The sequence below is a fragment of the Streptomyces sp. bgisy159 genome (assembly GCF_965341775.1).
Classification (GTDB): Bacteria; Actinomycetota; Actinomycetes; order Streptomycetales; family Streptomycetaceae; genus Streptomyces.
In genome coordinates, this window is record NZ_CBDQZH010000004.1 from 222975 (window position 1) to 279346 (window position 56372).

A 56372-nucleotide genomic window follows, 5' to 3' on the forward strand; every position below is an offset into this window, starting at 1 on the left:
CGCAAGCCGGGCGCCAAGACCATCACCTCCGCGGTGCGCGGCCAACTGCGGGACGCGGCCACCCGCAACGAGGCGATGAGCTTGATCATGGCCCACTGAACCGGCTGCCGGTCGGTTCCGGCATCGTCCGCCGGTGGTCCGCTGCCGTTGGCTCCCGGCCCGCTCACCGGTCCGCCGAGTACCCGCCTACGGGGCGGGGCAGCGGCTGACGCCAGTCGCCCAGGGTCGTGAGGAGACACGCGCGGGCCAGACGGCGTACGTCGTCCCACGCGGGGTCCGTGGACAGGGCGTCGGCCCACAGGCCGGTGCGGCTGACGGCATCGATCTTGCCGAGGCGGCGGCCGATGGCCCGGAGGGCGCGCAGGCTCCCGGCTTCGATGGCTCCGCGCTCGGCGAGTCCTTCGCCGACTCGGCAGAGGAGTTCCGTCTCCGCGATGAGGGACTCCGTCTCCAGCTCGCGTTCGCCCAGCCAGGCGATCTGGGCCTCGCCGTCGGCTGCGAGAAGGGCCAGGAGGCGGAGCGTCCAGGTGCGCAGGTGGGCGTCGCCGAGTCGGTTCATCCCCGCAGGATCGCAGCCCGCCCACCACCCGAGGCGCCGTCCGGCCCGCCGGCCCCGGTGACGCTCACGCCGGGGAGGCCGCCCCCGAGTTCCGGTCGTCGTCCTCGGGCAGTCGGCAGACCCGCTCCAGGAAGACCGCCGCCGCTATCACCGCGATGCCTGCGACGACCGAGAAACCGGCGTAGATGGCCTGGTCGCGGCGGGCCGGCACGTCGAGGAACTCCAGGAGGAAGACGCCCGTGCCGCCGTACATGCCGGCGACGAGGGCCGCGACCAGGGCGCTGGCCTGCCCGAAGACGACCGCGCGGGCCGCCATCAACGGGTCCACGCCCTTCGCCTCCGGGCGGCGCTCGCGCTGCGCCTTCAGCCGGGCGCGCAGCGACACGGCCGTCGCCAGCAGCACCACGGCGATCAGGGCCAGCACGATGGGCGCGGCCAGGGGGACGGCGGGCAGGCTCCCGAGCGAGTTCCACAGGCGGGCACCCGCCCAGGACAGGACGCCGGCGACGAGGAAGACGCCGACCAGCGTCCTGATGCGCAGCTCTCTCACGGTGTTCCTTCAGCTCCCCCGACTGGGCCCGACGTACGCGCGGTTCTGTCGACCTTAACGACTACTCGGGCAGGTGGAGTTCCAGGTCCTCGCGGGGAGCGACCCCCTCCCGGGTGACGGTGTCCAGCAGCGTGGCGACCGGTCCGCGGCCCGGCAGGGTGGCGCCCGGGTCCACGTCGTGCCAGGGGGCGAGGACGAAGGCCCGTTCGTGCGCGCGCGGGTGGGGGAGCGTGAGCTGCGGGTCCTCGGAGACGACATCGGCGTACGCCACGATGTCGACGTCCAGGGTGCGGGCACCCCAGCGTTCCTCGCGCACCCGGTGGAAGGCCTCCTCGACCGCGTGGGCCCGCTCCAGCAGGGAGGACGGGGGCAGGGTCGTCTTCAGGACGACGACCGCGTTGAAGTACGAGGGCTGGCTGCCCGGTTCCACACCCCAGGGCTCGGTCTCGTACACCGGCGAGACGGCCTTGATGCGCACGCCCGGCGTGTCCTCCAGGGCGTCGATGGCGCCCTGGAGCGTCTCCAGCCGGTTCCCGAGGTTGGCGCCGAGCGAGATCACCGCCCGTTGCGGGTTGTGCAGCGTGGTGTCGGCGGCGTCGACCTTCTCGACGACGGAGGCGGGTACCGGCTGTACGGTCGGGTCGCTGGGACCCTTGATGAAGGGTGCAGTCATACTCGGCTCCGGATGATGGTGACGGTCACGTCGTCGAAGGGGACCGTGATCGGGGCGTCCGGTTTGTGGACGCTGACCTCGACCTGCTGGACCCCCTCGTGCTTCAGGCAGGCCTGGGCGATGCGCTCGGCGAGCGTCTCGATGAGGTTCACGGGCTCGCCCTCCACGACGGCCACGACCTCCTCCGCCACGATGCCGTAGTGCACGGTCTTCGCCAGGTCGTCGTCGGCCGCGGCCGGGCGGGTGTCCAGGCCGAGGACGAGGTCCACGACGAAGGTCTGGCCCTTCTCGCGTTCCTCGGGGAACACCCCGTGGTACCCGCGGGCCCTCAGGCCGCGCAGCGCGACACGATCCACGCGAATCACTCCTGCAATCGTCGGTGACGGCCGGTCACTGCCGTGTGCGGGCGGCATACCGGCCTCGAACGAATCTACCTGCGGGCACTGACGGGGCCGGGCCGCGGGGGCGCGGGTCCGGCCGGGTCCAGGAGGTTTCACCGTGCGTTTCCCCTGGAGAATCCGGCGGCTCACGGGTTGGTAGCCGCCCTTACCCGCAGGCCGGTGATCCCAACCACTTCTTGGTCCTTGCGGGGCCGTCAGGCGGGTGACTCGTCCTCTTCCTCCCCTTCGGTCTCCGCCAGTACGGGGGAGGCGTGGTGGGACCAGATCTTCCAGCCGTCCGAGGTGCGGCGGAACACGTTGGTGGCGACCACCAGCTGGCCCACGAGCGGCCCCAGCTCCTCGCCGGCCGCGGGCGCCGGACCGCCGCTGAGGATGTTCTCGGTGCAGGTCACCAGGGCTGTGTCGCCGGTGACCGAGACGTGGACGTCGGTGAGGAAGAACTGGATGTAGTCCGTGTTCGCCATGATCAGCGCATACGACCTGAGGACGTCGCCGCGGCCGGTCAGCACCGGCCAGCCGGGGTGCACGCAGGAGATCACACCGCTGTCGGCCGGGTCGTGGTACTCCTCGTCGACGCCGAGGTCGCCCGGGGTCAGCCAGAGTGACGACAGCGTCTCGAAGTCGCCCCGCTCCATGGCTTCGTAGAAGGCGGTGTTGGCGGCCTCGACCTGTTCCACGTCGGTATGGGGGGCGCTCACCGCTGTCCTTCCCCACGCGGCGCACCACCGGTCCCCGGCGCGCGGGGGAGGCCGTGCGCCCCGGGAGCTTCCCGGGGGCCGGGCGCGTCGGCGGGCTCGGGCGCCCCGCGCTCGGGGCTGGGGACCGGCGCGGGCGATCCGTCGCGCGCCGGGTTCCCCGCGTGTGGGCCGGGCGTGCGGGTGTCGTCACGTGCCCCGCGCTCGTTGTGCGGGCCCGGCGCGCTTCCTGCGGCACGCGCCCCTTCCACCGCGCGTGCGACCCGTACGGCGTCCGCTGTGGCGTGGACGTCGTGGACGCGGACCGCCCAGGCGCCGGAGTGGGCCGCGAGGGCGGACACGGCGGCGGTGGCGGCGTCGCGCTCGCGGGCGGGGGGCGGGGCGGCGTCCGGGCCGGCGAGGACGCGACCGAGGAAGCGTTTCCGGGAGGCGGCGACGAGCAGGGGGTGGCCGAGCGTGTGCAGGCGGTCGAGGTGAGCGAGGAGCGCGAGGTCGTGCTCGGCGTCCTTGGAGAACCCGAGCCCGGGATCCACGACGACCCGGTCGGGGGAGACACCGCCGGCGAGCACGGCCTCCACACGGGCGCGCAGTTCGTCGACGACCTCGGCGACGACGTCGTCGTAGACGCCCTGGACGTTGCCGCCCTGGAGGAAGCCGCGCCAGTGCATGACGACGAAGGGGGCGCCGACGTTCGCGACGACGGGGATCATCGCCGGGTCGGCGAGCCCTCCGCTGACGTCGTTGACGAGGGCGGCGCCGGCGGCGAGGGCCTGCTCGGCGACGGAGGCGCGCATGGTGTCGACGGAGACGACCACGCCCTCGGAGGCGAGGCCCCGCACGACGGGGATGACACGGCGGAGTTCCTCGGCCTCGTCGACGCGGGTGGCGCCGGGACGGGTGGACTCGCCGCCGACGTCGACGAGGTCGGCACCCTCGTCGACCAGCGCCAGACCGTGCTTGACGGCGGCCGTCGTGTCGAACCAGCGGCCGCCGTCGGAGAAGGAGTCGGGCGTCACGTTGACGACGCCCATGACCGCGCAGCGGTCCCAGTCCGGAAGGCCGACCACGCGCGCGCGTCCGCTGTGCTTGCTCATATGTTCAGCGTAGGCCCAGGGAGGCGCCCGGACGCGGGACGGCCCGGGCGGACGCCCCGGGGGCTGGGGGGCCGGGCGTCCGTCCGGGCCGTGCTTCGAGGGGATGCGGGTCGCCCGCCGGCGGCCCGCGGGCGGTCAGGCGGCCCGCACGTCGCGCTCCGCCAGTGCGTGGGCGCAGGGACGCGCGGCGCGCGTACGGCGGCGCAGGAAGCGCGGCAGCGGCAGGGCCAGGTCGACGAAGCCCTCCGCCTGCATCGCGGCGAAGCCGATGCGCGGCAGGTCGCTGGAGGCCCGGTAGACCACGAACCGGGGCTCCCAGCGGGGCCGGAACTTGGCGTTGAACTTGTACAGCGACTCGATCTGGAACCACCGCGACAAGAACACCAGCAGCCCGCGCCAGGCGCGCAGCACCGGTCCGGCGCCGATCTTCTCGCCGCGCGCCAGGGCGGAGCGGAACATCGCGAAGTTCAGCGACACGCGCGCGATGCCGAACTTCGGCGCGGCCTCCAGCGCGGCCACGATCAGCAGCTCGTTCATCCCGGGGTCGGCGGAGCGGTCGCGCCGCATCAGGTCCAGGGAGGCGCCGTCCCTGCCCCAGGGGACGAAGTGCAGGATCGCCTTCAGGTCGCCGTAGGGGCCCGGTTCCTCGTCGGCCTTGTGGGCGGTGGCGATGAGGCAGTCGCCGTCGGCCGGGTCGCCGACGCGGCCCAGCGCCATGGAGAAGCCGCGCTCGTTGTCGGTGCCGCGCCAGTCCTCGGCGGCCCGGCGGATCCGCTCCAGTTCGGCCTCGCCCAGGTCACGGACACGACGTACCCGGGTTTCGTAACCGGCGCGTTCGATGCGCTTGACCATCTGGCGGACGTTGCGCATCGCGCGGCCGGCCAACGAGAAATCCGCGACGTCCACCACCGCCTCGTCGCCGAGTTCCAGCGCGTCCAGGCCGGTCTCGCGGGTCCACACCTCGCCGCCCGTCTCCGAGCAGCCCATCACGGCGGGTGTCCAGGAGTGCGCCTTGGCCTCGTCCATGAACCGTTCGATGGCGCCGGGCCAGGCCTCGACGTCGCCGATGGGGTCACCGCTGGCCAGCATCACGCCGGACACGACGCGGTAGGTCACGGCGGCCTTGCCGCTGGGGGAGAAGACCACGGCCTTGTCGCGGCGCAGCGCGAAGTGGCCCAGCGAGTCGCGGCTGCCGTGCTTGTCCAGCAGGGTCCGCAGCCGGGCCTCGTCCTCCTCGGTGAGGCGCGCGGCCGGGTGCTCGGGCCGGAAGGCGAGGTAGATCGTGGTGACGGCGGTGATCCAGCCGAGGGCGCCGAGGGAGAAGGCCACCGTCCACGAGGTGTCGTTCTGGTAGTCGACCGGGCCCTCGAAGCCGAACAGCCCGTAGAGCACGTGGGTGAGGCGGTCGGCCAGGCTCGGGTCGCCGTGGATGGTCCCGGGGTGGGCGCTGACGATGACCAGGCCGAGCGCGACGGAACCCGCGCCCATGAGGACGAAGTTGGCCAGCGCGCGCCAGCGGCTGCGCGGGTCCGGCAGGGCCGCGAACTGGTCGCGGTGGCGGAGCAGTGGCACCAGGAGCGCCAGCGAGATCAGCACGCCGATGACGGAGTGCCGGTAGGTGAACTGCGCGACCGCGCCCGCCGGCAGGAGCGCGACGGCGGCGCGCCAGGCCCGCCGCTTGCCCCGCTTCAGGCCGTGCGCGAGGAGGAGCAGCAGGACTCCGGCGCTGAGCGACAGTGCCGCGGCGAAGGGCCCGAAGGAGCCGGGCAGTACCTCGGCGAGCGCGTGCATGCGGCTGTGCCGGAACCGCGGGAAGACACCCCCGGCGACGTCCAGGAGACCCACGAGGGCGCACGCTCTGCCGACAAGCACGGGAACGGACTCGGGGCGCGGGCCCCGGAGCACGCGCCGCACCCGGCTTGATCGGCTCGGAACCCCGCCCGACATTTCCCCATCTTCCCTGACAGACATCGCATCCCACGTTCGCGAGAGAGACCTTGAATCCGGTGCCGATCGGGCATCCGGCGACATTGCGTCCTCTAGGACGGTGTCTCGGGGTCAGAGGTTCACTCCTCCCCCCAAAGCCCCTTCAAAGGTCGAGGAAAGTCCGGAACAAGCCCCGGTGGCGACGCGGGTGCACGGACGGGAAGCACAGGCGGGAACACCCTCATGGGTCTTACGAGCAACAAGGTGCTGTTGTTGGCGGTCCTGTCCGCCCTGTCGCTGTTCGTCGGCACGGTGTGGCTGTGGCCGCGGCTGGCCCGGCGCAGCTGGCGGGCGGTCGGCGGCCGGGTCGGACTGCTGCTCGGCACCCAGGTGACGGTTTTCGCGTCGGTGGGTCTCGTCGCGAACCAGGCATTCGGGTTCTACGCCAGTTGGGCCGACCTGTTCGGCCAGGAGACCGAGATGGGGGTGGTCGTCGACCACACCGCAGGCCGGGGCGGGCAGCTGAAGGTGCTGGAGACCCATCGGGTGGACGGCGCGCCCGGAGCCCGGCCGCAGGTGGGCGGGCAGGTGCAGAAGGTGTCCGTCCAGGGCCGTACGTCGCGCATCGCGTCGCCCGCGTACGTCTATCTGCCGCCGGAGTACTTCCAGCCGGAATACCGCACACGCACGTTCCCGGCGGCCGTCGTCCTCACGGGCTATCCGGGCACCGCCAAGGCGCTCGTCGACAAGCTGCACTTCCCGCGCACCGCGCGGGAACTCGCCGAGAAGGGGCGGATGCAGCCGATGATCCTGGTGATGCTGCGGCCGACGGTGGCGCCGCCGCGGGACACCGAGTGCGTGGACATCCCCGGTGGCCCGCAGACGGAGACCTTCTTCGCCAAGGACCTGCCGGACGCCGTGCGCGGCCACTACCGGGTGACGGCCCGGCCCGGCAGCTGGGGCATCATCGGTGACTCCACGGGCGGCTACTGCGCGCTGAAGATCGCCATGCACCACCCCAGGGTCTACGCGGCGGGCGCGGGCCTGTCGCCGTACTACAAGGCGCCGACCGACCCCACCACGGGCGATCTCTTCCACGGCAACGAGACGCTGCGCCACGAGGCGGACCTGTTCTGGTACATCAAGAACAGACCGGCGCCGGACACCTCGCTGCTCGTCACCAGCAGCAAGGTCGGAGAGGCCAACTACAAGGAGACGCTCAAGTTCATCGACGAGGTGAAGGCGACCGACCGGACCCGAATATCGTCGATCATCCTCGACAGCGGTGGGCACAACTTCAACACCTGGCGGCGCGAGATTCCGCCCGCGCTGGAATGGATCAGCGGGCGGCTCGGTGCTCCCGACCAGAAATGATCTTGATTGTTGTCGGGGGCGCGGCGGGGGTGAATTCCTGATGCGGCGTGAGGGCTGGGAGATGGTTGTGTTTTTACGGGGCGGGGCGCCAACGATCGCGTACGCGCGGTAAGTTTCTGGCCATGCCACGTGGACGTCACCGCCATTCCCCGCCCCTGCACAGGCTGCTTCCCCCTTCGGCGATCGCCGGCGTCTCTCTCATCTGCGCATTCGGCCCCTGGGTGTTCTCGGAGACGGGCGTGCTGCGGGTCGTCGCCGCGATCGCGGCCGCTACCGCGGTCGTCGGGGCCGCGGTGATGCGCCGCTGGGACACCCAGGCCGGCAAGCAGGTCGCCGACCTCACGCGCGCGCGGGCGAGCGACGAGTGGCGCTTCGAGGAACGGGTCGCCGAACTGGAGACCGACCTCGAGGAGTCGCGCGAGCTGCGCACCAAGCTGGAGCAGCGGCTGCGGGCCAAGCGCGCGGAGCTGGCGGGCCTGCGCAACGAACACGCCGCCCTGCTGCGCCGCTACGCCACGGCGGAGACCGAGCGCGCCAGCGCCCTGGAGGGCCGCCGCCGGCTGGAGATAGAGGCCACCGTGCCGGCACGCGAGCTGACGCCCGCCCCGCCGGGCGGACTCGGCGCCCGGACCGGCGAGACCGCGAAGGACCGGGAGGAGCGCCGGGAAGAGACCCGGGAGACCCTGGAAGCCGGGAAGGCCGCGACGCAGGAGACGGACCCGGCCGCGGCGACGGCCGGGAAGGCTGCGGCTGTGGCTGCCGAGGCCGACTCCGAGGCCGACTCCGAGCCCGAGACCCCGGCGGTGTTCTCCCCTCAGGGATCGCGGCTCTTCCTGCGCGCCCAGGAGGCGCTGAGCCGCCTCGACCCCGACAAGAACCCCGAGCGGTCGCCCGCCGGACCCCGGACCGCGGTGGACGCCCCGGCCGGACGGGAGGACGCCGACCCGCACACCACCGGGCAGGAGACCAGCGGGCGGGACACCATCGGGCAGGGCACCGCCGCCCGTGACGGCGCCGGCCAGGAGGACGAGGCCCAGGGGAAGCCCGGGGCGGTCGACGAGCACGCGCGCGCGACCGCCATGAACCAGGACGCGCAGGACGACGAAGGCGCGCAGGACGACGAGGGCGCGCAGGACGACAAAGGCGCGCAGGACGACAAAGGAGGCAAGGGCGCCGCGAGCCGTCAGGGTGACGCGGTGACGTCCCCGGCCCCGCCCGCCGCTTCCACCGCGGTCGCCCCGCGGCCCGCGGCCCCCCAGCAGCGGCCGGCCGGCCACTTCACCGTGCCGACCGCCGTCGCCGTCGTACCGGCCGCCCAGCCCCCGCGCCGCCCCGCCGACGAGGGCGGGTTCGACTTCTTCGGAACGAAGAAGGCGCCGGCGTCCGACGCGCTGGACGCCGTGCAGAACGAGGACCTCGCCGACGTCGTCGGACCCGAGGCGCTCGCCCTGCACAAGGCCGAAGCGGAGTCCGCGTACAAGCCGGCCGACGCGGAATCCCGCGGGATCGGCCAGGTCATCGACCTGACCGCGCACGACGAGACCGAGCACATCGACGTCCAGCGGCTGCGCAGCGCCGCCTCCTGAGACACCACCCCGCTACACCATCCAGCGGTCGGACCGGGCGCCTGCGCGTCCGGTCCGTGACCGTTCCGCCTGCTCCCGCAGCACCGCCGCGGCCTCTCGTGCGTCCCGCAGCCGGGCGGTGACGGTGCTGTCGGCCCCGGTGTCCACGTGCACGTCCGCGAGGCCGCACAGTCGCTTCCAGGGCCCCTGCGAGAGCCGTACGCTCTGCACCTTCGCGTGGGGTACCAGGGCCAGCTCGCGCCGCAGCAGCCCGTGCCGCGCGGCGAACACCGCGTCGGTGACGACGAGCCCGTACCCGCGCCACCATCCAGGGACGCACCGCCCGGCCCGGCGCGGCGGGCGCGCGGGTGCTTCGGCGGCGGGGACGGTCACCCCGGGCAGCACGCGCGCGATGACCGCTTCCGCCGCCTCGCGCGGGGCGACCGGCACCAGCACGGAGTTCGCCGAGCCGGCCACGTCCAGCTCGACCCGCACCCAGCCGCGCCGCCGCCACAGCACCGGCTCGACGATCCGCACGGTCTGCACACGGCCCGGCGGCACCGTCTCGTGCGCCCGGTCCAGCAGACCGTGGTCGATGCGCAGTCCGTCCGGCGAGTCGCCGACTGTCCAGTCGTACTCGGTGACGAACCGCCCGGCGCTGCGCGCGCCCGCCGCGCCGAGCAGCGGCACGCCGGTGGCCAGGACCGTCCACACGCTGTCGGTGACCAGCCAGAGCACCAGGGGGACAACGAGAGCGGCGGCCAGGGCCGCCCAGGTGGCGCCCGTCAGGACGAGGGAGAGCGCGAGCGCGCGAGGGGGCACGCGCAGCAACTCGCGCGCCGGCGCCTCGCCGACTTCACGCGCCGTCTCGGGTGCGAATCCCGCCGCGCGCGCGAGCAGCTCCGCCCGCAGGGCGCGCGCCTCCTCCTCGCCCAGGTAGGCCAGCTCGTCCTTCTCGTCGGCGCCGACCACGTCGAGCCGCAGCTTGGCCACACCGGCCACGCGCGCGAGGAGAGGCCGGGTGACGTCGATCGCCTGGACGCGCTCCAGCCGGATGTGCGCGGTCCGCCGGAACACCAGTCCGGTACGGATGCGCAGCTCGCTGTCGGTCACGGAGAAGTGGGTGAACCACCAGCTCAAGAAGCCGTAGAGGGCCGAGACCGGTACGACCACGACAACGACGACCAGCAGCGTCGTGGTGGTCAGCCGGGCCAGCTGTTCCTGGGCCTGGTTCGGGTCGTGCACCGCCCATCCGGCCATCACCGCGACCGGGGCCCACGCCCGCCGGAATGGCGTCACGGGGTGCAGTCGGCGCTCCCGGACGGCCTCCCGCCCCACCACACCGTCCTCGACGCCCGGCGTGGTCACAGCCCCGCCGATCGGGCCTCGCCGAGCTCGGTGAGCCGGTCGCGCAGCCGTTCCGCCTCGGCCGGGTCGAGGCCCGGGATCCGCGCGTCCGTCGCCGCGGCGGCGGTGTGCAGCTGGACGCCGGCCAGCCCGAACCAGCGCTCCACGGGGCCGGAGGTCACTTCCACGAGCTGCATGCGCCCGTACGGCACCACGGTCTCCTCGCGCCACAGCACGCCCCGGCTGATCAGCAGGTCGTCCGCGCGTTCGGCATAGCGCCAGGAGCGCCAGTTGCGGCCGATCAGCACCCAGCCCCAGGCGGCCGCCGCCAGCGGCAGCAGCGCGAACGCCGCCCACGCCGGCCCGACTAGCAGTCCCAGCAGCACGCCCACGGCGAGCGCCGCCGACCCCAGCCACACCACCAGCAGCAGCCGTCGCATACGCAGCAGCCCCCGGGGCAGCCCCGTCCACGCCGGCTCCGCCCCCGTCATCTGTGCGCCTCGCGGGCTCCCCGTCTCCATGCGGCCAGCGTACGTAGGGGAGACTGTGTCCATGACTCCTACGACGGAGACCACGGTCGGGATCGGCGGTGCCGCGGAGAGCACCGACATGGTGCTCAACATCGGGCCGCAGCACCCCTCCACACACGGCGTGCTGCGGTTGCGCCTCGTGCTGGACGGCGAGCGCATCAGGAGCGCCGAGCCGGTGATCGGCTACATGCACCGGGGCGCTGAGAAGCTGTTCGAGGCGCGCGACTACCGGCAGATCGTGATGCTGGCCAACCGCCACGACTGGCTGTCGGCGTTCTCCAACGAGCTCGGCGTCGTCCTCGCCGTGGAGCGCATGCTCGGCATGGAGGTGCCGGAGCGCGCGGTGTGGACGCGCACCCTGCTCGCGGAACTCAACCGGGTGCTGAACCACCTGATGTTCCTCGGGTCGTATCCGTTGGAACTCGGCGGGATCACTCCGGTCTTCTACGCGTTCCGTGAGCGCGAGGTGCTCCAGAACGTCATGGAGGAGGTCTCCGGCGGGCGCATGCACTACATGTTCAACCGCGTCGGCGGCCTCAAGGAGGACCTGCCGGCCGGCTGGGCGGCACGCGCGCGCGGTGCGGTCGCCGCGGTGCGCTCCCGCATGGACGTCTTCGACGACCTGGTCCTCGGCAACGAGATCTTCCGGGGACGCACACGGGGCGTGGGCACCCTCACGCCGCGGGCGGTGCACGCGTACGGCGTGAGCGGGCCCATCGGGCGCGCCTCCGGTGTCGACTTCGACCTGCGCCGGGACGAGCCCTACCTCGCCTACGGGGACCTCCAGGACACCCTGAAGGTCGTGACCCGCCAGGAGGGCGACTGCCTCGCCCGCTTCGAGTGCCTGCTGGAGCAGACCCACAACGCCCTCGACCTCGCCGACGCCTGCCTCGACCGGCTCGCCGAGCTGCCGCCCGGGCCGATCAACCAGCGGCTGCCCAAGGTCCTCAAGGCACCTGAGGGGCACACGTACGCCTGGACCGAGAACCCGCTCGGCATCAACGGCTACTACCTCGTGAGCAAGGGCGAGAAGACCCCGTACCGGCTCAAGCTCCGCTCCGCCTCGTACAACAACATCCAGGCGCTCACCGAGCTGCTGCCGGGGACGCTCGTGGCCGACATGGTGGCGATCCTGGGCTCGATGTTCTTCGTCGTGGGAGACATCGACAAGTAGGTCGCGAAGTGGGTCACAGCGGGCTCGGGACACCGACCGGCTGCAGCAGCCACCCGAAGTCGCCCAGGCCGCCGGGGGCCGTCAGCTCGGCGGCCTCGCCGGCGCTCGCGAGGGCGCGCACGTAGGCGGTGGGGTCGGTGGTGGCCAGGGTGAGCGGGGGGCGTGTTCCGGTGAGGTGCAAGGCGCGCAGGGCGTCGCGTTGCGTGAGCAGCAGCGCTTTCGGCAGCGCGCGCGCCGTGGTGCACTCCGCTTCACGCTCCGGCGTCCGCTCCTGCGCGCCCGCTCGCGCGCCCGTCTCCGCGCACGCCTGCGCTGCCGCCTCCGCGCCCGCCTTCGCGCACGCGTCCAACGCCACGTGTGCCGTGATGTCGCACGTCCCGTCCGGGACCGGTGCCGTCTCCCGGCCGTCCCGGAAACCCGTGAGCGTCCCGAACGCAGGACGCGAGTCCGCGCTGTGCGCGTAGTCCACGGCGACCGCGAGCCCCCGGGTCACGCACGAGAGAGCCGCGGCCCACGCGGTGTCCCGGGGGCGCCCGATCTCCGCGCGCTCCCCCTCGCGCGCGGACAGCGGCCACCAGCGGCCGAGCCACCGCGCGTCCGCGCCGCCCACGGGGTCACCGAGCCGCTCGGTGCCGTCGTCCCGGACCAGGACCAGCCGGGCCGCGCCGTCGGGGCCCACCTCGGCGACGTCGACGGGCACGTTGTCCAGCCACTCGTTCGCGAACAGCAGCCCCGTGATCTGCGGCGGCGGCTCGGGGAGCCACACCACGGTGTCCGGCAGGCCCCGCGGGCGACCGGCGATCTCGACGGCGTACGCGCGCGTGCGGGCGGCGACCTCGTCGGGCAGCGCGGCGAGCACGCCGGTGACCAGTTCCCCGCGACCGGCGGCCATGTCCACGAAGTCCAGTGGTTCCGGCCGGCCCAGTGCCTCGTCGACCCGGCACAGCAGCCGGGCGACCGCCTCGGCGAAGAGCGGCGACGCGTGCACGGACGTACGGAAGTGACCCGCCGGGCCCTCGGGCCGCCGGTAGAAGCCGCCCGGACCGTACAGGGCGGCCTCCGTGGCGGCCCGCCAGCCGCGCCACCCGCCGTCGGCCCCGCCGTCCCGCAGGGGCCCGGAGTCACCCACGCGCGTGTTCACAGGCCCTCCAGCCCCTCGTCGTCCGCGGTCCACTCGCCGTGGCCGGTCACCGCGCGACCGTAGCAACGATGCCGGCCACGCTGGTGTCCGCGAGGGCGCCCGGTCCAGCGGGACGTACAGGTGATCACGGCCTCCACCTTGCGGAGTACACGCGTCGACCGCGGATCGGCCCTCCGGTTGACTCCCGCACGCATTCCGTTTCCCTACTCTGGGTTACGTGCAGCGCCTCTACGATTTTCTCCGCAGGCACCCGAACGGGGTCGATGGCTTCTGGGCCCTCGTCCTCCTCGGGATCTCGCTCACGGCGGAACTGACGCGGGAGGAGCGGCAGGGCACCGGCTCTCCGGCGCTGATCGTGCCGATCGTCACACTGCTGTGCCTGGTCATCGCGCTGCGCCGGCGGATGCCCGAGAAGATGCTGCTGCTCGCGGGCACGCTCGGGCTGGCCCAGCTGGTGCTGGACGTCGAGACGTCGGTCGCCGACTTCGCCATGCTGATCATCGTGTACACGGTCGCCGTGTCCGGCGCCCGCTGGGCGTCCCGGCTCGCCCTGGCGATGGGCCTCGTCGCGGCGTCCCTGGCGCAGCTGCGCTGGCCCAGCGGTGAGGCCAGCGTCGCCGGCAACGTCGTCGTCGCCGTCTTCCAGACGGTGCCGTTCGCGCTGGCCTGGGTGCTCGGCGACTCCATGCGCACCCGGCGGGCCTACTTCGCCCAGCTGGAGGAGCGCGCGGCGCGCCTGGAGAAGGAGCGCGAGGCGCAGTCGAAGGTGGCGGTCGCCGCCGAACGCGCCCGGATCGCCCGCGAGCTGCACGACGTGGTCGCGCACAACGTGTCGGTCATGGTGGTGCAGGCCGACGGCGCCGCCTACGTCCTCGACGCCGCGCCCGACCAGGCCAAGAAGGCCCTGGAGACGATCTCCTCCACCGGCCGCCAGGCCCTCGCCGAGATGCGCCGCCTGCTGGGCGTGCTGCGCACCGGGGAACACCAGGAGGGCGGGGAGTACGTGCCGCAGCCCGACGTCGAGCAGATCGAGGACCTGGTCGAGCAGTGCCGGGGCTCCGGCCTGCCGGTCGACTTCAAGGTCGAGGGCACACCGCGGCCACTGCCCAGCGGTGTGGAGCTGACCGCGTACCGCATCGTGCAGGAGGCGCTGACCAACACCCGCAAGCATGGCGGACCCAACGCGGGCGCCAGCGTGCGGCTGGTGTACTTCGACGACGGGCTCGGCCTGCTCGTCGAGGACGACGGCAAGGGTGCGCCGCACGAGCTGTACGAGGAGGGCGGCGCCGACGGCCAGGGGCACGGGCTGATCGGCATGCGCGAGCGGGTCGGTATGGTCGGCGGCACCCTGGACGCGGGGCCGCGCCCCGGCGGAGGCTTCCGTATCAGTGCGCTCCTCCCGCTCAAACCGGCGCACTGACATTGACGCGCGCCCCGTTGACACCTGTCACACCCCCAGACACCCGTCACACCCCCAGACACCTGTCACAACCCAGATCCCCAGTGGCTCGGCCCACTGCCGGACGGACACGGAAGAGGCCCCGATGACGATCCGCGTGATGCTCGTCGACGACCAGGTGCTGCTGCGCACCGGGTTCCGGATGGTGCTCGCAGCCCAGCCGGACATGGAGGTCGTCGCGGAGGCGGGCGACGGTGTCGAGGCCCTGCAGGTGCTGCGGGCGACCGCGGTCGACGTGGTGCTGATGGACGTCCGTATGCCCAAGCTCGACGGCGTGGAGACCACCCGCCGCGTCTGCTCGGAGCCGAACCCGCCGAAGGTGCTCATCCTGACCACCTTCGACCTCGACGAGTACGCCTTCTCGGGGCTGAAGGCGGGCGCCTCGGGTTTCATGCTCAAGGACGTGCCACCCGGCGAACTCCTGAACGCCATCCGCGCGGTGCACAGCGGCGACGCGGTCGTCGCCCCCTCGACGACCCGGCGCCTCCTGGACCGCTTCGCGCCCATGCTGCCCGCCACCGGCAAGGAACCCCGGCACAAGGAGCTCGAGCGGCTGACCGAACGGGAGCGAGAGGTCATGGTGCTGGTCGCGCAGGGCCTGTCGAACGGGGAGATCGCGGCCCGCCTGGTGCTGTCCGAGGCGACGGTGAAGACCCACGTGGGCCGCATCCTCACCAAACTGGGGCTCCGGGACCGGGTGCAGGTGGTCGTGCTGGCGTACGAGACCGGACTGGTGCGCGCGGGCGGCCACGGCTGACGAGCGCGTACGACGCCCGCCGTGAACACGACCTGCGCACGGCGGCCGCGGGACATCGCATACGGCGGGTGGCGGCGGCCCGGTGGGACTAGGGTCGGCGCATGCTCCTGTGGATCAACGGCCCCTTCGGGGGCGGCAAGACACAGACCGCACACGAGATACGGCGCCGGCTGACCGGCAGCGTGATCTGCGACCCCGAGCACCCCGGCTTCGGCCTGCGCCGCATGCTGCCACCCGCGTTGCGCGGCGACTTCCAGGACCTGGCCTCCTGGCGGCAGGGCGTCGTCGAGGTGCTCGACCTGACGCTGACCCGGCACGACGGTGTGGTGATCGCCCCCATGACCGTCACCGATCCCCGCTACTTCGCCGAGACGGTCGGACGGCTGCGGGAACTGGGCCACGACGTACGCCACTTCACCCTGCTCGCCGAGCGCGAGACCGTGCTGCGCCGGCTGCGGGAGCGCGGCCTGGGGCACCTCCTCGGGTTCGTCGCCGGGAAGAACGCCGGGCTGCGCCGTGAGAGCTGGGCCGTCGAGCAGCTCGACCACTGCCTGGAGCGACTGCGCGAACCGGAGTTCGCCGAGCACCTGTGGACCGACCACTCGACCGTGCCGAAGACCGCCGACCGCATCGCCGTCCTGGCCGGTCTGACACTGCGGCCCAACACCGAGGGAGCACTGCGCACCCGGATCCGCCAGGCGGGCGTGGGCCTGAGGCACATCCGGGTCGACTGACCGCGCGACCCGCGCGACCCGCGCGGGCGGCCCCGCGTCAGCGCAAGAGGCCCTCGATGAAGTCGCTGCCCAGACGGGCCACCGCCGACAGGTCCAGCTGGTGCTGCGCGTACCGGCCGCGTCGGCGCGTGGAGATCAGCCCGGCCTTCTTCAGCACCCCCAGGTGCCGGGAAATCTCCGGTGCCGTCATGCCGTGGGCGTCCGCCAGCTCGCTCGTGGTGTACGGGGCGCGCGCCAGATGACGGCACAGCCGTATCCGTACCGGGTGCGCCAGGGCTTCCAGGCGGCGGGTGAGCTGCTCGACGGAGGGAGCCTGTTGGCCCGGCCCCCGTACCGGGTAGGTGATGGCGGGCCGCCAGCCGCGCCGGTGCAGCACCATCAGATGCGGCCGGCCGAGGCTCGTCGGCACGAGCACCAGCCCGCCGTCGTCCACGGTGGCGTGGCCCTCGACGAGCTTGTCGACGGTGATCTGCCGGGCCTCCTCGTCGACCGACACGGCGTGGGAGACCGAGGCGAGTACCTCCGCGAGGCCCTTGCGGCGCAGCAGCTCGGTGCGGTGCCGGGCGTCCGCGGCCAGCTCGGGCTGGATGCTCGCCCACATGTCGGCGAAGAACGCCTCCTCGCAGTCCCGCACCAGCCGACGGAACCAGTCGCGCACGGCGGGCGGGTCGGCCAGCAGCCGCCGGGCGAACTGCTCGCGTCCGCCGCCCCGCGCGGCGGCCAGCTCCAGCGCGCGCCGGCGTACGCCCTCGTCGTCCAGGGCGCCCGGTCCGCCCGCCTCGTAGCTGCTCTGGCAGCTGAACTCCAGCGCCGCGTGGACGAACTGTTCGTCGGAGAGCTGGTCGAGCAGGTCCAGTTCCTCGGCGAGCGTGGCTCCCGGCAGGATGGCGTGGCCGGGGACGGCCGCGAAGGGCGCGAAGACGTCCGAGAACGTCGTACGCCACAGGAAGTCCGCCTCGCACAGCCGGTCCGCCAGGCCGGGGTCCAGCCGTGACGACAGGGCCGTCGCCCAGCCCTGCAGGGCCGGGTGGTGGCCCGGCTCGCTGCGCGCGTGCAGGGCGAGGCCCAGTTCGGTCAGCGGAGAGGGCACGACGAAGACCTTCTCCGGCCGCAGCCGAGTGATGTCGATGACCACGCTCATGGGCCCATCGTGCCCGCCGCCACTGACAACGCGGACCCGATTGACGGCCGGCGTCAATCGGCCGATGACCCGAGGCGCGGCGCGGCGCCGGGCGCGCGACCGGTGCGTCCTGCCCGGCTACCCGGCGGCCCGGTTCCCGGTCTCCTCGCGCAGCCGCACCGTGAACTCCGCGACCGCCGCGCGCACGTCCTCTCCGGTCCACTCCAGGCCCGGCGCGCGGACGCAGACCTCCGTGGAGCAGAGCCCCGGGGCGGGCGCGAGCCAGCCCTGACCGAAGAGCACGATCCCGGTCTCCTCGGCCGTCCGCACGGCCGCTTCCGCGACCACGTCGGCGTCGTACGGCAGCCACACCTGGAACTCGTTGGTGTGCGGCACCTCCGGGTGCACCCGTGTCCAGGGCAGCCCGGCCGCGGCGAGGCCCTCGCGCAGCGCGTCGGCCACCACGCGCGCGTGACGCACGTAGTCGGGCAGGCGCGGCAGCTCCCGTTCCAGGCCCATCAGGGCCGACAGCGCCGTGGGGAACTGCTGGAAGACCATGCCGCCGTACCGGTGCCGCCAGGTCCGCGCCTCGTCCACCAGGCTCTGCGGACCGGCGAGCGCCGCGCCGCCGAGACCGTCGAGCGACTTGTAGAACGACACGTAGACGCTGTCGGCGAGGTCCGCGATCTCGTCCAGCGGGCGACCGAGACGGACGGTGGACTCCCACAGGCGCGCGCCGTCGAAGTGCACCACCGCGTCGCGCTCGCGCGCCGCCGCCACGAGGTCGGTGAGCTCCTCCCAGGACGGCAGGAGAAAGCCGGCGTCCCGGAGGGGCAGTTCCAGCATCAGCGTGCCGAACGGCTCCTCGGCGTCTCGGACCTCCGCGGCGGTCGGCTGCCTGGACTCACCGGTCAGGCGGACCGGGCGCAACCCGCTGACCTGGCTGAAGGCGTCCCGCTCGTGCACCATGGGGTGCGCCATCGCGTGCAGTGCGACGGCTGGGTTCCCGGTGCGGGCCGCCCAGCAGCGCAGTGCGATCTGCTGCGCCATGGTGCCCGTCGGGAAGAAGACCGCGGCCTCCTTGCCGAGCAGCCCGGCCACCTTCTCCTCCAGGGCCTCGACCACGCCGTTGCCGTACATGTCGGACGGCGTGTCGAGGTCGTACACCTCACCTGCCGTGGCGAGAACCGCGAGGCGGTCCCGGAGCGTTCTGGTGAAGCCTGGGCGGGCGAGCACGCGCCGCGCGCTGTTCAACGCGCTCAGGCGCCGTTCTCTGCGCCGCTCGGACCCGTCGTCGTCCGCCGGCCCGGTCGTGTCCGTGGTCTGTTCCTCGGTGTCGCTCATGACGGGGATGATGACGCGCGCGTGCACACGGGGGCATCCGAATTGCCTGCGGCCGGGGCTGCGGTGGTGCCCGGTGGTGTCCGGGAACACTCACAGCCTGTGGACAACCGAACGCCTCTCGAACCGATCGCGTTAACATGACGAGAAATCGTCCGGTACCCAGAGCGGACTGGAACGGAAGGCCCTCGTCGCGTGAGTACAAGCCAGCAGCCAGATCCCAAGGACCGCCCCGCGCGGCTCACCGTCGGCGTGGTGGGCGCCGGCCGGGTGGGCCCCGCCCTCGCCGCGTCACTCCAGCTCGCCGGGCATCGCCCGGTGGCCGTCTCCGGGGTCTCCGAGACCTCCCGGCGCCGCGCAGCGCTGATGCTGCCCGACGTGCCGCTGGTCCGGCCCGCCGAGGTGCTGGAACGCGCCGATCTGGTCCTGCTCACCGTCCCCGACGACGCCCTGCCCGACCTGGTGCAGGGTCTCGTCGACACCGGCGCGGTACGCCCCGGCCAGCTCCTCGCGCACACCTCCGGGCGGTACGGCGCCAAGGTGCTCGACCCCGCCCTGCGCGCGGGCGCGCTCCCGCTGGCACTGCACCCCGCGATGACCTTCACCGGCACCCCCGTGGACGTCCAGCGCCTGGCCGGCTGCTCCTTCGGCGTCACCGCGCCGGACGAGCTGCGACTGGCGGCCGAGGCCCTCGTCATCGAGATGGGCGGCGAACCCGAGTGGATCGCCGAGGAGAACCGCCCGCTCTACCACGCGGCCCTCGCGCTCGGCGCCAACCACCTGGTCACCCTCGTTGCCCAGTCCCTGGAGCTGCTGCGCGCCGCCGGCGTCGAGGCCCCCGACCGGATGCTCGGACCGCTGCTCGGCGCCGCCCTGGACAACGCGCTGCGCTCCGGCGACGCCGCCCTCACCGGCCCCGTCGCGCGCGGGGACGCCGGCACGGTCGCCGCCCACGTGACCGAACTGCGCCGGCACGCCCCGCACACCGTCGCCGGCTACCTGGCGATGGCCCGCGCCACCGCCGACCGCGCGCTCGCACACGGGCTGCTCAAGCCGGAACTCGCCGAGGACCTCCTCGGGGTACTCGCCCACGGCACGAACGGCACCGAAGGAGCCGCCGGATGACCATCACCCTGCTGCGCACCGCGGACGCGCTGCACGCGCGCGCGCGTGAGGGCCGCCGGGCCGTCGTGATGACGATGGGCGCCCTGCACGAGGGCCACGCCACCCTGATCCGCACCGCCCGCGGCATCGCCGGTCCGGACGGCGAGGTCGTCGTCACCGTCTTCGTCAACCCGCTGCAGTTCGGCCAGGGCGAGGACCTCGACCGCTACCCGCGTACCCTCGACGCCGACCTGAAGATCGCCGAGGAGGCCGGCGCGGACGTGGCCTTCGCGCCCTCCGTGGCCGAGGTCTACCCGGGCGGCGCACCCCAGGTCCGCATCAGCGCGGGCCCCATGGGGGAGCGCCTGGAGGGTGCCTCGCGCCCGGGCCACTTCGACGGCATGCTCACCGTCGTCGCGAAACTGCTCCACCTCACCCGGCCCGACATCGCCCTGTACGGCCAGAAGGACGCCCAGCAGCTCGCCCTGATCCGGCGCATGGTGCGCGATCTCGACTTCGGCGTCGAGATCGTCGCCGTGCCCACCGTGCGCGAGGACGACGGGCTCGCCCTGTCCAGCCGCAACCGTTACCTCTCGGCCGAGGAGCGGCGCACCGCGCTCGCCCTGTCGCGCGCGCTGTTCGCCGGCAGCGACCGGCACGCCGCGCAGGAGGCGCTGCGGGCACGCGCGCGTGAGGTCCCCGCGACGCAGGCGCGCGCCGAGGCGCTCAGCGCCATAGGCGAGTCCCGCGCCGCCGCCGACGCCCACGCCGTCGCCACCGCCGTGCCCGGCTCGGCGGCCGCCGTGCGCGCCGCCGCCCACCTCGTCCTCGACGAGGCCGCCCGTCTCGACCCGCCGCTCAGGCTCGACTACCTCGCCCTCGTCGACCCCTCGGACTTCACCGAGATCGACGACGATTTCACCGGCGAGGCTGTGCTCGCCGTCGCCGCCCGGGTCGGCTCGACCCGGCTGATCGACAACCTCCCCCTCACCTTCGGAGCCGCCTCGTGACCAGCACAGGCATACGACTGCACGCGCCCGCGCCCGGGTGGTCCATCGACGCCGACGTCGTGGTCGTCGGCTCCGGAGTGGCCGGCCTGACCGCGGCCCTGCGCTGCGAGGCCGCCGGGCTGCGCACCGTGGTGGTCACCAAGGCCCGCCTGGACGACGGCTCCACCCGCTGGGCCCAGGGCGGCATCGCCGCGGCCCTCGGCGAGGGCGACACCCCCGAGCAGCACCTCGACGACACACTGGTGGCGGGCGCGGGCCTGTGCGACGAGGAGGCCGTGCGGATCCTGGTGACCGAGGGCCCCGACGCGGTACGGCGGCTGATCTCCACCGGCGCCCGTTTCGACACCGACGACGGCGGCGACATCGAACTCACCCGGGAGGGCGGCCACCACCGCCGCCGGATCGCGCACGCGGGCGGCGACGCCACCGGCGCGGAGATCTCCCGGGCGCTCGTGGAGGCGGTACGCGAGCGCGGGATGCGCACCATCGAGAACGCGCTCGTACTGGACCTGCTCACCGACGCCGACGGCGGCACCGCCGGGGTGACCCTGCACGTGATGGGCGAGGGGCAGCACGACGGCGTGGGCGCCGTGCACGCGCCCGCGGTGGTGCTCGCCACCGGCGGCATGGGCCAGGTGTTCTCCGCCACCACCAACCCCTCCGTGTCCACCGGCGACGGCGTCGCCCTCGCGCTGCGCGCCGGCGCGGAGGTCTCCGACCTGGAGTTCGTGCAGTTCCACCCCACCGTGCTGTTCGTCGGCGCCGACGCCGAGGGCCAGCAGCCGCTCGTCTCCGAGGCGGTGCGCGGCGAGGGCGCCCACCTGGTCGACGCCGACGGCGTGCGGTTCATGGTCGGGCAGCACGAACTGGGCGAACTGGCGCCCCGCGACATCGTCGCCAAGGGGATCACGCGCCGTATGCAGGAACAGGGCGCCGAGCACATGTTCCTCGACGCACGGCACTTCGGCGCCGAGATGTGGGAGCACCGCTTTCCCACCATCCTCGCCGCCTGCCGCGCCCACGGCATCGACCCCGTCCACGAGCTGATCCCGGTCGCGCCGGCCGCCCACTACGCGTCGGGGGGCGTCCGCACCGACTTCCGCGGCCGGACCACCGTGCCCGGCCTGTACGCGTGCGGGGAGGTCGCCTGCACCGGTGTGCACGGCGCCAACCGGCTCGCCTCCAACTCCCTCCTGGAAGGGCTGGTCTACGCCGAGCGCATCGCCGCCGACATCGCGGCCGGCCGTTCCGACGACGGACTGCACGCGCGCGTGCCGCAGCCCGTGCCGTACCCGGAGATCCCCGCCCACCCGCTGCTGGCCCCCGAGGCCCGGTTCTCGATCCAGCGGATCATGACCGGGGGAGCGGGAGTGCTGCGCTCCACCGAGTCCCTGGAGCAGGCCGCCGACCAGCTGCAACGGCTGCACGCCGAGGCCCGCGACGCGCTCGACTCCAACGGCAAGACGGCCGAGCCCGGCGTCGACACCTGGGAGGCCACCAACCTGCTGTGCGTCGCCCGCGTCCTGGTCGCCGCCGCCCGGCTGCGCGAGGAGACCCGGGGCTGCCACTGGCGCGAGGACCACGCCGGCCGGGACGACGCGCGCTGGCGCCGCCACATCGTCGTACGGCTGAACCCGGACCGCACCCTGGCCGTGCACACCACGGACACCGCAGACTTTCCCCCGACCCAGCACCCCCAGGAGCAGTGACAGAAGTGAGCAACGACCTTCCCCTCGTCCAGAGCGGCGGCTGCGGTGACGGCTGCGGCTGCGGAGCCGGGGGATACGACGCAGACGACGAGTACCTGGAGTGCGGGCTCGACCCCGCGCTCGCGCAGCTCCTGGCCGACGCCGGGCTCGACCCGGTCGAGGTCGAGGACATCGCCAACGTGGCCATCCAGGAGGATCTCGACCACGGCGTGGACGTGACGACCGTCGCGACCATCCCGGAGGACGCCGTCGCGACCGCCGACTTCGTCGCGCGCGAGGCGGGTGTCGTGGCCGGGCTCCGGGTCGCCGAGGCGGTCGTCTCCGTCGTGTGCACGGACGAGTTCGAGGTCGAGCGGCACGTCGAGGACGGCGAGCGCGTCGAGGCCGGGCAGAAGCTGCTGTCGGTGACCACGCGCACCCGCGACATCCTCACCGCGGAACGCAGCGCGCTGAACATCCTGTGCCGCCTGTCGGGCATCGCGACCGCCACGCGCGCGTGGGCGGACGTCCTGGAGGGCACCGAGGCACGGGTGCGGGACACCCGCAAGACGACGCCCGGGCTGCGCTCGCTCGAGAAGTTCGCGGTGCGCTGCGGAGGGGGCGTCAACCACCGGATGTCGCTGTCCGACGCCGCCCTGGTCAAGGACAACCACGTCGTCGCCGCGGGCGGTGTCGCACAGGCCTTCAAGGCCGTCCGCGAGGCCTTCCCCGAGGTGCCGATCGAGGTAGAGGTCGACACGCTGCACCAGCTGCGCGAGGTCGTCGACGCGGGCGCGGACCTGATCCTGCTGGACAACTTCACCCCGGGCGAGTGCGCGGAGGCCGTCGGTATCGTCGGCGGGCGGGCCCTGCTGGAGGCGTCGGGCCGGCTCACGCTCGACACCGCGCGCGCGTACGCCGAGACCGGTGTCGACTTCCTCGCCGTGGGAGCCCTCACGCACTCCTCGCCGATCCTCGACATCGGCCTGGACCTGCGAGCGGCGGAGTAGGGAGCGGGTACCGGCCATGCTGCTGACGATCGACGTGGGGAACACACACACCGTGCTCGGCCTGTTCGACGGCGAGGACATCGTCGAGCACTGGCGGATCTCGACCGACGCCCGGCGCACCGCCGACGAACTGGCCGTGCTCCTGCAGGGCCTGATGGGCATGCACCCGCTGCTCGGCGACGACCTGGGCGACGGTATCGACGGGATCGCCATCTGCGCGACCGTGCCCTCGGTGCTGCACGAGCTGCGCGAGGTCACGCGGCGGTACTACGGCGACGTCCCCGCCGTCCTGGTGGAGCCCGGGGTGAAGACCGGCGTGCCGATCCTCACCGACAACCCCAAGGAGGTCGGCGCCGACCGCATCATCAACGCGGTCGCCGCGGTCGAGCTGTACGGGGGTCCCGCGATCGTCGTCGACTTCGGCACGGCGACGACGTTCGACGCGGTCAGCGCGCGCGGGGAGTACGTCGGCGGCGTCATCGCGCCCGGCATCGAGATCTCGGTGGAGGCGCTGGGCGTCAAGGGCGCGCAGCTGCGGAAGATCGAGGTGGCGCGCCCCCGTCATGTGATCGGCAAGAACACCGTGGAGGCGATGCAGTCGGGCATCGTCTACGGCTTCGCCGGACAGGTCGACGGAGTCGTGCGGCGGATGGCCCGGGAACTCGCGGACGACCCCGAGGACGTGACGGTGATCGCGACGGGCGGACTGGCGCCGATGGTGCTGGGCGAGTCCTCGGTGATCGACGAGCACGAGCCGTGGCTGACGCTGATGGGGCTGCGGCTGGTGTACGAGCGGAACGTCTCGCGGATGTGAGGGCGCGGTCGGCGGGAGGGGACGGCGCCACCCCGCGCTGACACCCGCGCCGCCTCCACGCGCGTGACGGTGGTGGGTCCAGGTGGGTGGCCGCGGCACGCCACGCCGACTTCTGTGTCGAATTTGTCTGATTAGCGCGTATCGTCGCCGCATGCCCACGCCATACGGATCCCGCGGCGGCATGGCGTTCGGGGCGGAGGAGCTGCGCGTGCTCCGCCGTGCCCTCGCCCTCGCCCTCCACCCCGGCCCCGCCTCGACCGAGGACGTCCAGGACTGCCTTCGCCTCGCCGACTCCCTCGACGAGGCGATGCGCGAGGGCGCCCGGCTGCGGGCCTTTCTCGTGGCCGACCTCGCCCGGTACCGGGCTGCCCTCCCCGGCACCGCAGCGGGCTACCTGACGCTCCTGGAGGAGGTCCTGGACACGGGCCACCACCCCGGCCCGGACGACCTCGCGGCGCTGCGCGCCCTGCGTGGCAACTCCGTGGCGGCCACCCTCCTCACCCGCTGTCAGATCCTGGCCGAGCGCGACCTGCGGGCCCGCCTCGACCGCCGTACCCCTCGCCGTCCCACCTCGCCCCCGACGGTCCCCGCCCCCGCCGCGCCCTTCCCCGCGGGCCCCGGCCGGGCTGTTCCCGCCGCGCACGTCCCGGCCCCCGCCGTGGTACCCGCCACGGTCGCCGCGGCCCCTCCGGTGCGGAGCGCCGTCGCCCACACCGTCCCGGGCTCGCGTGCCGGCACCTCCGGCTCGCGGGTTCGGTTGTTGGCGCTGCCCGGAGGACGGGGCGACGGCACCACGGCGGACCCGCGGGCGGGCGAGGAGAAGAAGGAGCCCGCCAAGAAGCCGCCACGGCCCGCGCCACGGCCCGGCCCCGGCACCGGTCCGGCGGAGCCGGCCGGCCCCAAGCCCACGCGCCGGCCCATCCCCACCCCGGGCGAGGTCTTCCCACGCCGCAAGCCCGGCCCCCAGTCCCCGACGGCCGACCCGGAGCAGCGACTCGCCGTCTGCTGAGCGCATGGCGCGCGCGGCCAACGCGCGCGGCCAAGGGGCGCCGAACGGCGAAGCTCCGGGATGCCGAAGGCCCGCGATCCGGGCGGCGGACGGTGATCCACCCGCCACCCGGCACCCGCCACCCGCCACGCGAGACGCGTCCGCCGCGCCGCGTCCGCCGCGCCCATCCGCGCCTACGTTCCGGCCCAGGCGTGCGGTGTGCGCCGGGTGCCGGGCGGTGTGCGCCGGGCGCGCGATCTCTGCCGCGCGCCCGGCGCCCGGCGCCCCGCTCCGTCACCCCGCCCGGATGTCCCTTTTCTCCCGGGCTACCCTGGGCCCATGGACTACGTCTCCGCGCTCGTGCCTCCGGTCGTCATGGCCGTGTTCTTCATCGGCGTGATCAGGGTGATCGTGAAGACCCAGGGCGGCGCCAACAAGGCCAAGGAGGACGCCGTGGTCGACGCGGCGCTCGCGCGCGCGGAGAACACGCGCCAGGCCTCCGCGGACCCCGGCGCCTGACACCTCGTTCCGGAGACCCGCCGACCCGCGTCACCACCTCACGCCCCGCCCCGCCCCGATCATCTTCTGCGCGCCCTTTTTATTCAGGTTTGCCGCCATGTCTGCCCGTCTGTCACGCCATTGGTGAGATCTGCCACTACTGTGGGGAACTGTGCCTCGCCCATTGGGAGAACTCGAAGACGCGGTCATGACGCGGGTGTGGAAGTGGAACCGCCCGGTGACCGTTCGGGAAGTCCTGGAAGACCTTCAGCGTGAACGGTCCATCGCCTACACGACGGTGATGACCGTTTTGGACAATCTCCATCAGAAGGGCTGGGTGCGCCGGGAGGCGGAAGGCCGGGCCTATCGATATGAGGCGGTCTCCACCCGGGCCGCCTACGCCGCGGCCCTGATGAACGACGCCTGGGCGCAGAGCGACAACCCGGCCGCCGCTCTCGTCGCCTTCTTCGGCATGATGAGCGATGAACAGCGGCAGGCCCTGCGGGACGCCGTGCGGATCGTGCAAGGACCGGAGAACCCGGGAGAGAACCCCGGCTCCGCGGCCGAGGGCGGCGGGCGATAGCGTCCGCACATGTCAGCAGAGAGTCCCGGAGTCACCGCTAAAGCCATCACCGTCCGGCGGGCCCGGACGAGCGATGTACCGGCCGTGCGCCGTCTCCTCGACGCCTACGTCCGGGACGGCATCCTGCTCGACAAAGCCACCGTGACGCTTTACGAGGACATCCAGGAGTTCTGGGTGGCGGAACGCGACGACAACGCCGAGGTGGTCGGCTGCGGCGCACTGCACGTGATGTGGGAAGACCTGGCCGAGGTGCGTACTCTCGCGGTGAAGCCCGGCCTGAAGGGCGTCGGCGTCGGTCACCAGTTGTTGGAGAAGTTGCTGCACACCGCGCGCTGGCTCGGCGTTCGACGGGTTTTCTGCCTGACCTTCGAAGTGGACTTCTTCGGCAAGCACGGCTTCGTCGAGATCGGCGAGACGCCGGTCGACACCGATGTCTACGCGGAGCTCCTGCGTTCCTATGACGAGGGCGTCGCGGAGTTCCTGGGGCTCGAACGAGTGAAACCGAACACCTTGGGCAACAGCCGGATGCTTCTGCACCTGTGATCATCGGCGTCGCCCAGACCTATGTCCGAACCCTATGTCCGAAACGCGTACGTTTCCGGGCCGGTCGAGGGTGCTCGGTCTCTCCCAGGGGTTTGTGTTTTTCCCGCAAAAGCGGTTTGCTTTCCGACGTACTGCAGTACTGCATATAACAGGGGGCGGCGAAACGGCGGACGCCGCACACCCCCGTCCTCACGTTATCGATGAAAGGAAATCCGGTGGCACAGAAGGTTCAGGTCCTTCTTGTCGACGACCTCGACGGCGGCGAGGCGGACGAGACCGTGACGTTCGCTCTGGACGGCAAGACGTACGAGATCGATCTCACGACTGCCAATGCGGACAAGCTGCGCGGCCTTCTCGAGCCCTATGTGAAGGGTGGCCGTCGTACCGGTGGCCGCGCTTCGGGCGGACGAGGAAAGGCCCGGGCCGCCGCTTCCGGCGGCAGCCAGGACACGGCACAGATCCGCGCGTGGGCGAAGGAGAACGGTTACGAGGTCAATGACCGTGGCCGTGTTCCCGCGACCATTCGTGAGGCCTACGAGAAGGCGATGGGCTGAGCGCACCCGCGCCGCAGCCGGGCGCGGTGACACTCCGTCGCCACCGTGTCCACCAGGCGTACGAGGTCGGGGGCGTCCCCACCGCCCCCCAGGGCCGACATCGTCGGCAGCGAGGCCTCGGCCTCGCGCCCCTTCACGGGGGGCCGCAGCCACACGGCGGCCCCCTGCACCGCCCCCGCGCCGTCCCGGCCGGGGAGCCGCGGAGCCTCGATGGCCCCGCCCGCGCCGATCGCCGTGAGATCCAGCGGCAGCGCACCCCACTCCAGCCACTCCAGGATGCCCGGCAGTTCCTCCGCGCTGCCCGCTGCCACCAGCAGCAGCATCCTGTCGCCGCGCAGGGCCACCGGCGAGGCCGGCCGCAGACGCCCGAGCGCCGCGTGGCCCGCCTCCGCGGGCACCTCCAGGGCGTCGAAGCGCAGGCCGGTGGAAAGTAGTACCGGAGTTCCGGGCACCGTGGGCCACCCCAGTTCGTTCTCGTACCAGGCGCGCAGCAGGGCCCCGGGGGCCGGCGCGCGCCGTGGCGGAGGGACCGGGAGAGGTGCGGGTGGTACCGGGAGAGAGCCCGTGGGGCCAGGAGCGGGCGGCGGGATCGAGTCGCCGAGCGGAGGGACTGAGCCAACCATGCCAAGTGCAACCGTCCGGGAGGGCGGCAAGTTACGCTGGGTGCCCCGATGATCGCGCTGAGTTCCGGAACAGGGGGCGTGTGGGGGTGCCGGGAGGCGCAAGGTTGTTCGCCCGTAGCGGAGTGGCCGGGGGTGCACGGCATGGACTGTCCGTGACGGCGGGTAAGACATCCCTAGTGGGAGGGGGCGACGCGCGGGAAAGGCCGTCTCACGTTCGCCATCGGCGTAGCGGCGACTGGGGTAACTGCCTGGCCTGCGGGAACATCGTCTCGCACCATCGGGTTGGAGCAGATGTCGGCGTTCGGGGTCAGGAGGCCATCGACGGTGTCGGCAGTTGGAATGAGCGGTCCCCGCTTGCGGGACTAAGCTGCGGAAGGACAGGGAGGGGAAGTTCCCCTTACTGCCTGACCGCTCTGAGGAGCGATTAACGATGTTCGAGAGGTTCACCGACCGCGCGCGGCGGGTTGTCGTCCTGGCTCAGGAAGAAGCCCGGATGCTCAACCACAACTACATCGGCACCGAGCACATCCTCCTGGGCCTGATCCACGAGGGTGAGGGTGTCGCCGCAAAGGCCCTGGAGAGCCTCGGCATTTCGCTTGAGGCGGTCCGCCAGCAGGTGGAGGAGATCATCGGCCAGGGCCAGCAGGCCCCGTCCGGCCACATCCCCTTCACTCCCCGTGCCAAGAAGGTCCTGGAGCTGTCGCTCCGCGAGGCCCTTCAGCTGGGCCACAACTACATCGGCACGGAGCACATCCTGCTCGGCCTGATCCGCGAGGGCGAGGGCGTCGCCGCCCAGGTCCTGGTCAAGCTGGGCGCAGACCTCAACCGGGTGCGGCAGCAGGTCATCCAGCTGCTCTCCGGTTACCAGGGCAAGGAGACCGCCACCGCCGGCGGACCTGCCGAGGGCACCCCCTCGACGTCCCTGGTCCTCGACCAGTTCGGCCGGAACCTCACCCAGGCCGCTCGTGAGTCCAAGCTCGACCCGGTCATCGGGCGCGAGAAGGAGATCGAGCGGGTCATGCAGGTGCTGTCCCGCCGCACCAAGAACAACCCCGTGCTGATCGGTGAACCCGGCGTCGGCAAGACCGCCGTCGTGGAAGGCCTCGCCCAGGCCATCGTCAAGGGCGAGGTGCCCGAGACCCTGAAGGACAAGCACCTCTACACGCTGGACCTCGGCGCCCTGGTCGCCGGCTCCCGCTACCGCGGTGACTTCGAGGAGCGCCTGAAGAAGGTCCTCAAGGAGATCCGCACCCGCGGCGACATCATCCTGTTCATCGACGAGCTGCACACGCTGGTCGGTGCGGGTGCCGCCGAAGGCGCCATCGACGCCGCGAGCATCCTCAAGCCGATGCTGGCCCGCGGTGAGCTGCAGACCATCGGTGCGACCACGCTGGACGAGTACCGCAAGCACCTGGAGAAGGACGCGGCCCTGGAGCGCCGCTTCCAGCCCATCCAGGTCGCGGAGCCCTCCCTGCCGCACACGATCGAGATCCTCAAGGGCCTGCGCGACCGGTACGAGGCGCACCACCGCGTCTCCATCACCGACGAGGCGCTGGTCCAGGCCGCCACCCTGGCCGACCGGTACATCTCGGACCGCTTCCTGCCGGACAAGGCGATCGACCTGATCGACGAGGCCGGTTCCCGGATGCGCATCCGCCGGATGACCGCGCCGCCGGACCTGCGCGAGTTCGACGAGAAGATCGCCGGCGTCCGCCGCGACAAGGAGTCCGCGATCGACTCGCAGGACTTCGAGAAGGCCGCCTCCCTGCGCGACAAGGAGAAGCAGCTCCTCGCTGCCAAGGCCAAGCGGGAGAAGGAGTGGAAGGCCGGCGACATGGACGTCGTCGCCGAGGTCGACGGCGAGCTCATCGCCGAGGTCCTCGCCACGGCCACCGGCATCCCGGTCTTCAAGCTGACCGAGGAGGAGTCCAGCCGCCTGCTCCGCATGGAGGAGGAGCTGCACAAGCGGGTCATCGGCCAGGACGACGCCGTCAAGGCGCTGTCCAAGGCGATCCGCCGCACCCGCGCCGGTCTGAAGGACCCGAAGCGTCCGGGCGGTTCGTTCATCTTCGCCGGCCCGTCCGGTGTCGGTAAGACCGAGCTGTCCAAGGCGCTCGCCGAGTTCCTCTTCGGTGACGAGGACGCGCTGATCTCCCTCGACATGTCGGAGTTCAGCGAGAAGCACACCGTCTCGCGCCTCTTCGGTTCGCCCCCCGGCTACGTGGGCTACGAGGAGGGCGGCCAGCTGACGGAGAAGGTTCGCCGCAAGCCGTTCTCGGTCGTCCTCTTCGACGAAGTCGAGAAGGCGCACCCGGACATCTTCAACTCGCTGCTGCAGATCCTGGAGGACGGTCGTCTGACCGACTCCCAGGGCCGGGTCGTGGACTTCAAGAACACGGTCATCATCATGACGACCAACCTCGGCACCCGGGACATCTCCAAGGGCTTCAACCTGGGCTTCGCCGCCGTGGGCGACACGAAGACCAACTACGAGCGCATGAAGAACAAGGTGTCGGACGAGCTGAAGCAGCACTTCCGCCCCGAGTTCCTCAACCGCGTCGACGACGTGGTCGTCTTCCCGCAGCTGACGCAGAACGACATCCTCCGGATCGTCGACCTGATGATCAGCAAGGTGGACGAGCGCCTGAAGGACCGGGACATGGGCATCGAGCTCTCCCAGTCCGCGAAGGAGCTGCTGTCCAAGAAGGGCTACGACCCCGTGATGGGCGCCCGGCCGCTGCGCCGGACGATCCAGCGCGAGGTCGAGGACAGCCTGTCGGAGAAGATCCTCTTCGGCGAGCTGCGCCCGGGTCACATCGTGGTCGTGGACACCGAGGGCGAGGGCGAGTCCCAGACCTTCACCTTCCGCGGCGAGGAGAAGTCGGCGCTGCCCGACGTCCCGCCGATCGAGCAGGCGGCCGGCGGCCCGGGGCCGAACCTGAGCAAGGACGCGTAAGCGTCCAGCGACGCCCAGCCGGACCAGCCGAACAGAAGGGGCCGGTGCTTTCGAGCACCGGCCCCTTCCGGCGTTCCCGGAGGCGTATCGGGGGAGCCGCGCCCCCGGGAACGCCGGAGGATCGCTCAGGAGAGCTGGCCGTCGTAGTCCGGCAGCTTGAAGGTCCTCTCGGCGTGGCCGCCCGAGAGGTCGGTGGCGCTGTTGCCGATGTTCGCGATGATCGTGTAGCCCTTGTTCTCGATGTCGACGCGCTGGGCGGTCTTGTAGTCCGCCACATTCCTGAAGAGGTCGATCAGGCCGCGGACGTACAGGCCGGAGACCTGGTAGCCGCGGTAGTCGAGGTTGTAGTCGGTGAAGCCGGCGATGATGCCGGGGCGGGCGGTGACGAAGAACAGGGCGACGCCGTGCTCCTGGGCGTACTTCGCGACGTCGAGGACCGGCTTGTTGGCCGGCTGGGGGTAGCTGAAGCCGAAGTCGGTCTCCAGGGTCGTGTTGTCGACGTCGAAGACGACGGCCTGCTTCTCGCCGGGCCGGGCGGCGGCGATCCGCTGCTTGAGGTACGGCAGAGCCTGGTCCATCACGGTCTGGCAGTCCCGCTGCCAGGTGGCGTAGTCGACGTCCTGCGCGGTGGCGGCGGCCGTGGTGGGGGCCGTGGTGGGGGCGGCGGCCGGAGCGGCGTCGGCGGGGGCGGCCAGCGCCAGGAGGGCGGCGGCGGAGACGGCGGTCACCGAGGCCCGGCTCAGCCAGGCACCTCTGATCGTCATGTGGGGTCCTCTCACGTCCATGAAGCTCTGCCGTGTCGTGTGCATGCTCGTTGGTGAGGGTGGCGCGAGGGGAACCGTAGGGTTACTGGAGGGTAAGTGGCTAGGGGTCTGCGTCACATCAGGGGTGGCGGGGAAAGCCGCCGCGGGTGACATGCCGCATAGGGTGTGCGTCACGTACTACGAGGGATAGTTGGCCCACCTACCGGCCAAAAGGGACGTTAAGGGTGCAGTGTCGCTAAGTCCTACTTTCCGTCGTAGGTCACACATTTGAGCACGGGTGGGGGGCGCGGGTACCAAGGACGAGCCATCCGGTCGCGGCGGTCCGTGTGCCGGGTGGTCTCTCTTGCACCCGAACCCACGAGGTATTCGATGTCCCGCGCCATGAACCGTTTCTCCCGTACGTCCGCGCTCCGCACCCGCGTGGCCGTCGGCGCCGCCGCTCTGGGTACCGCCGCGGTCGTGCTGGGCGGCGGTGTGGCGTCCGCCGCCGAGGCGACCGCCGCCAAGTCCACGGCGTCCTGGGTCGACCCGGTGAAGAAGTACAAGCTGTCGGCGAGCTTCGCCCAGGCCGGCAGCATGTGGACGGCCAAGCACAGCGGTCAGGACTTCGCCGTGCCGAGCGGCACCAAGGTCGTCGCCGCCCACGGCGGCACCGTCGTCAAGGCCGGCGGCAACGGCGCCGGTGACGGCCCCGCCTACGGCAACGCCGTCGTGATCAAGCACGCCAAGGGCGTCTACTCCCAGTACGCCCACCTCTCGCGCATCGACGTGAAGGTCGGCCAGGTCGTCAAGACCGGTCAGCGCATCGCCCTGTCCGGCAACACCGGCAACTCCAGCGGTCCGCACCTGCACTTCGAGATCCGCAAGACCCCGAACTACGGCAGCGCGATCAACCCGGTCTCGTTCCTGCGCGCCAAGGGCGTCAAGGTCTGAGACCCCGCTCAGGCGCCGCGGTGCGCCTGAGTGACCAGATCGGTGGCGACCTCCAGGACGGCCTTGCGCTTGTCCTCGGGGTCGCCTTCGAGGTCGTTGACGACGATGAACATGCCGGCGTGCAGGGTGAACAGCGCGCTGACGCAGCGCACCTGGTCGACCAGTTCCGCGTCCTTGTCGACCAGGATGTCCTTCAGGCCGATCATCCGGTCCTTGACCATCTCGCCGATCCGCAGCTCCCGCACGGTGGCCTGGTTCTCGTGCATGAACCGGAAGAGGGGCGTCGCGTCGGCCAGCAGCCCGCTGTAGCGCCGTACGATCTCCTGCTTGGTCTCCAGGGTGGGCGGCTGGCGCCCGCCCCACTCGATGAGATCCGTGATCGGCTGTGTCAGGTCCTCGAAGAGGCTGACGATGATCTCTTCCTTGGTCTTGAAGTGGTAGTAGAGCGCCGCCTTGGTGACGTCCAGGTGCTCGGCGATCTCTCGTAGCGAGGTCTTCTCGTAGCCCTGCTCGGCGAAGAGTTCGAGCGCCACGTCCTGGATGCGCTGGCGGGTGTTCCCGCGGCGTCGCTGCTTGGTGCCGTCGTCCATGGTGCCGCCCATCCTCGTACTCCTCGCGCCCCGGCGGAAACTTACTTGACGCCCGGCTAGTTAAAGGTCTACCTTCCTCCAGTGTAGTCAACTAGCCGGGCGGCAAGTAAGTGGCCGAACGGGGCGGTGTCCAGGGGAGTGGGGAGTATGGCGGTCACACAGGCGGTCGACAGCGCCGGGAAGGCGCCCGGCGCACAGGCGGGCGGCACCGGGGGCGCAAAGCCCAGGAGCGTGCGGGTCGTCCTGCTCGCGCTCATGATCACGATGATGCTGGCGATGCTCGACAACATGATCGTCGGCACCGCGATGCCGACGATCGTGGGCGACCTCGGCGGCCTCGAACACCTCTCCTGGGTGGTGACCTCCTACACGCTGGCCACCGCGGCCTCAACGCCGATCTGGGGCAAGCTCGGTGACATGTACGGGCGCAAGGGCTCGTTCATCACCTCGATCGTGATCTTCCTGGCCGGTTCCGCGCTCAGCGGCATGGCCCAGGACATGGGCCAGCTGATCGGCTTCCGGGCCGTGCAGGGCCTGGGCGCCGGCGGTCTGATGGTCGGTGTCATGGCGATCATCGGCGATCTGGTTCCGCCGCGGGAACGGGGCAAGTACCAGGGCATGATGGCCGGTGTGATGGCGCTCGCCATGATCGGCGGCCCCCTCGTCGGCGGCACCATCACCGACAACTGGGGCTGGCGCTGGGCCTTCTACATCAACCTGCCGCTCGGCGCGGTCGCCCTCGGTCTGATCGGTGTGGTCCTGCACCTGCCCAGGAAGCGGTCCGAGGCGCGCATCGACTACCCGGGCGCGGCACTGCTGACCGTCGGCATCACCGCCATCGTGCTGGTGACGACCTGGGGCGGTTCGCAGTACGCGTGGACCTCCGCGCGGATCATGGAGCTGATCTTCCTCGGCATCGCCGCACTCGTAGGCTTCCTGTTCTGGCAGACCAGGGCCCCCGAGCCGATCCTCCCGCTGCACATCTTCCGCAGCCGCAACTTCAGCCTCATGGCGGCCATCGGCTTCATCACCGGCTTCGTGATGTTCGGCGCGACCCTGTTCCTGCCGCTGTACCAGCAGTCCGTCCAGGGAGCCTCCGCCACCAACTCGGGTCTGCTGCTCCTGCCCATGCTCGGCGCCATGCTGGTGACCTCGATGGTCTCCGGGCGGATCACCACCAACACCGGCCGTTACAAGGTCTTCCCGATCGCCGGCGGTGTGCTCATGATCGCCGGTCTGTACCTGCTGTCGACCATGGACACCGGCACCTCACGCCTGACCTCCGGTCTCTTCATGGCCGTGCTGGGCCTCGGCATGGGCTGCCTGATGCAGATCACCATGCTGGTCGCGCAGAACAGCGTGGAAATGAAGGACATGGGCGTCGCCTCCTCCTCCGCCACCCTCTTCCGTACGCTCGGCTCCTCGTTCGGCGTCGCGATCATGGGCGCGCTGTTCAACAACCGCGTCCAGGACGTCATGTCCGAGCGCGCCGGCGACATGGGCTCGAAGATCACCGAGCAGTCCGCCCAGCTGGACGCCGCGAGCCTCGCGAAGCTGCCGGCCGAGGCGCGGGAGGCGTACCAGTACGCCGTGTCCGACGGCTCGCACGCCGCCTTCGTGCTCGGCACCGTCGTCGCCGTCGCGGTGCTGGTCGCCGCGCTGTTCGTCAAGGAGGTGCCGCTCAAGGGCGCGGGCCCCAAGCCGGAGGCCGCCCCCGAGGCGGTGTGAGAAGGCCGTACGGGCGGGGTCCCGGCCGCGCTGTCCGGGCGCGGCCGGGACCCCGTTGCCGCACCGCGCGGCCGATGTCAGTGGGGCGTGCCACCATCGGCACATGGACAGGGCGCGGCAGTTGCGGCTGGCGAAGGACGCCATGGACCGGGAGTGGGCCGACCCGGACCTCGACCTCGCGGCGGTCGCGGCGCACGCCGGCTACTCCCGCTACCACTTCGTGCGCGCCTTCAAAGAGGTCTACGGCGAAACCCCAGGCCAGTACCTGACCCACCGCCGGATCGAGCGGGCCGAGGAACTGCTGCGCGGCGCCGACCTCAGCGTCACCGAGATCTGCCACCTGGTGGGATTCAGCAGCCTCGGCACCTTCTCGACCCGTTTCAAGGCCCGCACCGGCCTCACCCCGAGCGAGTACCGCGTCCGTCACGTCGGTCGCGGCGCGGCCCTGATCCCGGGCTGCTACGCCATGCTGTGGGCCGGCGGCTTCCCCCGCCGTGCCGAGGACCGCCGCAATTCTGAGGAAGCGCCCCGAGCACCGGCCCGCCTACGGTGACGAGAGGAGATCGGAAACGGCATCAGGAACCGACACCGACCGGACCGGGGAGCGCCCACCATGATCAAAGGCCTGACCATCGCCTCCGTGTGGACCTTCGACCAGCAGCGCACGAAGGCCTTCTTCACCGAGAAGCTCGACTTCGAGGTCCGCACCGAACTCGCCCTCGGCGACATGCACTGGATCACCGTCGGCGCCAAGAACCAGCCGGACGTGGAACTCACACTGATGAGCCTTGACGGCCCGGGGCTGGACACCGAGTCCTCCGAAGCGTTGAAGACGCTGGTCAGCAAGGGCGTCATGGGCGCGGGGGTGCTCAGCACCGACGACTGCCGCGGCGACTACGAGACCTTCCGGGCCCGGGGGGTGGAGTTCGTCCAGGAACCGAAGGAACGCCCCTACGGCATCGAGGCGATCTTCCGCGACGACAACGGCAACTGGTACTCGCTCACCGAGCGAAGCGAGGAACTGGACTTCTCCAAGGACTTCGGCTGAGCCGGGACTTCGCCCGAGAAGGGACGCCGGCTGAGCCCGGGACTTCGGCTGAGCCCGGGAGTTCGGCTGAGCCGGGACTTCTGCCGAGCAGGGAGTTCGGCAGAGCCGGGACGTCGGCCCGCGCAGGGACTTCGGCCGAGAAGAGCGAGGAGGCGTCCACCGGGCGGCCGGTCGGCCGCCCGCCGTCGCTAGGGCAGCAGCGGGTAACTGCCCGTGTTCGTCGGCGCGTGCTCGGGGAGCCACAGGACGGCGACCGCGCCCTCGGCGGGTATGTGTTCCGGCACCCCAGCGGGCCGTACGTTGCGGAAGGTGAGCCGGGCGCCCATCACCCGGGCCTGGCCCGCGGCGATGGTCAGGCCCAGCCCGTGGCCGCGCCCGGCCCGGTCGGAACTGCCGGTGCGGAATCGGCTCGGTCCCTCCGAGAGCAGGCTCTCCGGGAAGCCGGGACCGTGGTCGCGGACCCGGATGACCCGGCCCTCGACGGTGACCTGTATGGGCCCCTTGCCGTGCCGGGCGGCGTTGGCCAGCAGGTTGAACAGGACCCGCTCCAGCCGGCGCGGGTCGGTGGTGACCTCCGACTCGTGCACCACCCGTACCTCGACGTCGGGGTTCTTCGCCGCGACCCGCCGGGTGACGAACTCGCCCAGCATGATGTCCTGCAGCTCGGCCCGCTCCGAGGCACCGTCCAGCCGGGCCACCTCCAGGACGTCCTCGACGAGGGTACGCATCGCCTTCGCACGGTCCAGCACCAGCTCGGTGGGCCGGCCCGGCGGCAGCAGTTCGGCCGCCGTGAGCAGTCCGGTCACCGGTGTGCGCAGCTCGTGCGCGATGTCCGCGGTGACCCGGCGCTCGGCCTCCAGCCGCTGCCGCAGGGCGTCCGCCATGGCGTCCACGGCGCTCGCCAGGTCGTCGGTCTCGTCCTGGACGACCCCGCCGATCGCGTCCCGCACCCGTACGTCCGTCTCGCCCTTGGCGACCTGGTGCGCGGCCGTGGCCGCCTTGCGCAGCCGCCGCGACAGATGGGCGCCGATCAGCACGCCGAGGGCGCTGCCGCCGAGGACCACCGCGATGGAGCCGATCACCAGGGCCTGGTCCAGGTCGTTGAGGATGTCGGTGCTGCGGTCGGTGAACCCGGTGTGCAGCGACAGCACGTGACCGTCCTTGACCGGTACGGCCGCCCAGATGTCCGGCGCCCCCTGCCGGTGGTCGGAGACGAAGGTCGCCCGGCGGCCCTCCCGGACCTTCTCGCGCAACTCGGCGGGGAGCGCGGGGTCGTCGATCTTGATGCCGGGGAAGTTGGGCCGGCCGGACAGCTCGTAGTTGCGCTGGGCGATCTGGACGCGGGTGTCCGCCAGGTCGCGCGCGTTGTCCAGCATCGACACCCGGGCGGCGTTGTGCACGACCAGGCTGAGCACGATCGCCACCAGGGCGCCGACCAGCGCGATGGCGGCGCTCAGCTTCCACCGCAGGCCGGTGCGGATGCCCGCGCGCTCCACGCGGGCCGGAACCAGACGCCGGATCATCCCCCGCACACCCCGCCCCCGCTCAGGCCTTCAACTTGTAGCCGAAGCCGCGGACCGTCTCGATCCGGTCCTGGCCGATCTTGGTCCGCAGCCGCTGGACGTGGACGTCCACCACCCGGGTGTCACCGCCCCAGCCGTACTCCCAGACCCGTTCCAGGAGTCTGTCCCGGGAGAGCACGGTGCCCGGCGCGGTGGAGAACTCCAGCAGCAGGCGCATCTCGGTCGGTGTCAGCGCCACCGGCTGTCCGCCCCGGCGCACCTCCATGCCCTCGGTGTCGACCTCCAGGTCCCCGAAGGTCAGTACCCCGTCGGCGGCCGCAGCGCCCGGCTCCGAGCGGTCACCGCCGCCCGCGTGCCCGAAGCGGCGCAGCACCGCGCGGATCCGGGCGACCAGCACCGCCCCGTCGAACGGCTTGGTCACGTAGTCGTCGGCGCCCGCCTCCAGCCCCAGCACCACGTCGATGGAGTCGGCGCGCGCGGACAGCATGATCACCGGCACGGTCGACTCGTCACGGATGCGCCGGCACAGGCTCACCCCGTCCAGGCCCGGCACCATCACGTCCAGCAGGGCGATGTCGGGCCGGTCGGCCCGGAACGCCTCCAGCCCCGACAGGCCGTCGGGCATGGCGGTGACCGCGAAGCCGTCGCGCTCCAGGGCGAGCTGGGTGGCCTCGCGGATGACGTCGTCGTCCTCGACGAACAGGACGTGGGTCTGGTCTGCCATCCCTGTGCTCTCAGTCCTCGTGTGGTGGGGGGTCGTACCTGTTGTCCGAGGGGCGCGGCACCCGCGCACTCGCGCGCCCCCTGGTGGGGGGACGCCCGCGGCACGCGAAGCGTTCGCGCCTTTTCGGCCGTAGCGCCGTAGCGCCGTAGCGCCGTAGCGCCGCCCGCCGGGTGTGCGTCGTCACCGCCTTCGCCGGTACGGGCGGCCCGACCGGTGCACGCCGCCGGAAAGATAATGGCGCGTGGCGCCGGCCACCACTCAGCCGCCCTCGGGCACCGGCGTCGGCTCGTCACCGGTGATGGTGCCGTACTCGGTGTGCGTGCTGAACTTCTGGGTGAACCGGTCGTCGGTCCACAGATACGTGAGCACGTTCTCGCCGGACGGTTCGGACACCGGATCGTCCTTGTCGTACACCTGCTTGGTCACCACCAGGTAGCCCCGCTCGATCTCCGCGTACACCGGCGGCTCCTCCGCCTTGAACACGTTCACGTACCGGCCGTCGTGCCGCCGGTACACGTAGGCGCCGACCCCGACCGCGTCGCTGCACGTCAGCACGTTCACCACGAGGTCGCTCGCGGTGCTCCCGGTCAGCTCCCCGTACTGCACGTCGACCGGGTACTTGTCGGCGACACAGGGCTGCAGGTCACGCTTCACCTCCGCCGAGACCCGCGGGTCCCCCTTGAGCAGCTGGACGGCGTCCACCTGGTCCACGTCGTACGCCTCGGAGTGTGCGACGGAGGCCGAAGGGCCGGCGGGCGCGACCGTGTCGGCGTGCGCCGGGCCCTCGTCCCGGGCGCCGGTGCCGCCGGTGGCGCACGAGGAGACGAAAAGGGCGAGGGCGGTGAGCACGACCGCCGCCGTGATCACCGCCTGGGAAGTTTCTCGGGCCGCTCTCTGCCCCGCCCCGGTCAGGCCGCCGCGCAACGCTCCCGCTCCTCACGCTCCAGCGCGCGTGCGTCCAGTTCGCGGGCCTCCAGCTCCTCGCGGAGCCGGGCGAGCGCCCGGTGCAGCGTGCTCTTGACCGTTCCCGCCGACATGCCGAGGGCCGCGGCCGTCTCCTCCGTGGACATCTGCTCCCAGTGTCGCAGGACGACGACGCTGCGCTGCTTCGGCGCCAGTACCTTCATCGCGTCCATCAACAGGGCGCGGTCGGCGTGCTGTTCGGTGGAGTCGGCCACGGAGGCGTCCGGGAGCTGCTCGGTGGGCACCTCCTCCAGCTTGCGCGCCCGCCACCACTCGGTCCGGGTGTTGATCATGACCCGCCGCAGATAGGCGTCGGCGAGCCGCTTGTCGGCGATGCCGTCCCAGCGGCCGTACGTCCTTGCCAGCGCGGTCTGCAGCAGGTCCTGCGCGTCGACCGGGTCCGGGACGAGCCGACGGGCGCTGCGCAGCAGCGCGTCCTGCCGAGTGCGGACGTACTCCTCGAACTCCAGCACCTCGCCCTGCGCCATGATCAACCGCCTCCGATTCCCCGTGGGTTCCCCGTGCCGGCCGGGTGTGGCCCCTGCCGGTGTCGTGCCTGTGGTCCGTAGCCCAGCGCCCCTGCCGGGCACGGGAAAGAAGCTACGGAGCGGTTGTCACGGGGCTGTCCGAAGCAGCCTGCGGCGAGCGCTCAGCTGTCCGTCGGTTGTGTAACGAAACCCGGAGCGGGGTAAAGGAGCCGCCCGACTGCTGGCGATGTGGGGTGATATGTCGACCGGGTGAGTGTTACGCGGGCCGTTTCCCTGTGATGTGGCTGTGCGTCAGCCGGCCGTGCGGCCGGTGGTGTTCCGTCGGGTGGTGTCAGGCCGGACGCGCCGGCCGGTGGTGTCAGGTGAGCGGCAGGCGGTACAGGCCGCCCGGCAGCGGCTCGACCAGGCCGTCCGCCACCAGGCCGTCCAGCGCCCGCGCGCGCTGCACCGGCTCGTGCCAGACCCGGTCCAGCGCGGACTGCGGCACGGGCGCGTGCGCGTCGCGCAGTACGGCGAGCAGCTTGCCCCGCACCTGGCGGTCCGTACCCGCGTACGTCTGGCCCCGGCGCGGCGGCCCCTCGTGCTCGGGCTTGCCCGCGAGCCGCCAGGCGCACTGCGCGGTGATCGGGCACCGGTGGCACGCCTCGTTCTTCGCCGTGCACACGAGTGCGCCGAGTTCCATGGAAGCCGCCGCCCACCGGGCGGCCGTCCCCTCCTCCTCGGGGAGGAGCGTGCGGGCCAGCCTGCGCTCGGCGGCCGTGGTGGCGTTCGGCGGATACTGCACGCCCGTCACCGCGCGCGCGAGGACACGGCGCACATTGGTGTCCAGGACCGCGTGTCGCTGCCCGTACGCGAACGAGGCGACCGCCGCCGCCGTGTACTCGCCGATGCCCGGCAGCGCCAGCAACTGCCCGTGGTCCGCCGGTACGTCACCGCCGTGCCGCTCCGTTATGGCCACCGCGGCGCCGTGCAGGCGCAGGGCGCGGCGCGGGTAGCCGAGCCGCCCCCACGCGCGTACGGCTTCACCGGGGGGCTCGGCGGCAAGGTCGGCGGGGCGGGGCCAGCGGGCCAGCCACTGCTCGTAGACCGGCAGGACTCGGTTGACCGGTGTCTGCTGGAGCATGAACTCGCTGACCATCACGCCCCACGCGCCGGCTTCGGGGCGCCGCCAGGGCAGGTCGCGGGCGTTGTCCTCGAACCAGTCGATGACGGGGGAGTGCAAGTGCGCTCCGGGCGGCGTCACGCCGGCGGGGGCCGGGGCGGGGACGGTGTCGGCGGGGGTGCTGTGGGGAAGCTTCGTGGGCGCAGTCATGGCCCTTTGATCCTGCCACGACGGGGGTGCACGCGTGCGTACCGTCACCCGACGGGGTGGCACCCGCCCGTCGTGCCGCCGGTCCGCGCGCCTGCGGGCGGCGCGCCGGGGTGCTACGCGGCGTGTTACGTGCGCGGGCGTGCCGTGGGCGTTACGCGTACCCGTGGCCCCGTGGCCCCGTGGCCCGGTGGCGGTGGCCGCGGTTGTTCCTGGGTGCGTGGCGTGTCGTTGCCGTCACCCTGTGCGGTCGTGAACGGCTCGGGCGGCAGCCGGGCGCGCCGGGGCGGAGGGGACCGGGATGATGATCCGGAAAAGTTGTGGTTCCCGGCGGCGGGTGGGGGCGGGGAACGCCAGGATCTCTCGTACAGTTTGCGCCGTGGGATCTCTGCGCAATCCGGTCGGGCCGCTTCCCTCCTCCATCTACTGGCGTCGGAGGGCCGTACTGCTGTCCGTGCTGACCCTGTTGGCGCTCGTGTTCGCCTGGATCGCCACCTCGGGCGGTGGCGGCGGCAAGAACAGTGCCGACGGTTCCAACGGCGGCAGGAATCCCGCCTCCTCCATCACGCCGGGACCGTCCGGCTCGGGTACGGCGATCACCCAACACCCGGGCGGCCGCGACGAGTCGAGCGGCGAGGAGACCGGCGGGTCCGGCTCCGGGTCCGACGACGGCGGCAACAACGACGACGGCGGTACCGGCCCCGGCGGCGCCGCGGGCGGTGACGACGCCAACGGGGACACGCCCCCGGGCGCGGGTTCCGGCGGCGGTGCCGGCGCCGGCACCGGGTCGAGCGCCGCGTTGCCGGCCGGCACCCCGCTGCCCAACTGCACCGCCAGCGTCGTGACGTTGACGCTGAGCAGCGTGCGCAACGAGTACTCGCCCGACCAGACGCCCACCTTCCGGCTGACCGCGAGGAACAGCTCCGCGAGCGACTGCAAGGTCGACCTCGGGCCCAGGAGCGCGGTGTTGACGGTCACTCAGGCCGGCGAGGACGACACCTACTGGTCCTCGGCCGACTGCCCCGAGGGTTCCGGCAGCCTGCTGTACCGGGTGCCGGCCGGCGCCACCTTCGTCTACACCGTGAAGTGGGACCGCAAGCCCAGCGCACCGCAGTGCGCCACGCCCCCGCCGGGTTCGGCCGGCGCCGGGACCTACCTGGTGGAGGCCAAGGCACCCGGCTTCGAGAAGACGCGGACCTCGTTCGTGCTGAAGGCCGACTGAAAGACCGGGCGGGCCGGCCGGCGGTACGACCGGCCGCCGCGCCGCGCCGTGCCCGGCAGGGCCCGTGCGTCCGACCTGCCGGCCGAGCTACACGTAACGTTCCAGGATCGAGGACTCCGCCAGGCGGGACAGGCCCTCGCGGACACTGCGCGCGCGGGCCTCGCCCACACCGTCCACCGTCTGCAGGTCGTCGACGCTGGCGGCGAGCAGCTTCTGCAGGCCGCCGAAGTGCTCCACCAGCCGGTCGATGATCGCGCCGGGCAGCCGGGGCACCTTGGCCAGCAGCCGGAAACCCCGGGGGGAGACCGCCGAGTCGAGCGCCTCGGGTGATCCGGTGTAGCCCAGGGCCCGCGCGACGGTGGACAGTTCCAGCAGCTCGGCATGGGTGAGCGCGTCCAGCTCGGACAGCGCCTCCTCGACCGTACGGGACCGCTTCGCCGTCGGCGCGGGCACGTAGTCCCGGACGACCAGCTCGCGCTCGGGCTCCACACCCGCGATGAGCTCGTCGAGCTGCAGGGCGAGCAGCCGGCCGTCGGTGCCCAGCTCGACGACGTACTCCGCGATCTCGGTGGCGATACGGCGGACCATTTCCAGGCGCTGCGCCACCGCCGAGACGTCCCGGACCGTCACCAGGTCCTCGATCTCCAGCGCCGACAGCGTGCCCGCGACCTCGTCGAGACGGAGCTTGTAGCGCTCCAGCGTCGCCAGGGCCTGGTTGGCGCGGGACAGGATGGCCGCCGAGTCCTCCAGGACGCGGCGCTGGCCGTCCACGTAGAGGGCGATCAGCCGCATCGACTGGGAGACGGAGACGACGGGGAAGCCGACCTGCTTGCTGACCCGGTCCGCCGTGCGGTGCCGGGTGCCCGTCTCCTCCGTGGGGATCGTGGCGTCCGGGACGAACTGGACACCCGCCCGAAGAATCTTCGACAGGTCGGAGGAGAGGACGATGCCGCCGTCCAGCTTGCACAGCTCGCGCAGCCGGGTCGCGGTGAACTCCACGTCCAGTACGAAACCGCCCGTGCACATCGTCTCGACGGTCTTGTCGGAGCCGAGGACGATGAGGCCACCGGTGTTGCCGCGCAGGACGCGCTCGAGGCCGTCACGCAGAGCCGTACCGGGAGCCACGGCGCTCAGCGAGGCGCGCATCAGGCCATCGGAACCGGTGCTCCCACCGGACTTGCCGGGAGCCGCTGCCCGGTCGTTGGCTGCCACTGCACTCCTCCGGTCGCAGGATCTGGGGTGCTCCCGTTTCACGCACTCGGTTCGTACGGACGGGCGAGACCAGGGCAAAGTCTACCGGCGGTCCTCCGCCTCCCGTGGGGCCTCTCGGCGACGCGAGCGCGGCAGGACCCGCAGCGCGTCCCCTATGTCCGCGACTTCCAGGACCTTCATCCCGGGTGGCACCCTGCCCGGATCGCCCGGCACGAGCGCGTGCGTGAAGCCCAGGCGGTGCGCCTCCGACAGCCGGCGCTGCACGCCCGTGACCCGTCTGACCTCGCCCGCGAGGCCCACCTCGCCGATCGCGACGAGGTTCTTCGGCAGCGGGGTGTCGCTGGCGGCGGAGGCCAGCGCGAGCGCCACCGCGAGGTCGGCGGCGGGCTCGGACAGCTTCACGCCGCCGACCGTCGCCGAGTAGATGTCCCGCTTGCCGAGCGCGCTGATACGGCCGCGCTGCTCCAGGACGGCCAGCATCATCGACACCCGGGAGGTCTCCAGTCCGGACGTGGTGCGGCGCGGCGAGGGGATCTGTGAGTCGACCGTGAGCGCCTGCACCTCCGCGACCAGGGGGCGGCGGCCCTCCAGGGTGACGGTGAGGCAGGTGCCCGGGACCGGCTCGGCGCGCCGGGTCAGGAACAGGCCGCTCGGGTCGGCGAGGCCGGTGATGCCCTCGTCGTGCAGTTCGAAGCAGCCGACCTCGTCGGTGGCGCCGTAGCGGTTCTTGACGCCGCGCACGAGACGCAGGCGCGCGTGCCGGTCGCCCTCGAAGTGCAGGACCACGTCCACCAGATGCTCCAGCAGGCGCGGGCCGGCGATCGCGCCGTCCTTGGTGACGTGCCCCACCAGCAGGGTGGACATCCCGCGCTCCTTGGAGGCGCGGATCAGGGCGCCCGCCACCTCCCGGACCTGCGCCATGCCGCCGGGTGCGCCGTCGATCTCCGGTGACGCCACCGTCTGCACCGAGTCGAGGATCAGCAGGGACGGCTTCACCGCGTCCAGGTGGCCCAGTACGGCGGCCAGGTCGGTCTCCGCCGCCAGGTACAGGTGGTCGTCGAGGGCGCCGATGCGGTCGGCGCGCAGGCGGACCTGGCTCGCGGACTCCTCGCCGGTGACATAGAGCGTGCGGTGCTCGTCACTGGCCGACTTGGCGGCCACGTCGAGCAGCAGCGTGGACTTGCCGACGCCGGGCTCCCCGGCCAGCAGCACCACGGCTCCCGGGACGAGCCCGCCGCCGAGGACGCGGTCCAGTTCGGGCACGCCGGTGGAGCGGGCGGTGGCCTGGCGGCCGTCGACCTGGCCGATGGGGACGGCGGAGGTGGTGACCCGGCCCGGGGTCGTCGTCCGGACCGCCGGCGTGCCGTACTCCTCGACCGTGCCCCACGCCTGGCACTCGGGGCAGCGGCCGAGCCACTTCGCCGTCTGCCAGCCGCACTCGGTGCAGCGGTAGGACGGACGGTCCTTGGTGGTCTTGGTACGGGCAGCCATGGGGAAACCGTAGCGGCCGGGTCTGACAACGGGGGCCGACGGTGGTTCGGCGGTGGTGGTCCGGGCCGGATCGGAGGCGGTCCGCGCGGTATCGGCTGCCGTGGTCCGCCCCGGGGCGGCCGTGGTTCACGCCGGATCGGTCGGGGTTCGTGCCGGCCCACACGGAGATCTCGGGTCTGCTGCCGGTGCCGGTGCCGGTGCCGGTGCCCGTGCCGAGGCCGGGGATCGGTCGGGGCCCGGCAGCACCGATCGCGGGGGAGGGCGGAGGGCCCTGTCCCCTTATGAGGGATCGTTTCACCCGTACGGATTAAAACGGCTCAAGGGGCGGTAGCAGCGTGTTCCGGGCCGCCTACGGTCGCACGGGTGATGAGCAGCAGCCCGGAAACCTCGACCCGCACGACCGGCGCACACCGGGCGCACCGGGAGGCGCGTGAGCGCGGTGCGGCGCACACGCCGGTGCGGCGCACACCCGCGCGCTACGAACCGTACCTGGACGGCCTCTTCACCTACTGCCTGTCGGTGCTGTGCGACCACGACGCGGCCACCGCAGCGCTCGGTGACGTCCTGTCGCTCGCCGAGCGGCGCGGCCACCGCGTCCCGGACGCCGCCGGCGACCGCAGGGCCTGGCTGTACGCGCTGGCCCGCTGGGCCTGTCTGCGCAAGCTGGCCGAGGCCAAGCAGAAACGTCAGGCCTCCCACGCGGCGGGCGCCCGGCACGGCGCGCATCGCCCGCCTCCCGCATCGCCCGCCGCCCCGCCGGTCCCGGACGCGGTACGGCAGCGGCGGCGGCGTGAACTCGCCCTGCTCGCCTGGCCCGAGGCGGCCGGCACCAGCCCCGAGCAGCGCGAGGCGCTGGAGCTCGCGGTGCGCCACCACCTTGCCGCCCACGAGATCGCCGCCGTCCTCGGCATGGACCGGACCGCCGCGGGCGAACTTCTTGCCTCGGCCGCCTGCGAGGTGGAACGCACGCGTGCCGCGCTCGCCGTCGTGGGCGCCGGCGGCTGCCCCGGGGTGGCCCGCCTCACCGGCGACCAGCAGCTGGTCCTCAGCGCCGCCCTGCGCCGGGAACTCGTCCGCCACGTCGACGACTGCCCGCGCTGTCGCCGTGCCGCCGGCCGTGCGGTGCCCGGCCGCTGGCCCGGCGACACGGTCACGCCCGCCGAGCTGCCCGTCCTGGAGGCGCCCCGCGCCGCCCTGCACGCCGTCATGGCGCGCCTGCCGCGCGTGCGGGGCGCGGCGGCGCCCCGCTTCGACCGGCGCGGCTTCCCCATGGACCCCAAGGACCACGCGGCCCGGCGCGACCGCCTGCGCGCGCGTGCCGTCACGACGACCGTCGTCGCCACGGTCGTCGCCGCGCCCGTCCTCGCCCTGTGGGCCGCCTACCGGGGCACCCCCACCGGCGAGGCCGTCGACGGCCGCTCGGCCAGCGCCGGGGAGGCGCACGGCCCCGACAGCCTGGCCGGGGAGCAGACCGGCGGCTACGAGAACACCGGGAACGCCAGCACGCGTCCCGGGGCCGGCCTCGGCCGCCACAACCGGCCCGATGTGTCCGTGGAGGTGGTCAGCGTCGCCGGGGCCGACAAGAAGGCGGCCGGGCGGCTCACCGTGACCGCCGCCGGCAGCGGTGAGACCACGCTGATCACCCTCAAGGCCGACCCCGACGGCGACGCACCGGTCCGCTGGTCGGCGACCACGGGGGCCTCCTGGCTCTACCTGAGCCGGTCCACGGGCACCCTGGAGCCCGGCGAGTCGGTGACCGTCAAGGTGCACGTCGACCAACTGCGCGAGCCCGCCGGGTTGTGGCACGCGCGCGTGGCCGTCGCCCCCGCGGGGGCCGTCGTCTCCATCTCCGGGTACGGCACCGCCCCGGTCCCGGCGCACCCTGGACCGTCGCGGCCGGGCCCCGGCCCCGGCCCCGGCCCCGGCCCCGGCCCCGGCCCCGGCCCCGGCCCCGGCCCTGGCCCCGGCAACGGATCCGGATCGGGGTCCGGCGGCGGACCCGGCACGGGAAGCGGCAGCCCCAGTGCCCCGCCGACCTCGCAGGACCCGGACCCGACGCCCACCGACCCGGCGCCCACCGAGCCCACGCCGAGCGATCCGCCCCCGACGTCCGACCCGGAGCCGACCCCGGACCAGCCGCCCCCGTCCGGCCCGGCCGACTCCGCGTCGCCCAACGGCGGCGCGTCCGATCCCAGTACGACGGCGTCTACGCCGGTGCCGTCGGCGTAGACGGGCGGAGGGCGGAACGGTACGGCCGATGCCCGCGCCGACCCGGGGCGGGTCCCGTCGGCTCGGTCGCTCCGGTTGGCCGCTCCAGGCGGCTCGGGTTCGGTCGGTCTCCTGCGGTTCGCCAGGTGGCTCGGACCCGGCCGGGCTCCCTGCCGTCCGTCAGGCAGCCCGGCCTGTCGGTCCGGTCGGGGCCGCCCCGTCGTCGGTCAGTCCCGTCGGTCAGTCCCGGCGGTCAGCTCCGTCGGCAGGGGCCGCCCGGTGCTCCGGTCAGTCCGTCGGGTCCGCCGGGTGCGGCGCCAGCAGGGGGAGCCGGGCCGCCAGTCGCTCCTCGCACAGCTCGACCAGACGGTCGTAGCCCGCCTTGCCCATCAGCTCGGTCAGCTCCGCGCGGTACGAGACGTAGACCGGGTCGCCCGCGCCGTGCGCAGAGGTGGCCGAGGTGCACCACCAGTGCAGGTCATGGCCGCCCGGGCCCCAGCCGCGTCGGTCGTACTCGCCGATCGACACCTGGAGGACGCGGGTGTCGTCCGGCCGGTCGATCCAGTCGAACGTCCGCCGGATCGGCAGCTGCCAGCAGACGTCCGGCTTGGTCTCCAGCGGCTCCCGGCCCTCCTTCAGGGCGAGGATGTGCAGCGAGCAGCCCGCGCCGCCGGCGAAACCGGGGCGGTTCTGGAAGATGCACGAGCCCTGGTACGGGCGGGTCTGGCGGGAGCCCTCCTCGTCCTCGGAGATCCAGCCGTTCTCGGTGCCCTCCGCGTGGTGCTGCCAGAGGTCGGGGGTCAGCCGGGCCACGTGCTCGGCGACGCGTTTCTCGTCGTCCTCGTCCGAGAAGTGCGCCCCCAGCGTGCAGCAGCCGTCGTCGGCGCGGCCCGCCTGGATGCCCTGGCAGCCGCTGCCGAAGACGCAGTGCCACCGGGAGGTCAGCCAGGTCAGATCGCAGCGGAAGACCTGCTCGTCGTCCGCCGGGTCCGGGAACTCCACCCACGCGCGTGCGAAGTCGAGGCCCTTCTCGTCGGCCCTCGCCTTCCGCGCCGACTTCGTCTGTGCGGGAACCTTGGACGACTCGTCGGCTTTGCCGGCCTTGTCGGCCTTCGCCGTCTTGGGCGTCTTTTCGTCCTTCGCCTTTTTCGTCTTTGGCACGCGTCCAGGGTAAGTCGCCGGGGCGCTCTCCCGGGACCGCACGGGAGGCCGAGGACGGCGTGGCTGGCAGTAGCGTTCCCCCCATGAGACTCGGTGTCCTCGACGTGGGATCGAACACGGTGCATCTGCTGGTGGTGGACGCGCACCCGGGCGCGCGCCCGCTGCCCGCGCACTCGCACAAGGCGGAGCTGCGCCTGGCCCAGCTGCTCGACGAAGGTGGCGCGATCGGCCCCGAGGGGATCGACAAACTGGTCGCCGTCGTCCACGAGGCGCTCCAGGCGGCCGAGGACAAGGGCGTCGAGGACCTGCTGCCGTTCGCCACCTCCGCGGTGCGGGAGGCCACCAACGCGGACGACGTCCTCGCGCGCGTGCAGGACGAGACCGGCGTCGAGCTTCAGGTGCTCAGCGGCGCCGAGGAGGCCCGGCTCACCTTCCTCGCCGCCCGCCGCTGGTTCGGCTGGTCGGCCGGCAAGCTGCTCGTCCTGGACATCGGCGGCGGCTCGCTGGAGATCGCCTACGGCATAGACGAGGAACCCGACGCGGCGGCGTCCCTGCCGCTGGGCGCGGGGCGCCTCACGGCGGGCTGGCTGCCGGGCGACCCGCCCGAGCCCGACGACGTACGGGCGCTGCGGCGCCACGTGCGGGCCCAGATCGCCCGTACCGTCGGCGAGTTCAGCCGCTTCGGCGCCCCCGACCACGTCGTCGCCACTTCGAAGACGTTCCGGCAGCTGGCCCGTATCGCAGGCGCGGCGCGTTCCGCGGAGGGCCTGTACATCCAGCGCGAACTCAAGCGGGAGTCCCTCGAAGCCTGGGTGCCGCGCCTGGCCGGCATGACCACCGCCCAGCGCGCCGAACTCCCCGGCGTCTCCGAGGGGCGCGCAGGCCAGCTCCTCGCCGGTGCGCTGGTCGCGGAGGGCGCGATGGACCTCTTCGGCGTCGAGTCCCTGGAGATCTGTCCCTGGGCCCTCCGCGAAGGCGTGATCCTGCGCCGCCTCGACCACATGGTGACGGGCTGAGCCACGACCGGGGCGAAGCCGCGGGGCGCAGCGCCGCAGGGCTGAGTGGGGCGCAGCGCCGCGGGGGCTGAGGGGGCTGAGGGGGGCCGAGCTGAGCGGGTGGGCCACGGGAGCCGAGCGGCAGCGCCCCAGCGGCCCAGGCGGCCCAGCGGCCCAGATGCCCCAGCGCCGCAGGCGGCGCGGGGCGGGGTGGCGCGGGGTCGGCCCGCGCCACAGGGATGGGCGCCGGCGTACGCCCCACACCCGCACCCCCTCGTGCACGGCGCGCACGCCCCCACCCGCACCCCCTCGCACGCGGCGCACGTGCCCCTCACCTCCGCCCCGCCGCGTGAAGTGCGCCACCCGGTACCCCCGAACGCACAGCCGCGCCGGTGCCCTCGACCTCCCTGTCGGGCCGCACCCGAGACCTCGACCCCCGCCGCGCCCCGCCCCCGCCACCCCCGCGCTCACCGGCGCTGATGACCGTCCATGGCCAATGGCGGCGCCGGCAGGAATCCGGCCACGCGTGCGTGGCCGGTTGGTACCGGGGGCCCGGGGCTGTGGTCGAACACGCTCCCCGGGCCGCAGTGCGGGCCCGTACGCTGTCCTTCGTGGCAGAACCAGTGGTGCGCGTCCCGGATGCGAAGGTCGCCCTGTCGACGGCCTCGGTGTATCCGGAGTCGACGGCGACGGCCTTCGAGATCGCCGCGCGCCTCGGGTACGACGGTGTCGAGGTCATGGTCTGGAACGACCCCGTGAGCCAGGACATCGACGCTCTGCGCCGGCTCAGCGACTACCACCGGATCCCGATCCTGGCCGTGCACGCGCCCTGTCTGCTGATCACACAGCGGGTCTGGTCGACCGACCCCTGGACCAAGCTCCAGCGCGCCCGGGCGGCCGCCGAGCGGCTGGGGGCCGGCACGGTCGTCGTTCACCCCCCGTTCCGCTGGCAGCGTCAGTACGCGCGGGACTTCGTGCAGGGCGTCTGGCGGATGGCGGACGAGACGGATGTGCGGTTCGCCGTCGAGAACATGTACCCGTGGCGCTACCGCGACCGGGAGATGCTCGCCTACGCGCCCGACTGGGACGTGACCAAGGACGACTACCGGCACTTCACCATCGACCTCAGCCATGCGGCGACGGCCCGTACGGACGCGCTGCACATGGTCGACCGCATGGGGGACCGGCTCGGGCACGTGCACCTCGCCGACGGTCTGGGGTCCAACAAGGACGAGCACCTGGTGCCCGGCCGCGGCACCCAGCCCTGCGCCGAACTGCTGGAGCGGCTGGCGCTCGGCGGATTCGACGGGCACATCGTCATCGAGGTCAACACCCGGCGGGCGATGTCCGGCGCCGAACGCGAGGCCGACCTGGCCGAGGCCCTGGCCTTCACCCGTCTCCACCTGGCCTCCACGGCGAGGGTGCCCCGGCGGTGACCGACATGGCCCCCACCCCGGCCGGCGGAAGCGCGGCCCCCACCCCGCCGACGGGAAGCCCGGCCTCCCCCCGCCCCCGCCGACGCGGGCGCCCCCGCCGCAGCGAACCCGCCGACACTCGCGAGCGGATCCTCGACACCGCACGCGAGGAGTTCTCCCGCCAGGGGTACGAGAAGACCTCCGTACGCGGCATCGCGAAGGCGGCCGGCGTCGACTCCGCCCTGGTGCACCACTACTTCGGCACCAAGGAGGGCGTCTTCGAGGCGGCCGTGGAGGTGGCGTTCGCGCCCGCGTTGCACGCACCGGAGACCATCACGGAGGGTCCGCTGGACGGCGTCGGCGACCGGTTCACCCGTTTCATGTTCGGTGTCTGGGAGAACCCGACCACCCGTACGCCCCTGCTGGCGATCCTGCGCTCGGCGGTGAACAACGACACCGCCGCCGCGGTCTTCCGCCACCTCATCGCCTCCCAGCTGCTGCGCCGCGTCGCCGCCCAGCTGGACCTGCCGGACGCGGAACTGCGGGCCGAGCTGGCGGCCGCGCAGCTCGTGGGCTGCGCGATGATGCGGTACGTGATCAAGTTGGAGCCGCTCGCCTCGGCGGACATCGAACAGGTCATCGCACGCGTGGCTCCCGTCGTCCAACGACACCTCACGGAGCGCTGAGCCCGCGCCTCGCCCCCCGCGCCCCGCTCACGCCTCGGCGCCCGCGCCCCCCGCTCACGCCCCCAACGCCCCACGCCCCGCTCACCCTCGCGCTCCCGCCCGTGCGCCCAGACGCCCCCCGCGCCCCCCCGCCCCACCCCTGATCCGAGACGCGCATCCCGCATACCGGACAACGCGTCCCGCACCCTGGATGACCGGCGTACGCTCGACTCCAGTCAGACGTCTCTGGCGGCGCACAGAAATCTCTGGCGGCGCACAGTCCGAAGGAGCGAGCGACGATGCCCGAGCTGAGGTCCCGCACAGTCACCCACGGCCGCAACATGGCGGGCGCCCGCGCCCTTATGCGTGCCTCCGGGGTACCCGGTGCGGACATCGGCCGGAAGCCGATCATCGCGGTCGCCAACAGCTTCACCGAGTTCGTGCCGGGGCACACCCACCTCCAGCCCGTCGGCCGGATCGTCAGCGAGGCGATCACCGAGGCCGGCGGCATCCCGCGCGAGTTCAACACGATCGCCGTGGACGACGGCATCGCGATGGGCCACGGGGGCATGCTGTACTCGCTGCCCTCCCGCGACCTGATCGCGGACAGCGTGGAGTACATGGTCGAGGCGCACTGCGCGGACGCCCTGGTCTGCATCTCCAACTGCGACAAGATCACCCCGGGCATGCTGATGGCGGCCCTGCGCCTGAACATCCCGACCGTCTTCGTCTCCGGCGGCCCGATGGAGGCCGGCCGTGCCACCCTGGTCGACGGCACGGTCCGCACGCTCGACCTGGTCGACGCGATCTCCGACGCCGTGAACGACAAGATCTCGGACGAGGACATCCTCCGTATCGAGGAGAACGCCTGTCCGACCTGCGGCAGCTGCTCCGGCATGTTCACCGCCAACTCGATGAACTGCCTGACCGAGGCGATCGGCCTCTCCCTGCCCGGCAACGGCTCGGTGCTGGCCACCCACACCGCCCGCAGGCAGCTCTACGTCGACGCCGCCCGCACGGTGATGGACGTCACCCGCCGCTACTACGAGCAGGACGACGACACCGTCCTGCCGCGCTCGGTCGCCACCTTCGCGGCGTTCGAGAACGCCATGGCGCTCGACATCGCCATGGGCGGCTCGACCAACACGATCCTGCACCTGCTGGCGGCCGCCCAGGAGGCGGGCGTCCCGTTCGGCCTCACCGAGATCGACGCCGTCTCGCGCCGCGTGCCCTGCCTGGCGAAGGTCGCGCCGAACGTCGCCAAGAACCGCACCTACTACATGGAGGACGTGCACCGCGCCGGCGGCATCCCCGCCCTCCTCGGCGAACTGCACCGCGCCGGCCTGCTCAACGAGGACGTGCACGCCGTCCACAGCCCGTCCCTCGCGGACTGGCTGAAGACGTGGGACGTGCGCGGCGGCTCCCCGTCCCCCGAGGCCGTGGAACTGTGGCACGCGGCGCCCGGCTGCGTCCGCTCGGCGGAGGCGTTCTCCCAGTCGGAGCGCTGGGAGGCCCTCGACGACGACGCGGAGAACGGCTGCATCCGCAGCGCCGAGCACGCGTACTCGAAGGACGGCGGCCTGGCGGTCCTGAGGGGCAACCTGGCGGTCGACGGCTGCGTGGTGAAGACGGCCGGCGTCGACGAGTCGATCTGGACCTTCGAGGGTCCGGCCGTCGTCTGCGAGTCGCAGGAGGAGGCCGTCGAGAAGATCCTCAACAAGCAGGTGACGGACGGCGACGTCGTCGTCATCCGCTACGAGGGTCCCAAGGGCGGCCCCGGCATGCAGGAGATGCTCTACCCGACGTCCTTCCTCAAGGGCCGCGGCCTGGGCAAGACCTGCGCCCTGATCACCGACGGCCGCTTCTCCGGCGGCACCTCGGGCCTGTCCATCGGCCACGCCTCGCCCGAGGCGGCCTCCGGCGGCACCATCGCCCTGGTCGAGGACGGCGACCGGATCCGCATCGACATCCCGAACCGTACGATCGACCTGCTCGTCGACGACGCCGAGCTGGCCCGCCGCGACCAGGCGCTGAACGGCGCGTACGCCCCGAAGAACCGCGAGCGCAAGGTCTCCGCCGCCCTGCGCGCCTACGCCGCGATGGCCACCAGCGCCGACAAGGGCGCGGTCCGCGACGTGTCCAGGCTGGGCTGATCCACCCGCCGCACCGCACGCCCGTACGACGCCGAGGGGCCGCCTCCCGATCTCTCCCGACCGGAGGCGGCCCCCGCGCGTGCGCGCGTCACCAGTCCGCGGGGTCGCGCCCGTCCACCGAGAACACGGTCCCGTCCGGCGCCCCGGCGTACACCCGCCCGTCGACGGTCACCGGGGCCGGCAGGGCGTCGGGCACCCGGTCGCCGTTCGGGCCGAGCCGGGGCCGGGTCTGCCCGACGAGCCGGCCGCTCCGCGCGTCGAAGGCGAGCAGCCGTCCGTCCGGGGCGGTGAGGAACACCCGGTCGCCCGCGCGCACCGGCGCCGACCCGCGGGTCACGGCCGTCTCCAGATGCCACAGCCGTTCCTCCGCGTTCATGTCGAACGCCTCCAGCGACCCACCGGTGGCCAGCAGGTAGACCACGCCGCCGGACACCCCGGCCACCGGATCAGGCCGGGACACCGGCAGCGCCACCCGGCGGGTGTCCCCGGACCCGGGGTCGTAGCGCACGACCGCGTCGGTGTAGCCCGTGCCCCGGTCGAGCGAGAGCAGCAACAGGGCTCCGTCCTCGCTGCCGACGGGCTTGAGCGTGCCACGCAGGGCGGCGTTCCAGCGGACGGCCCCGGTCTCCGGGTCCACCGCCGCCACCCGCGTCGTACCCGCGTCCGAGGCACTGATCGCGTAGGCCAGCGGGTCACCGGGGAAGGCCAGGAAGGTGGGCGCGCCGCTCTGGCCGCGGATGCGGTGGCGCCACTTCTCCTCACCGGTCGCGCCGTCCACGGCGCTGACGGTTCCGTCGGCGGCGGTGAACAGCAGCACGCCGCCCGCCGCCCGCATACCGACGTGCTCGGGCATGCTCCGCTCCCAGCGCGCCTCACCGGTGTCCGGGTCCAGCGCCGCCAGCCGTCCGCCCTGGTCCGCCATCGGCTGGACGAACCCGCCGGCCAGCAGCGGCGGTTCGCGCCGGTACGAGGCGGCCACCGGGTGGCGCCACAGCACCGTGCCGTCGGCCGGATCGAGGGCGAAGACGACGCCGGACTGCGCGCACAGCAGTCTCCCCACGCCGTACGAGCACTGCGGCAGCGCCGCGCTCCCGGTCACCGAGCCCGCCTCCCACCCGGCGAACGCGGCCGGGGCGCTCGGCCCGGCCGTCGACGCGGGCGGGACGTCCAGCCACCGCGCCGAGGCGAACACCCCGCCGACGACCAGCCCCAACGCCCCGGCCACCAGCGCCACCCGCCGGTACGCCATCCGCCGGGCACGCGGCGCCGCGCCGCTCCCGTCCGGGCGGACGCCGCCCGCGCGTCCCGCGCCGGCCCCGCCCCGGTCACCCGCCCCGCGAACGCCCGGCGCCGGCCCGTCCGCCGCCCCCGGCCGTCCGCCGTCCGACCCCGGCCGCGCGTCGCCCGGCGCCGTACCGTCCTCGTCGTTCCGCTGCGCCGGTATGAACGCCTGGGTGTCGTACGACGCCGCCACCGACCGCAGCTCGCGCATCAGCTCGTCGGGGGTGGGCCGCTCCTCGGGCTCCTTGGCGAGGCAGCGCCGCACCAGCGGAGCGAGGTCGTCCGGTACGTCGGCCAGGTCGGGCTCGTCGTGCACGACCTGGTAGGCGACGACATAGGGGCTGTCGGAGTCGAACGGACCCCGGCCGGTGGCCGCGTGCACCGTCACCGAGCCGAGGGCGAAGATGTCGGCGGCGGGCCCGACCTCCCGGGGCCGGCGGAACTGCTCGGGCGCCATGAAGGGCGGCGTGCCGATCAGCTTGCCGGTCTCGGTGCGCAGTTCGCTGTCCGTCGGCCGGGAGATGCCGAAGTCGATCACCTTGGGCCCGTCGCCGGCGAGCAGGACGTTGCTCGGCTTGAGGTCCCGGTGCACGACCCCGACACGGTGGATGTCGCGCAGTGCCTCGGCGAGCCCGGCCATCAGCCGGCGCACCTCGCCGGGGGCCATCGGGCCGTTCCGTTTGACGTGATCGGAGAGGGTCGGTCCCGGAATGTACTGGGTGGCCATCCAGGGCCGGTCGGCCTCCGGGTCGGCGTCCACCACGGGCGCGGTGAAGGCACCGCTGACCCGTCGAGCGGCGGCCACTTCCTGCCGGAAGCGCCCCCTGAACTCGGGATCCTTGGCGAACTCGGCGTGGACGACCTTCACCGCGAGCTTCATGCCGGAGGTACTGCGGGCCAGATGGACCACGCCCATGCCCCCGGAGCCGAGGCAGGACTCCAGGAGGTAGTGGCCGGCGTATTCGGGAAGTTCCGCTTCCGCGCCCGCCCCGGTGTTGCGCCGTGGCGCCATGGACCACCCCCGTGCTGTTCGTTCGCGCGCGCGACGCACGGAGCCTAGTCGATGACTCGTACGAGACCGAGGCGACTTGCTAGCCTCCGCGTACGAGTTGCGCACATGCGTTTCATGTCGCGTTTCAGGGGAATCACCGTGGCTCCATGACAGTCATGGGGTGCGAGGGGGGAGTACTCATGTCCGTCGACCATGTGGAGGAGAACGTCGGCAGCGGCGAGGGCACCGAGGCCGTCAGGACGGCGTCGGCGGCCGTGACGGCGTCCGCCGCCGTGGCGTTCTACCCGATCGCTCCGGGCGTCCGGCTGAACGTCCGCGGCGGTCCGGGCACGAACTACAGCATCGTCCGCGTGCTGCCCGAGGGTTCCAAGGTGCCGATCTACTGCCAGACGACGGGCACGACGGTGTCGGGCTACTACGGCACCTCCAACATCTGGGACAACATCGGCAACGGCGAGTTCGTGTCGGACACGTACGTGCACACGGGCAGCGACGGCTACGTCGCCTCGCGCTGCGTCTCCTGAGCGCGGCCGGGCCCGCGCGCCGCCCCACCCGCCGGCCCGCCCCCGTCCGGCGCCATAATCGTCCTGTGAGCGACGAGAACGGCACCCCGGACACCCGGGCGGGCTCCGCGGACACCCCGGGTGCCCCCGGTTCCGCCGGTGGTCCCCGCCCC

The 56372-nt window shown here is 72.7% G+C and carries 53 protein-coding genes and 1 pseudogene (2 of these 54 cut by a window edge); 30 read left to right on the plus strand and 24 right to left on the minus strand.

Annotation, left to right across the window (positions count from 1 at the left end; all coding sequences use genetic code 11):
* Window positions 1-99, plus strand: partial view of a GTP cyclohydrolase I FolE gene (folE, locus tag ACSLTV_RS06690; RefSeq protein ID WP_432139136.1) — the 3' end only. 507 nt of this gene lie to the left of the window's left edge; 99 of the gene's 606 nt are visible here — the last part of the coding sequence; its start codon lies off the left edge, out of view; it ends in the stop codon at window positions 97-99.
* A 64-nt stretch (window positions 100-163) separates the two neighbouring features.
* On the opposite strand, the gene ACSLTV_RS06695 is transcribed toward folE, so the two are convergent.
* From ACSLTV_RS06695 to ACSLTV_RS06725, 7 genes and pseudogenes are all read right to left on the minus strand, one after another.
* Window positions 164-559: a hypothetical protein gene (locus ACSLTV_RS06695; RefSeq protein ID WP_435611808.1), complete on the minus strand. Its 396-nt coding sequence runs from the start codon at window positions 557-559 to the stop codon at window positions 164-166.
* 64 nt (window positions 560-623) lie between these two features.
* The gene (locus ACSLTV_RS06700; RefSeq protein ID WP_432139134.1) at window positions 624-1109 is read right to left on the minus strand and encodes a DUF3180 domain-containing protein; all 486 of its coding nucleotides are present in this window, start codon (window positions 1107-1109) and stop codon (window positions 624-626) included.
* Between the two features lie 61 nt (window positions 1110-1170).
* Window positions 1171-1782 carry a 2-amino-4-hydroxy-6-hydroxymethyldihydropteridine diphosphokinase gene (folK, locus tag ACSLTV_RS06705; RefSeq protein ID WP_432139133.1) on the minus strand — a complete coding sequence of 204 codons (612 nt, stop codon included), beginning with the start codon at window positions 1780-1782 and terminating at the stop codon, window positions 1171-1173.
* Complete coding sequence (folB, locus tag ACSLTV_RS06710) at window positions 1779-2138, minus strand: dihydroneopterin aldolase (protein WP_432139132.1); 360 nt, start codon at window positions 2136-2138, stop codon at window positions 1779-1781. The genes folK and folB overlap by 4 nt, the downstream gene beginning before the upstream one ends.
* 239 nt (window positions 2139-2377) lie before the next feature.
* Window positions 2378-2881 (minus strand): nuclear transport factor 2 family protein, encoded by a 504-nt coding sequence (locus ACSLTV_RS06715; protein ID WP_432139131.1) that lies wholly within the window; start codon window positions 2879-2881, stop codon window positions 2378-2380.
* 188 nt (window positions 2882-3069) lie between these two features.
* A pseudogene (gene folP / locus ACSLTV_RS06720) lies at window positions 3070-3972 on the minus strand (dihydropteroate synthase); the annotation flags it as partial.
* A gap of 135 nt (window positions 3973-4107) precedes the next feature.
* On the minus strand, window positions 4108-5919 hold the full coding sequence (locus ACSLTV_RS06725) for a phosphatidylglycerol lysyltransferase domain-containing protein (protein WP_432139130.1): 1812 nt from the start codon (window positions 5917-5919) through the stop codon (window positions 4108-4110).
* A gap of 222 nt (window positions 5920-6141) precedes the next feature.
* Here ACSLTV_RS06725 and ACSLTV_RS06730 point away from each other — a divergent pair, with 222 nt between their 5' ends.
* Both ACSLTV_RS06730 and ACSLTV_RS06735 read left to right on the plus strand, forming a co-directional pair.
* On the plus strand, window positions 6142-7272 hold the full coding sequence (locus ACSLTV_RS06730; protein ID WP_432139129.1) for an alpha/beta hydrolase: 1131 nt from the start codon (window positions 6142-6144) through the stop codon (window positions 7270-7272).
* Window positions 7273-7394: 122 nt separating this feature from the next.
* Complete coding sequence (locus ACSLTV_RS06735) at window positions 7395-8858, plus strand: hypothetical protein (protein WP_435611809.1); 1464 nt, start codon at window positions 7395-7397, stop codon at window positions 8856-8858.
* 12 nt (window positions 8859-8870) lie between these two features.
* Here ACSLTV_RS06735 and ACSLTV_RS06740 read toward each other — a convergent pair whose 3' ends face one another.
* Entirely contained in the window at window positions 8871-10205 is a 1335-nt protein-coding gene (locus ACSLTV_RS06740; RefSeq protein ID WP_435611810.1) for a PH domain-containing protein, read from the minus strand.
* Window positions 10202-10705: a PH domain-containing protein gene (locus ACSLTV_RS06745; RefSeq protein ID WP_432155999.1), complete on the minus strand. Its 504-nt coding sequence runs from the start codon at window positions 10703-10705 to the stop codon at window positions 10202-10204. The genes ACSLTV_RS06740 and ACSLTV_RS06745 overlap by 4 nt, the downstream gene beginning before the upstream one ends.
* A 31-nt stretch (window positions 10706-10736) precedes the next feature.
* Between ACSLTV_RS06745 and ACSLTV_RS06750 the strand changes: the two genes are divergently transcribed.
* Window positions 10737-11888, plus strand: coding sequence for an NADH-quinone oxidoreductase subunit D (locus tag ACSLTV_RS06750; protein WP_432139125.1), 1152 nt, complete (start codon window positions 10737-10739; stop codon window positions 11886-11888).
* A gap of 13 nt (window positions 11889-11901) precedes the next feature.
* On the opposite strand, the gene ACSLTV_RS06755 is transcribed toward ACSLTV_RS06750, so the two are convergent.
* On the minus strand, window positions 11902-13029 hold the full coding sequence (locus ACSLTV_RS06755) for an SAM-dependent methyltransferase (protein WP_435611811.1): 1128 nt from the start codon (window positions 13027-13029) through the stop codon (window positions 11902-11904).
* A 217-nt stretch (window positions 13030-13246) separates the two neighbouring features.
* Between ACSLTV_RS06755 and ACSLTV_RS06760 the strand changes: the two genes are divergently transcribed.
* The 3 genes from ACSLTV_RS06760 (at window position 13247) to ACSLTV_RS06770 (ending at window position 15979) form a co-directional block, all read left to right on the plus strand.
* Window positions 13247-14449, plus strand: coding sequence for a sensor histidine kinase (locus tag ACSLTV_RS06760; protein ID WP_432139123.1), 1203 nt, complete (start codon window positions 13247-13249; stop codon window positions 14447-14449).
* Window positions 14450-14573: 124 nt separating this feature from the next.
* Window positions 14574-15245: a response regulator gene (locus tag ACSLTV_RS06765; RefSeq protein ID WP_432139122.1), complete on the plus strand. Its 672-nt coding sequence runs from the start codon at window positions 14574-14576 to the stop codon at window positions 15243-15245.
* A 101-nt stretch (window positions 15246-15346) separates the two neighbouring features.
* A complete protein-coding gene (locus ACSLTV_RS06770; RefSeq protein WP_435611812.1) occupies window positions 15347-15979 on the plus strand; it encodes an AAA family ATPase in 633 nt (210 codons plus the stop codon).
* A 37-nt stretch (window positions 15980-16016) separates the two neighbouring features.
* On the opposite strand, the gene ACSLTV_RS06775 is transcribed toward ACSLTV_RS06770, so the two are convergent.
* Window positions 16017-17120, minus strand: coding sequence for a DUF5937 family protein (locus tag ACSLTV_RS06775; RefSeq protein ID WP_435611813.1), 1104 nt, complete (start codon window positions 17118-17120; stop codon window positions 16017-16019).
* Window positions 17121-17237: 117 nt separating this feature from the next.
* Window positions 17238-18443, minus strand: coding sequence for a threonine aldolase family protein (locus tag ACSLTV_RS06780; protein WP_432156001.1), 1206 nt, complete (start codon window positions 18441-18443; stop codon window positions 17238-17240).
* A 192-nt stretch (window positions 18444-18635) separates the two neighbouring features.
* On the opposite strand from ACSLTV_RS06780, the gene ACSLTV_RS06785 reads away from it, so the two are divergent.
* The 10 genes from ACSLTV_RS06785 (at window position 18636) to ACSLTV_RS06830 (ending at window position 27232) form a co-directional block, all read left to right on the plus strand.
* On the plus strand, window positions 18636-19565 hold the full coding sequence (locus ACSLTV_RS06785) for a Rossmann-like and DUF2520 domain-containing protein (protein WP_432139118.1): 930 nt from the start codon (window positions 18636-18638) through the stop codon (window positions 19563-19565).
* Window positions 19562-20554 carry a pantoate--beta-alanine ligase gene (panC, locus tag ACSLTV_RS06790; protein WP_432156003.1) on the plus strand — a complete coding sequence of 331 codons (993 nt, stop codon included), beginning with the start codon at window positions 19562-19564 and terminating at the stop codon, window positions 20552-20554. Before ACSLTV_RS06785 ends, panC begins: the two co-directional genes overlap by 4 nt.
* Window positions 20551-22263 carry an L-aspartate oxidase gene (locus tag ACSLTV_RS06795; protein ID WP_432139116.1) on the plus strand — a complete coding sequence of 571 codons (1713 nt, stop codon included), beginning with the start codon at window positions 20551-20553 and terminating at the stop codon, window positions 22261-22263. The genes panC and ACSLTV_RS06795 overlap by 4 nt, the downstream gene beginning before the upstream one ends.
* On the plus strand, window positions 22260-23252 hold the full coding sequence (gene nadC, locus ACSLTV_RS06800) for a carboxylating nicotinate-nucleotide diphosphorylase (RefSeq protein ID WP_432139115.1): 993 nt from the start codon (window positions 22260-22262) through the stop codon (window positions 23250-23252). The genes ACSLTV_RS06795 and nadC overlap by 4 nt, the downstream gene beginning before the upstream one ends.
* Window positions 23253-23268: 16 nt before the next feature.
* Window positions 23269-24066 carry a type III pantothenate kinase gene (locus tag ACSLTV_RS06805; RefSeq protein ID WP_432139114.1) on the plus strand — a complete coding sequence of 266 codons (798 nt, stop codon included), beginning with the start codon at window positions 23269-23271 and terminating at the stop codon, window positions 24064-24066.
* Between the two features lie 181 nt (window positions 24067-24247).
* The gene (locus ACSLTV_RS06810; protein WP_432156017.1) at window positions 24248-25075 is read left to right on the plus strand and encodes a hypothetical protein; all 828 of its coding nucleotides are present in this window, start codon (window positions 24248-24250) and stop codon (window positions 25073-25075) included.
* Between the two features lie 318 nt (window positions 25076-25393).
* Window positions 25394-25573, plus strand: coding sequence for a hypothetical protein (locus tag ACSLTV_RS06815; protein WP_432139113.1), 180 nt, complete (start codon window positions 25394-25396; stop codon window positions 25571-25573).
* 163 nt (window positions 25574-25736) lie between these two features.
* Window positions 25737-26135: a BlaI/MecI/CopY family transcriptional regulator gene (locus ACSLTV_RS06820; RefSeq protein ID WP_432139112.1), complete on the plus strand. Its 399-nt coding sequence runs from the start codon at window positions 25737-25739 to the stop codon at window positions 26133-26135.
* 9 nt (window positions 26136-26144) lie between these two features.
* Window positions 26145-26678 (plus strand): amino-acid N-acetyltransferase, encoded by a 534-nt coding sequence (locus ACSLTV_RS06825; RefSeq protein WP_432139111.1) that lies wholly within the window; start codon window positions 26145-26147, stop codon window positions 26676-26678.
* A 215-nt stretch (window positions 26679-26893) separates the two neighbouring features.
* A complete protein-coding gene (locus ACSLTV_RS06830; protein WP_263231234.1) occupies window positions 26894-27232 on the plus strand; it encodes a histone-like nucleoid-structuring protein Lsr2 in 339 nt (112 codons plus the stop codon).
* On the opposite strand, the gene ACSLTV_RS06835 is transcribed toward ACSLTV_RS06830, so the two are convergent.
* On the minus strand, window positions 27211-27855 hold the full coding sequence (locus ACSLTV_RS06835) for an SCO3374 family protein (RefSeq protein WP_435611814.1): 645 nt from the start codon (window positions 27853-27855) through the stop codon (window positions 27211-27213). The two genes, ACSLTV_RS06830 and ACSLTV_RS06835, sit on opposite strands and share 22 nt — an antisense overlap.
* Window positions 27856-28285: 430 nt before the next feature.
* On the opposite strand from ACSLTV_RS06835, the gene ACSLTV_RS06840 reads away from it, so the two are divergent.
* Window positions 28286-30811 (plus strand): ATP-dependent Clp protease ATP-binding subunit, encoded by a 2526-nt coding sequence (locus tag ACSLTV_RS06840; RefSeq protein WP_432139109.1) that lies wholly within the window; start codon window positions 28286-28288, stop codon window positions 30809-30811.
* Window positions 30812-30936: 125 nt separating this feature from the next.
* Here the strand turns inward: ACSLTV_RS06840 and ACSLTV_RS06845 are convergent, their stop codons facing one another.
* Complete coding sequence (locus tag ACSLTV_RS06845; protein ID WP_435611815.1) at window positions 30937-31575, minus strand: HAD family acid phosphatase; 639 nt, start codon at window positions 31573-31575, stop codon at window positions 30937-30939.
* A gap of 381 nt (window positions 31576-31956) precedes the next feature.
* On the opposite strand from ACSLTV_RS06845, the gene ACSLTV_RS06850 reads away from it, so the two are divergent.
* Window positions 31957-32508: a M23 family metallopeptidase gene (locus ACSLTV_RS06850; protein WP_432139107.1), complete on the plus strand. Its 552-nt coding sequence runs from the start codon at window positions 31957-31959 to the stop codon at window positions 32506-32508.
* Between the two features lie 8 nt (window positions 32509-32516).
* Here ACSLTV_RS06850 and ACSLTV_RS06855 read toward each other — a convergent pair whose 3' ends face one another.
* Window positions 32517-33110 (minus strand): TetR/AcrR family transcriptional regulator, encoded by a 594-nt coding sequence (locus ACSLTV_RS06855; RefSeq protein WP_432139106.1) that lies wholly within the window; start codon window positions 33108-33110, stop codon window positions 32517-32519.
* Window positions 33111-33245: 135 nt separating this feature from the next.
* Between ACSLTV_RS06855 and ACSLTV_RS06860 the strand changes: the two genes are divergently transcribed.
* The 3 genes from ACSLTV_RS06860 to ACSLTV_RS06870 all read left to right on the plus strand — a co-directional run bounded on the left by ACSLTV_RS06860 (window position 33246) and on the right by ACSLTV_RS06870 (window position 35874).
* Window positions 33246-34826, plus strand: a complete 1581-nt coding sequence (locus ACSLTV_RS06860) for an MDR family MFS transporter (protein WP_432156006.1) — start codon at window positions 33246-33248, stop codon at window positions 34824-34826.
* 103 nt (window positions 34827-34929) lie between these two features.
* Window positions 34930-35379: a helix-turn-helix transcriptional regulator gene (locus ACSLTV_RS06865; RefSeq protein ID WP_432139104.1), complete on the plus strand. Its 450-nt coding sequence runs from the start codon at window positions 34930-34932 to the stop codon at window positions 35377-35379.
* 60 nt (window positions 35380-35439) lie between these two features.
* Entirely contained in the window at window positions 35440-35874 is a 435-nt protein-coding gene (locus tag ACSLTV_RS06870; protein WP_432139103.1) for a VOC family protein, read from the plus strand.
* 188 nt (window positions 35875-36062) lie between these two features.
* Here ACSLTV_RS06870 and cseC read toward each other — a convergent pair whose 3' ends face one another.
* The 5 genes from cseC to ACSLTV_RS06895 all read right to left on the minus strand — a co-directional run bounded on the left by cseC (window position 36063) and on the right by ACSLTV_RS06895 (window position 40884).
* Window positions 36063-37397, minus strand: a complete 1335-nt coding sequence (gene cseC / locus ACSLTV_RS06875; protein WP_432139102.1) for a two-component system sensor histidine kinase CseC — start codon at window positions 37395-37397, stop codon at window positions 36063-36065.
* Window positions 37398-37419: 22 nt separating this feature from the next.
* On the minus strand, window positions 37420-38121 hold the full coding sequence (cseB, locus tag ACSLTV_RS06880) for a two-component system response regulator CseB (protein WP_432139101.1): 702 nt from the start codon (window positions 38119-38121) through the stop codon (window positions 37420-37422).
* A 258-nt stretch (window positions 38122-38379) separates the two neighbouring features.
* Entirely contained in the window at window positions 38380-39045 is a 666-nt protein-coding gene (locus tag ACSLTV_RS06885; protein ID WP_432139100.1) for a hypothetical protein, read from the minus strand.
* Window positions 39030-39572, minus strand: coding sequence for a SigE family RNA polymerase sigma factor (locus tag ACSLTV_RS06890; protein ID WP_432139099.1), 543 nt, complete (start codon window positions 39570-39572; stop codon window positions 39030-39032). The genes ACSLTV_RS06885 and ACSLTV_RS06890 overlap by 16 nt, the downstream gene beginning before the upstream one ends.
* 358 nt (window positions 39573-39930) lie before the next feature.
* Window positions 39931-40884: an A/G-specific adenine glycosylase gene (locus tag ACSLTV_RS06895; RefSeq protein ID WP_432139098.1), complete on the minus strand. Its 954-nt coding sequence runs from the start codon at window positions 40882-40884 to the stop codon at window positions 39931-39933.
* Between the two features lie 376 nt (window positions 40885-41260).
* Here ACSLTV_RS06895 and ACSLTV_RS06900 point away from each other — a divergent pair, with 376 nt between their 5' ends.
* Window positions 41261-42103: a hypothetical protein gene (locus tag ACSLTV_RS06900; protein ID WP_432139097.1), complete on the plus strand. Its 843-nt coding sequence runs from the start codon at window positions 41261-41263 to the stop codon at window positions 42101-42103.
* An 87-nt stretch (window positions 42104-42190) separates the two neighbouring features.
* On the opposite strand, the gene disA is transcribed toward ACSLTV_RS06900, so the two are convergent.
* Window positions 42191-43315: a DNA integrity scanning diadenylate cyclase DisA gene (disA, locus tag ACSLTV_RS06905; RefSeq protein WP_432139096.1), complete on the minus strand. Its 1125-nt coding sequence runs from the start codon at window positions 43313-43315 to the stop codon at window positions 42191-42193.
* An 81-nt stretch (window positions 43316-43396) separates the two neighbouring features.
* A complete protein-coding gene (gene radA, locus ACSLTV_RS06910; RefSeq protein WP_432139095.1) occupies window positions 43397-44806 on the minus strand; it encodes a DNA repair protein RadA in 1410 nt (469 codons plus the stop codon).
* A 363-nt stretch (window positions 44807-45169) separates the two neighbouring features.
* On the opposite strand from radA, the gene ACSLTV_RS06915 reads away from it, so the two are divergent.
* Window positions 45170-47035, plus strand: a complete 1866-nt coding sequence (locus ACSLTV_RS06915) for a BACON domain-containing protein (protein ID WP_435611816.1) — start codon at window positions 45170-45172, stop codon at window positions 47033-47035.
* Window positions 47036-47302: 267 nt separating this feature from the next.
* Here ACSLTV_RS06915 and ACSLTV_RS06920 read toward each other — a convergent pair whose 3' ends face one another.
* Window positions 47303-48175 carry a hypothetical protein gene (locus ACSLTV_RS06920; protein WP_435611817.1) on the minus strand — a complete coding sequence of 291 codons (873 nt, stop codon included), beginning with the start codon at window positions 48173-48175 and terminating at the stop codon, window positions 47303-47305.
* A gap of 83 nt (window positions 48176-48258) precedes the next feature.
* Here ACSLTV_RS06920 and ACSLTV_RS06925 point away from each other — a divergent pair, with 83 nt between their 5' ends.
* The 4 genes from ACSLTV_RS06925 (at window position 48259) to ilvD (ending at window position 53403) form a co-directional block, all read left to right on the plus strand.
* Window positions 48259-49191 carry a Ppx/GppA phosphatase family protein gene (locus ACSLTV_RS06925; RefSeq protein WP_432139092.1) on the plus strand — a complete coding sequence of 311 codons (933 nt, stop codon included), beginning with the start codon at window positions 48259-48261 and terminating at the stop codon, window positions 49189-49191.
* Window positions 49192-49781: 590 nt separating this feature from the next.
* Window positions 49782-50606: a sugar phosphate isomerase/epimerase family protein gene (locus ACSLTV_RS06930; protein WP_432139091.1), complete on the plus strand. Its 825-nt coding sequence runs from the start codon at window positions 49782-49784 to the stop codon at window positions 50604-50606.
* Window positions 50607-50611: 5 nt separating this feature from the next.
* Window positions 50612-51271, plus strand: coding sequence for a TetR family transcriptional regulator (locus ACSLTV_RS06935; protein WP_432139139.1), 660 nt, complete (start codon window positions 50612-50614; stop codon window positions 51269-51271).
* Window positions 51272-51549: 278 nt separating this feature from the next.
* Window positions 51550-53403, plus strand: coding sequence for a dihydroxy-acid dehydratase (gene ilvD / locus ACSLTV_RS06940; protein WP_432139090.1), 1854 nt, complete (start codon window positions 51550-51552; stop codon window positions 53401-53403).
* A gap of 88 nt (window positions 53404-53491) precedes the next feature.
* On the opposite strand, the gene ACSLTV_RS06945 is transcribed toward ilvD, so the two are convergent.
* A complete protein-coding gene (locus ACSLTV_RS06945) occupies window positions 53492-55696 on the minus strand; it encodes a serine/threonine-protein kinase (RefSeq protein WP_432139089.1) in 2205 nt (734 codons plus the stop codon).
* 179 nt (window positions 55697-55875) lie between these two features.
* Between ACSLTV_RS06945 and ACSLTV_RS06950 the strand changes: the two genes are divergently transcribed.
* Window positions 55876-56220, plus strand: a complete 345-nt coding sequence (locus ACSLTV_RS06950) for an SH3 domain-containing protein (protein WP_432139088.1) — start codon at window positions 55876-55878, stop codon at window positions 56218-56220.
* Between the two features lie 65 nt (window positions 56221-56285).
* Window positions 56286-56372: the beginning of an EamA/RhaT family transporter gene (locus ACSLTV_RS06955; RefSeq protein ID WP_432139087.1), read on the plus strand. Its footprint extends 444 nt past the window's final position; the window shows 87 of its 531 coding nt (coding positions 1-87); its start codon is at window positions 56286-56288; its stop codon lies beyond the right edge, outside the window.

Bases quoted from the DNA above. Each gene is read 5' to 3' on its own strand.
- ACSLTV_RS06745 (WP_432155999.1), bottom strand. From the start codon at position 10,705: ATGGAGACGGGGAGCCCGCGAGGCGCACAGATGACGGGGGCGGAGCCG.
- ACSLTV_RS06935 (WP_432139139.1), top strand. From the start codon at position 50,612: ATGGCCCCCACCCCGGCCGGCGGAAGCGCGGCCCCCACCCCGCCGACG.
- radA (WP_432139095.1), bottom strand. From the start codon at position 44,806: ATGGCTGCCCGTACCAAGACCACCAAGGACCGTCCGTCCTACCGCTGC.
- cseB (WP_432139101.1), bottom strand. From the start codon at position 38,121: ATGGCAGACCAGACCCACGTCCTGTTCGTCGAGGACGACGACGTCATC.
- ACSLTV_RS06725 (WP_432139130.1), bottom strand. From the start codon at position 5,919: ATGTCGGGCGGGGTTCCGAGCCGATCAAGCCGGGTGCGGCGCGTGCTC.
- ACSLTV_RS06945 (WP_432139089.1), bottom strand. From the start codon at position 55,696: ATGGCGCCACGGCGCAACACCGGGGCGGGCGCGGAAGCGGAACTTCCC.
- ACSLTV_RS06845 (WP_435611815.1), bottom strand. From the start codon at position 31,575: ATGACGATCAGAGGTGCCTGGCTGAGCCGGGCCTCGGTGACCGCCGTC.
- ACSLTV_RS06750 (WP_432139125.1), top strand. From the start codon at position 10,737: ATGACTCCTACGACGGAGACCACGGTCGGGATCGGCGGTGCCGCGGAG.
- ilvD (WP_432139090.1), top strand. From the start codon at position 51,550: ATGCCCGAGCTGAGGTCCCGCACAGTCACCCACGGCCGCAACATGGCG.
- ACSLTV_RS06850 (WP_432139107.1), top strand. From the start codon at position 31,957: ATGAACCGTTTCTCCCGTACGTCCGCGCTCCGCACCCGCGTGGCCGTC.
- ACSLTV_RS06810 (WP_432156017.1), top strand. From the start codon at position 24,248: ATGGCGTTCGGGGCGGAGGAGCTGCGCGTGCTCCGCCGTGCCCTCGCC.
- ACSLTV_RS06860 (WP_432156006.1), top strand. From the start codon at position 33,246: ATGGCGGTCACACAGGCGGTCGACAGCGCCGGGAAGGCGCCCGGCGCA.
- ACSLTV_RS06925 (WP_432139092.1), top strand. From the start codon at position 48,259: ATGAGACTCGGTGTCCTCGACGTGGGATCGAACACGGTGCATCTGCTG.
- cseC (WP_432139102.1), bottom strand. From the start codon at position 37,397: ATGATCCGGCGTCTGGTTCCGGCCCGCGTGGAGCGCGCGGGCATCCGC.
- ACSLTV_RS06780 (WP_432156001.1), bottom strand. From the start codon at position 18,443: ATGAGCGACACCGAGGAACAGACCACGGACACGACCGGGCCGGCGGAC.
- ACSLTV_RS06735 (WP_435611809.1), top strand. From the start codon at position 7,395: ATGCCACGTGGACGTCACCGCCATTCCCCGCCCCTGCACAGGCTGCTT.
- ACSLTV_RS06855 (WP_432139106.1), bottom strand. From the start codon at position 33,110: ATGGGCGGCACCATGGACGACGGCACCAAGCAGCGACGCCGCGGGAAC.
- panC (WP_432156003.1), top strand. From the start codon at position 19,562: ATGACCATCACCCTGCTGCGCACCGCGGACGCGCTGCACGCGCGCGCG.
- ACSLTV_RS06865 (WP_432139104.1), top strand. From the start codon at position 34,930: ATGGACAGGGCGCGGCAGTTGCGGCTGGCGAAGGACGCCATGGACCGG.
- ACSLTV_RS06765 (WP_432139122.1), top strand. From the start codon at position 14,574: ATGACGATCCGCGTGATGCTCGTCGACGACCAGGTGCTGCTGCGCACC.
- ACSLTV_RS06770 (WP_435611812.1), top strand. From the start codon at position 15,347: ATGCTCCTGTGGATCAACGGCCCCTTCGGGGGCGGCAAGACACAGACC.
- ACSLTV_RS06695 (WP_435611808.1), bottom strand. From the start codon at position 559: ATGAACCGACTCGGCGACGCCCACCTGCGCACCTGGACGCTCCGCCTC.
- ACSLTV_RS06890 (WP_432139099.1), bottom strand. From the start codon at position 39,572: ATGGCGCAGGGCGAGGTGCTGGAGTTCGAGGAGTACGTCCGCACTCGG.
- ACSLTV_RS06815 (WP_432139113.1), top strand. From the start codon at position 25,394: ATGGACTACGTCTCCGCGCTCGTGCCTCCGGTCGTCATGGCCGTGTTC.
- ACSLTV_RS06870 (WP_432139103.1), top strand. From the start codon at position 35,440: ATGATCAAAGGCCTGACCATCGCCTCCGTGTGGACCTTCGACCAGCAG.
- ACSLTV_RS06835 (WP_435611814.1), bottom strand. From the start codon at position 27,855: ATGGTTGGCTCAGTCCCTCCGCTCGGCGACTCGATCCCGCCGCCCGCT.
- ACSLTV_RS06825 (WP_432139111.1), top strand. From the start codon at position 26,145: ATGTCAGCAGAGAGTCCCGGAGTCACCGCTAAAGCCATCACCGTCCGG.
- ACSLTV_RS06950 (WP_432139088.1), top strand. From the start codon at position 55,876: ATGTCCGTCGACCATGTGGAGGAGAACGTCGGCAGCGGCGAGGGCACC.
- ACSLTV_RS06840 (WP_432139109.1), top strand. From the start codon at position 28,286: ATGTTCGAGAGGTTCACCGACCGCGCGCGGCGGGTTGTCGTCCTGGCT.
- ACSLTV_RS06730 (WP_432139129.1), top strand. From the start codon at position 6,142: ATGGGTCTTACGAGCAACAAGGTGCTGTTGTTGGCGGTCCTGTCCGCC.
- ACSLTV_RS06805 (WP_432139114.1), top strand. From the start codon at position 23,269: ATGCTGCTGACGATCGACGTGGGGAACACACACACCGTGCTCGGCCTG.
- ACSLTV_RS06895 (WP_432139098.1), bottom strand. From the start codon at position 40,884: ATGACTGCGCCCACGAAGCTTCCCCACAGCACCCCCGCCGACACCGTC.
- ACSLTV_RS06775 (WP_435611813.1), bottom strand. From the start codon at position 17,120: ATGAGCGTGGTCATCGACATCACTCGGCTGCGGCCGGAGAAGGTCTTC.
- folK (WP_432139133.1), bottom strand. From the start codon at position 1,782: ATGACTGCACCCTTCATCAAGGGTCCCAGCGACCCGACCGTACAGCCG.